The organism is Spirosoma panaciterrae DSM 21099 (assembly GCF_000374025.1).
Taxonomy (GTDB): Bacteria; Bacteroidota; Bacteroidia; order Cytophagales; family Spirosomataceae; genus Spirosoma; species Spirosoma panaciterrae.
Genome location: NZ_KB893204.1, coordinates 1 through 41,766 on the forward strand (window position 1 = coordinate 1; position 41,766 = coordinate 41,766).

A 41,766-nucleotide genomic window follows, 5' to 3' on the forward strand; every position below is an offset into this window, starting at 1 on the left:
AGCATGGCGGAAGCTGATAATCCCTATCAAAACGCGCATGCTGAGTCTTTTTGGGGACGCTTAAAAGCCGAGTTGCTGGAGGATGGCTGTTTTATGAGTCTAGATGATGCCCGTGCTGAGTTGTTTAACTATATTGAAGGGTATTATAACGTGCGTCGGCTGCACTCGTCGTTAGGCTACCGTTCACCGATTGACTTTGAAAACCAATTTTATCAAACTGTTTTGTCAAACTCTCATAAGTAAAGTGTCCGGCTAAACGGGACCACCCCAAACGAGTAGGAACTCTACTTTTAAGCCCCCTACATCTTGAGTAAATTTTCTCCTTCCAACGTGGGCTTGATCTTCGGGTAATTTTTTCTCTATTACCCGAAGATCAAGCCCACGTTGGAAGGACATCAAATGACCAAACGCTTTTCATAGATTATTTATCTACAAAAGCATACTTATTGAATACAAGGCACATTTTTGGATTTATCTTTGTTATTTTTGTAATAGTACCTCAACGCTTTGTCCTATCTGTATGCTCGTCTGGTCTGACATACGATTCCGATATGTTCTGTGTAGCGCAACGATTAGCCTGTTTGGGGCTTCGATCTGGTTAACGTCTTGCCGAACCTCGATTGATAAACCGGCAGAACTCGTTGCGGCCGAAGCTACCCTTCCCGAAAAAATCGATTATAACCTGCACGTTAAGCCTATCCTGTCGGATCGCTGCTTTGCCTGTCATGGTCCCGATAAAGCCAAACAGCAGGCCGGATTGCGGCTGGATACTCCCGAAGGCGCCTACGAAGCCTTGGAAAAAACAGGCCATACCGCTATTGTGCCCGGCAATCTGGCTAAAAGCGAGCTAGCCCATCGCATTCTCACTAGCGACCCGGAGGAGATGATGCCAACGCCTAAGTCGAACCTAAGTCTGACTACCGAAGAAAAGGCTTTGCTGCTACGCTGGATTGAACAGGGGGCCGAATACAAAGAACACTGGTCGCTGATTGCACCCACAATGCCGGAAATTCCGCAGGTGAAAGACCAGCAATGGGCCAAAAACGACATCGACCGATTTATTCTTGCCAAACAGGAACAAAAAAATCTGACCCATGCCCCCGAAGCGGATAAAACAACCTTACTTCGACGCGTAAGTCTCGACCTGATCGGCCTGCCCCCCACTCCGGCAGAAATCGACGCTTTTCTGGCCGACAAATCTCCCAACGCCTACGAGAAGGTCGTTAATCGGTTGCTCAATAATCCGCACTACGGCGAACGACAGGCCGTTGAGTGGCTCGATGTAGCCCACTATGCTGATACACACGGCTATCAGGACGATGGGCTTCGGACAATGTGGCCCTATCGGGATTGGGTTATCAGGGCCTACAACCGAAACCTCTCATTTGATCGATTCATTACCTGGCAACTGGCGGGCGACCTGCTGCCCAATCCGAACCGGGACCAACTGATTGCTACCGCTTTCAACCGCAATCATCAGCAGAGCCAGGAAGGTGGTATTGTTGATGAGGAATATCGGGTTGAGTACGTTGCCGACCGAACCAACACCTTCGGGAAGGCTATGCTCGGCCTTACGGTCGAATGCGCACGATGCCACGATCATAAATACGATCCGATCAGTCAGAAAGATTATTACTCGCTGTATGCTTTTTTCAACAGCAACAACGACCGGGGCCAGATTCCGTACAATGGCGAAGCGGCTCCTACCATTACCCTGACCAAACCCGAAACCGACGCCAAACTCAAATTCATTCGCGAGCAGCTTACTCCGCTTGAGCAGCAGCTTAACCCCAACCGCACTGACTACCAGAAACGGTTTGGCCAGTGGGTGAGTCAGGCCACAAAACGCTCCCTTTCCTCCCTCGACTCCGGACTTATCGCCCATTATACCTTTGATGAAGCCGACCGAACCGACATTAGTGCTTTCGTTAAAGCTGATCGGGAAAAACGTAAGCTAGAGGACGAGAAGCGTAAAAAGGAAGAAGAAGCGCGAGCCAAGTCGAAAAAGCCAGTTGAAAAGCAGCCGGAAAAGAAAGAACCGCCCAAGCGCAAATCGAAGGAAGAGCTTTGGAAAGACCCTCGCAATGCCTTCGAAAACTCGGTCAACGATACTATCCCAGCCCGTTTAAGTGGCGACCCCGATAAAGTGCCTTATGCCGTACCCGGCCGGTTTGGCAAAGCCCGTTACCTTCCTGGTGATAGCTACATCGAATTACCGTCAAAATTTGGCGCTTTCGAACAAAACGAGCCGTTTTCGATCAGTAGCTGGTTCAACCTGGCGAAACCGAACATGGCCCTTACTTTCTTGGGACGAACGACCGGGCCAATGGATGGGCAACGCGGCTATCAGCTTGACCTGCTGGCCGATGGTCGGTTGAAGCTGACGCTCAGCCATGTCTGGCCCGCCAATGCCATTGATGTTGAAACGATTGACAAAGTACCCGTTCATCAGTGGTTTCAGGTGGCTTTTACCTACGACGGCATGGGGCAGGCCAAAGGGCTCAGCATCTACCTGAACGGCAAACCCATGCGCACAAAAATTGTTGCTGACCATCTGATTCACAGTATGGTATGGGGCAAAGACCGCACCCACTGGGCGCAACACGCATTCTATGTGGGCCGGATGCATGACAACTTCTACAAAGATTTTGCTGTCGATGAACTCCGCATTTATAACCGTTGCCTGACCCCGCTGGAAATGCCGCGACTAGCCGGACAAGCCGACGCCCTGGCGAATGCCCTGCATATCCCCAGCCGAACACCCGAACAGCGGTCTGGCCTGTATAGCTATTATGTGGCTACCCAGGACCCCGTTTATCGCAATACGTTTACTCAGGCGATGAAATTACGCGGAGAACAGATCATGCTCTACACCAACTCCGATCAGGTAATGGTTATGGAGGAGCGAAAAACGCCCCGTGAAACGCATTTACTGAAGCGTGGTGCTTACGATGCACCGGGCGAGGTAGTAACTCCAGCCGTCTTACACAGCCTGAATCCACTCGACGACGACCTGCCCAAAAACCGGCTCGGACTGGCCCAATGGTTGTTGTCAGAAAAAAACCCCTTATTCAGCCGGGTCATTGTGAATCGGGTATGGCAACAGTATTTCGGACAGGGACTGGCAAAAACCAGCGATGATTTTGGGAATCAGGGCGCGTTACCAAGTCATCCTGAGCTACTGGATTATCTGGCGGTACGGTTTAGAGAATCCGGCTGGAACTTAAAGGCGTTACACAAAGAAATTGTTATGTCGGCCACGTATCGGCAATCGTCGACAGCATCCGAAAAAGCTCGCGAAGCCGACCCGGACGACGTATACCTGACGCGGGGAGCCAGTTATCGTATGTCGGCAGAACAGGTACGGGATAATGCTCTGGCGGTAAGCGGATTACTTACCCAACGAATTGGAGGCCCCAGCGTTCACCCGTATCAACCCGCAGGTATCTGGGAAGCACTAGCCACCCGAAATGCGGTAAAATACGTACAAAACCATAAGGATAGCCTATATCGTCGGTCGATGTACACCATCTGGAAACGCTCGTCGCCCCCTCCCATGATGCTGAATTTCGATGCGGCCGAACGGCATACCTGCATCGTTAAACGCCAGAAAACCAATACCCCTCTCCAGGCACTCGTCACCCTGAACGATCCGCAGTTTGTCGAAGCGGCAAGGGTGCTGGCGCAACGGGTAGGCGGAAAAGAAGAAAGCAGAAAGGATGAAAAGGGGGTAATTAATGACCTGTTCAAAGCCGTGATCAGCCGACCCGCGCGGACGGAAGAAATTTTGCTGATGCAACAACTGTATGCCGAAGAACTGGCTGATTTTACCAAAAACCCGAAACGGGCGGCTGAGTTATTATCGGTAGGCGAGTATCCCGTCGATGCAAACCAGAATCCGGCAGAGCTAGCCGCCTGGACTGTCGTGACCAGTACGGTAATGAATTTTGATGAAGCGATTATTAAACGCTAAGGGCACTGGGTTAAGCGCAAAGAACGAACATGTTACTCTCTGCCCCATACCCTCCGCCCCATGCTCTACAACCTATGGATATTCAGGATCAACTTCATGACCAACTGAGCCGCCGGACCTTCCTGGGCCAAACCAGTGCAGGATTGGGTACCATTGCGCTGGCATCGCTGCTCAATCCGACAAATCTGTTCGGTGGTTCTCCCGGCGAAAACCCGGCCGTTGGCAAGCCCCATTTCCCGCCCAAAGTAAAGCGAATCATCTATCTGTTTCAAAGTGGTGCGCCTTCGCAGTTGGAACTCTACGATTATAAGCCGAAGCTCGAAACCATGTGGGGGCAAGATTTGCCCGAATCGGTTCGGAAAGGCCAACGCCTGACAGGAATGACAGCCGGACAAAGCCGTTTTCCATTGGCAGCTTCCAAATATAAATTTGCCCAATATGGCCCCGGCCAGATGTGGATTAGTGAATTACTCCCCAACATTTCCCGACTAGCCGGAGATCTTACCTTCGTTCGGTCGCTCCATACCGAAGCCATCAACCACGACCCTGCTGTCACGTTTTTCCAAACGGGTAGTCAACAGGCAGGTCGGCCAAGTTTTGGGTCTTGGGTGAGCTACGGCCTGGGCTCCGACAATCAGAATTTACCCGCCTTTGTTGTCCTTTTATCGAAAGGCCGGGATGGTGACCAACCGCTGTATGCCAAGCTCTGGAGCAATGGATTCCTTCCGTCGGTGCATCAGGGGGTTGTATTCCGGTCAGGCCCTGATCCGGTGTATTACTTGAACAATCCGCCCGGCATTGACAAGACCAGCCGTCGGCGTATGCTCGACTATCTGGGCAAGCTACATCAGGAACAGTTCAGGCATGTGCTGGACCCAGAAATCAATAACCGGATGGCCCAGTACGAAATGGCGTATCGTATGCAAACCTCGGTGCCCGAAACCCTCGACATCTCGAAAGAACCTGATTACATTTTCGATATGTACGGCCCTGAAAGCCGAAAGCCGGGCACATTTGCCGCCAATTGCCTGTTGGCCCGAAAGCTCATTGAAAAAGATGTGAAGTTCGTTCAGCTCTACCACCAGGGCTGGGACCAACACGGCAACCTTCCGAACGATATTAAAATTCAAACCAAAAGTGTTGACCAGCCATCGGCAGCATTGGTTATGGATCTGAAACAGCGGGGGTTGCTCGACGATACCCTGGTGATCTGGGGTGGCGAGTTTGGTCGAGGGGCCTATTCGCAGGGCAAACTTACCCGCGACAACTACGGGCGCGACCATCACCCCAGAGCGTTTACCATCTGGATGGCCGGAGCAGGGGTAAAAAAAGGGCTCGTCTATGGCGAAACGGATGATTTTGGCTATAACGTTATCAAAGAGCCGGTTCATGTCCACGATTTTCAGGCTACGGTATTGCATTTACTGGGTATCGACCATGAAAAATTAACCTTCAAAAGCCAGGGTCGTCGGTATCGTTTAACCGATGTTCATGGCAACGTTATTAAACCATTACTGGCATAATCAAACCTTACAAGTATCTTAGCTGAAAAAATAAGCTACTTGTACGATTGAAACTGCTTTTCTCTGTTTTTCTTCTACTCGCTTACGCAGGACAGGCTCAATTCCGGTATGGAAATGAGTGGATTGTACCAAAGCAATCGTATGCCAAAATCAGTATCCGAGAGAATGGTATTTATCAGATCAGTTATGCCGAATTGGCGGCTGCGGGCTTTGTTCTGGATACGATAGATCCCAAAAAATTACAGCTTTATCACCTCGGCCGTGAACTGGCTATCGAAGTCAGTGGTGGCGAAGATGGACGATTCGACCCCACCGATTTTATTCAGTTCTACGCCGAAAAAAACAACGGCGAACTGGACAGTCTGGTCTATTACCACACCCAACGTGCGAATCCATACCATAGCTTATTCTCAGACGAAACTTTTTATTTTCTGACAGCAGGGTCAAAACCGGGACTTCGGCTTGCCTCTTTCGCTGGCAAACCTACCGATCAATTGCCCGAACCGTACCACCTTGAGCCACAGGTTACGGTCTTTGCCAGTCAATACTCGTTCAACAATTCCATCGGCTCAGTGCCTCCCGTTCAGCAAAGCTATTTTGAAGAGGGCGAAGGCTGGACCGGAAATTACATAAGCCCCGATTCAGTAGCCCAATTCACCATACGATTCCGGGATCGGGTTGTTGACCCTGACCAGCCGCCGGTATTTGCTTTTCGGCTCAACGGTCGTTCGCCCAATAATCACCAGCTTTGGTACGCTCTGAACGACGGAAGGCCAATGGATACCCTCTCGATAGGCCCATTTAGCCCCAAAAACGTACAACTGACGTTGTCTGAAAATGTGATTCAAAGCGAAGCCGTTCGTTTAAAAGTCCAATCGCTCAAAGCCAGTGCCTACGACTGGTATTCAATGACCTACCTGAACGTTGTGTACCCGCAACGCTTTCTGATAAATGGGCAGTCTGGTAAATACTTTTATTTGCGTCCAAATTCCATTAATCAATCGGTCATACAGGTACCTGACCTACGTACTGATTACCTGATTTATGCGCTTGCAGGTCGGTACGCAACTGCTAAAATAGCCCATCGGGCAGGGCAGTTCATCGCGCCCAACTCCGCTGATGGGCAAACGTTGTTTGTTAGCAATGAAGTCAAAAAATCGCCAGCCATTTCAGTAGTCGTCTTTCCGATACTGAAACCTACCAACCACGACTATCTGATTATTACCCACCGTTCGTTGATTGAATCGGCAACTCAATATGCCATTTATCGGGCGTCGGTTGCAGGCGGGAACTATACCCCATTGGTTATCGAAACGAAGTCGATCTACGAACAATTCAACTATGGCGAACGTAGCCCAGTGGCAATTCGTCGGTTTGCCGATTTCATGCTGTCGGGTGGAAAGACCAGGCATTTATTGCTGCTGGGCCGGGGTATTAGTTTCCCCGACGTATTGAAAACTTCCGAAGCCGACGACCTGGTCCCTACATTCGGTTATCCGGGCTCCGACGCTTTACTGACCATGGGGCTGGCAGGTTTTCCAGAGTTTGTGCAGGCAATTCCAACTGGCCGACTTAATGTAACGACCAATCAGCAGGTTTTGAATTATCTGGCCAAAGTCAAAGAATTTGAACAGACTTCTCCTGCCGATTGGCAAAAACGGATGCTTCACTTAAATGGCGGCCACGATCAGAACGAAATTCTGTATCTGAAAAGCCTGATGGAGCAGCTACGGCCAATAGCCGAAAGCCCGTATATGGGGGCACAGGTGACGTCGTTATCGAAAAAAACCTTTGAAGAAGTTGAATCCGTCGATATTTCGAAGCCGATCAACGAGGGGATCGGCATGGTTGGGTATACGGGACATGGGTCATCCAACACCCTTGATTTCAATATTGGTTATTGCTCGGCCCCAGGCAGTACGATCAACAACAAGGGTAAATATCCGATCCTGTTTTTTAATGGATGCAGCATCAATAACCTTTTTTATAAGTATGATCCGCTAAGCACCGACTGGCTCATTACCCCCGATAAAGGCGCTATAGCCGTGCTGGCGGGTTCGTTCTGGAGTTATCCAACCAGCACACAAACCTATGCTACCAGGCTTTACCAAAAACTCTTTTCCGATAGCACCAGCCTGACACTTACGTTGGGTCAAATACAACAGCAGGTCAATTTGAGCCTCCATCAGTACAGTAGCGATCTGACACTTCGCACCGATCTACAACAAATCATCTTGCAGGGAGACCCAGCGTTGCATGTTTTTCCACTGGCAAAACCCGACTACGCAGCCCGGAGTCTATTTATTCAGGCTCGAAAACCGGGCACCATTATAGCCAGCAATGACTCCCTGACGGTCAATCTGATTCTTGCCAATGCCGGTAAATTTTACGCCAAACAAACGGTGTCCCTTCAGTTGACGAAAACCTATGCAAACGGAAGCAGCAGTAGCCAGCGGCTCCTAATCGACATGACAACGGTTCGAGATACCATCGCTATTCCCATAAAAAAAGAGGTTTCTCTTTCCCAACTTACCGTCGGTGTAGACAGTGACAATCAAATCGACGAACTGGTGGAAACCAATAATCAACTTAGTCTGGCACTCACAGACTGGTCGGCGATTCAGCAGACTAGCCTGTTTCCCATCAATGCCCTCCCCGACCAATTGAATCCGATTTTATCCGTAACGGTCGATAACCGGGCGCTCAAAAACGGGGATTATGTGTCAGCCAACCCGATAATTCAGGTCAATCTAACCGACGATGCCCCGTTGCCACTTGATAAACTGACGAACATCCAGGCTTTTCTGAAATCATGCGCAGGTTGCCCATCCATTCTATTGAGCCCCCGGTCAGGCTCAGCTCTATCGACGGTATCACTGCAAGCCACCTATCAATTGACCAATCTGGTTGCAGGTACCTATGATTTACTGATAACGGGCCGTGACGCAGCTGGTAATGGAGCGGGTACTCCCTATTCGATTGCCTTTCAGGTAGCGGACGCAAGCCCACCTACCGTCTGGAAAATTTACCCCAACCCCGGCAGCGATATCATCCAGATTAGCTTTACACTAATTGGCAAATCGGCTCCGAAATCAGCCCAATTAGCGGTTGTCAACAGTCTTGGAGAGCCGATGGATACTTGTATGCTAGTTCCATTTGTAGGAGAAAACATACTTTATCTGGAAAACTTCCGTCACTTTCCGGCAGGGTTTTACCAGGCAACGCTCTATATCGATTGGGGCGATGGTCGAACAGAAACCTTACAAGGAAAAATTATCAAACCCTGACCTGAAACCAAATAGCCTGTTTACTCAAGGCCCGTTTCAACCAGCCACTGCTTTCGACGGTATCCATAAGCAATCTGACCTTTCCCAAGGCAATCTGGACTACTTTGGCAATAAGCGAGTACCGTATTTTCTTTAAAGATCAAGCCAATCTGATACGCGTATACATCCACCTGCCGATTTAGCGAGATAGCTGTCGAATCGTTCTGTTTGTTGATCACCTGAACAGTATTGGCGAAGTTTCTACCATTTATCGCATAGTCTTTGCCGATTTGGACGTATTGATAAGTAGCCGTCGATAGCCTGTTATATTCGTTCTGATTCCAGGAAGTGCTGGCAACAACGGGAAATAAAAGCTTGATAAAAGCAATCGAATTTTCGATACGCATCAGCCTATTAGGCCACTGCTGCACGGTCCAAATTGAATCGGTCTTCCAGACGTCGGTCGGTCGGCTGCGTTTGTACCGAATCAGCTTGTGCGTTTTATCGGCTTGATTTGCTACCAACTCGCCAACTGTTTCTTTCAGAAAATAGGAATTTAAAACAGGGGGAGTACTCAGCGAGTAGGTTTCGTCCTGCACTTCATACACCCAGTAACGCCCAGCCTCAACTGGCGCATACAGGCTGTCATCTTTCGGTATACTATCTATTGTCTGGCAGGCCTGCAAAACCAGAAAGCTCCAGAATGTACCTACGGTTACACAGCGTCGAGACAATCGAACCATACCGCCAGCGAAGTGTAAAGCCAATCTTTTACGTAAACCGAACAGGAGTTCACAGCGGCCAAAGCAGGAACTTTTCATTATATATACATCGACCCATAAGCTCACTAAGGCTGGTAGCTAGTAATTCCATCGGTCATACTTCCTCCTTTCAGAGTAATTTTAGCGATTCGGCCATATTTCACAAGGTCAGGCTTTTTATACGACTTTTTTACGGACTGAAGTTTTCTAAATGAGTGGGCGCGTTTCATGCAAGTAAACGGGGGATTTTAAGTTATACAGTGTATTAGTTAACAATCATTTGTATAGTTTGCTTTTTTAGTCCATCATTGGCTTGAAGGCGAAGGATATACATACCTGGCGCTACAGTACCAGCGGTATTTACGAATACTGACTCTGAATTCTCTTTTTTATGGATCGTGACGGGGATTTCAGCACCTAACGAATTAGATAAGGTGATGGTAGTCTGTTCCAGGCCGCTGGCGGACACCGTGAAATTACCTTGATTGGGGTTGGGATATAGGGATGCGGCTAGCCCGTCGGTCATGAAATCTGCTCGAACAGCAATCATTTTCGACAAGTCCGTTGCTCCGCCTGTATCGCGCTGGCGAAGCCGGTAATAATATACCTGCCCGGATTCTACTTCACGATCGGTAAAGGAATATTCGGATACATCCTGCATGGTAGAATGGCCTTCTACAAAGCCAACTTTCTCAATCCCGTCAGGCGTTTTTCCTCTAAGAATATCGAAGCCCTCGTTTCTATCTTCCCAGGATGTAGCCCATTTTAGCCGTATACTATGGTCCAGGACTTGCCCTTCAAACGAAACCAGTCTGACGGGGAGAGGAACCGAAGCACTCACAGTAAGCGTATTGTCCAGCCGGAACGTCCCTACCGAATTACTGGCTCCCCATGCATAGATTCTGAACCGGACGGTTTGAGGGGTACTTAATACAAACGCAGGGCTTATCGATGTTGAAGTCGTTGTGGAGAGTGTACCGGTTGTAATTGTCGTCTCATTTCCTGCTATGGCATACGTCAGGAGGTAATTTGGAGGGCCAGCCGCAGAACGACGAGCCGAAAAAGAGATACCCGTTATGTTGAGCTGATATCCAGTCGCCGGCGTCAAGGTAAATTCATAATAATCATTAGCATCCTGAGCGGAACTCGTCCACCCTGTAGCATTTATGCTTCCTGAGCCTGACGTTGCTGTAACACCGGAACCCCGCGTTATATCTGAAGCCGTACTATTGGGATCTTTCGACGTTACCGGTTGCGAGGTCTGACTTCCTGTAGCACCACTAAAGTTATACGTTGCTACTTGTGCAAAATTTACGAGTGGCAACCAACATAAAAGGAACCATAAAGATCTTATCATAAACTAAATATATATTTTAATACAAAAATTAATATACTAATACTTACAAAAAGTAATATTACTACTTTGACTCGATAAAGCGCACGGCTCACTGACAAATCAGAAAGAATTTTTTGATCGCTGGTCAGGAAAATAGATTTTGATCGAGACCAAGCAGATGCCTACAAGCCCATAAAAAAGAGGCTCACTGTGTACAGTGAGCCTCTACTAGTTTTCCGAAACGACTATCCTGACAAAGTGAAATACGTTATCCCTTGTCAGCTACCGTGCTTAAAATCCCGAAATGATACGGGCGTATATATTATTGGCAGCGTTCACATCATACCCAGATCCGTTGTCATTTTTAACATTGACCGTAATGTTGGAAACGCTTCCTGTGTTAGCTGTTGTACGGGTTAGGCTAAAGCCTACATCACGCTGGGTATTGGCATCCATAAACTGGTCAGCTTTCAGCTTTAACGTAAACTGCTGCCCACCTGGATCACTGCTGGTCACCTCCCAGTTTTGATTATCGACCGCCATATTTTTGCTCACATTCGATCCATCAACTATACTGATAGTGGACTGTGTTCCATCGAAGGTAAGTGTGTACCCTGCAGGCGCACTGATCGTGATTGTCAACTGCCCGGATGTGGTGGCGTGATAACCTACTTCATACAAATTCACAACAAAGTTTCTTACGTTGTTTGGTGCCGATGCTGCGAATTGCGATTGTGGTAAAAGCAGCGTAGGTGAAATGTCAGGCCCATTGGTTGCCGTAACACTGACCAATGACGTCTGCGTACAACTCCCCTGACCAGCCAGCAAGGTGAAGGTGTGCACTCCAGCAGCGGTTAACGTAGCCGAAACAGGTGATCCGGCCGACGGGCTAATCGTAGCCTGAGCTGGGGCACTCCACTGGTATGTACTCGCCCCGGTTGCCGTCAGGCTAACCGTTCCGCCAATCGTGGTAGTAGCCGACGAAGCCCCTGCCAGTACGGAGATTGGCCCATCAATAGCAACATTTCCGCTTATAGCTGTGGCAGTAGCAGTAGAGGTCGCTACAGTCAGCGTGAACGAACCGGCTACGGTTGGCGTAAGGCTAACCTGCGTGGTTGACGTCGACACACCGGCTGTAGTCGTGCTATTTGTGCCATTGGTCACCGTATAGCTGTATGTATCGCTTCCCAGACCACTCACTGTAATCGCCAGATTAACCGATTGCCCCGAACAGACAGCCGAGGTGCTGGCTACTAACGTCGTCGAAAGGGCAGAGGCAAACTGGAAACGAGCCGAAACCGGGAAGTGGTCTGATGTTGTGGTCCCGCCAACAATTGGGCGTACTGCTGTAACCGAGTTCGGAATGTAAGCAATTCCACTAGCCGGGAATGAGCCATCCGTGCTGATTTCATTCGAAATTATCAAATGGTCGATAATATCAGGGTAAGATGCCGTACTCGAGATATTGCAGGTACTGAGCTGTTTCGTGATCGCGGTGTAATCGGCCGACGTAATGAAATTGTTAAAGGACGATACGTTGGTTGTGCTCGTTGTTGCATCAATATAAATTGATTGGTCGGCATCATCGTTGAAATCGCCCATGATCATGACATTACTGGTAGGATAGTTCGTGTCAAGATAACTTTTCAGAGACGCAAAGTCGTTAATCCGACGATTGTATGATGACGCATCCGACCCCGATTTGGCATGCACCCCAACCAATTTGAAATTCTTTGTAGACCCGTTGATCGTGACATCGCAACTCATCAACAACGGAAACCGGTTAGATGCCCACGAACTTGAACTCAGTTGCGTAGCATCGGCTACAATCTGGTCGGCCGTTACATTCTTAACAACTGCCGTATTGTACACAAAACATACCTTTTGGGCATATGTATTAGCATCACCTGAGACTTCAGGGCTATCAAACCAGTGTGAGTAGTAAATAGGTGGCGTACGGGTTGGATCAGCACCACAGGTATAGGTGTACGACTTACCTGTATTTGCATTCAGGGTTGCCACAATGGCATCTAGCTTTGTCAGGTCAGTAACTTCCTCCAGACAGTAAATGTCCTGATTCATATTTTGCAGTTGCTGGCGCACATTATCCTGCTGCTGTGCCTCATTTGTGGGACCAAAACCTGTATTGCCCAGCCACTCCACATTCCACCAGGTAATATCGAGCGTATTATCGGTCGATATGCCGGCCCCACCTGTACCAACACCAGGGCAGGACACGGTATTGGGCGTAGCTCCGGGAACATCAGCCGTTGAGCGGGGTAAGAACTGGCAAGTACCATTGAATACGCTCACGATACCCGTAATATCGAGCGTACCCGTAGGTTTGGTGGCCGCCACCAGATCGGTCCCGAGTTGCACCCGCATAATTACGGTACCACCACCTGTTGTCAAGGTATAGTTCGTATTGCCTGTAAACGTCCCACCCGATGGTGTAATACCCGTCACTCCGGTAAGCGTCACCAATTCGCCTTTGTGATCACAGAGTGTAGCGGCTGTGACCGTAACAGGTGTAGGAATCGAGTTCGGGGAGCTGGTTTTTACAAAACAGCTAGTAAAATTTTTCAACTCCCGATCTCCATTGTACGTTGTCAATACCCCCGTCACCTGAACTTCGTCGCCAATACTTAGCTCCGGCAATTCGACCGAGGTGCCCGTACCCGTGTACAACAAAATACCACCTGTAGCATCCTGAATATAGATGTTCGTACCAAGCGTTGAGGTTACCCGCCCGGTTACGGTGAATGTTATGCCATCGGCAGCACTACGTACATCACTTATCTTATAGGAAGTACCACAGGCACCGCTGGCACCAGCCGTATAAACGGTTCCACTGATTGATGCTGTTTGGGAGGTTGGTACTTCTGTGCTGCTTACGGTAGCGAGTCCCGAATAGGGGCCAACTGAAAGGCCACCTGCCAACCGAGCATAAATGGTTTGATTCAGGGTACCATCACCCGAAGGCGAAAACGTGACCGCACTTGTCGTATAACTCACATTGTCGGTCGAAATTTCAAAATTAGCCGGAGAACTTACCGAAACAGGGGTTGCCGGGTTCAGCAGTCCACCAATAACCGTAAACGTAGATGGTGCAGAAGGGCTGCTGTTATTAGCGGTATTGACCAAATTCCCAACGGATGCAGGGTTAACAACCAGAAAAGGGGTTGTGACAACACTCACGATTAAATCGTCGATGCTAAGGCCCGCATCGCTTCCGGCATCGTCAACATCCATCCAGCGAATCATAATTTTCTCACCAACCGGAATGTTCACATTAAATGTGCTGGTGATACTTTTTGCGTTGGCATTGCCATCCAAAGCCCCATTTGAGGCCACCGAAGGCTGTCCTACAAAATCCAGTAAAGAATTGGTGGTATAGCCCGACTCACTCACCGAGCTGGCCCCAACTTTATAAGCGAAAGAAAGTGTATTCTGAACGGATGTACTGCTACGCCATTGCTCTCCTTTATAACTAACCGATAAAGCTGTAATAGGGCTTCCTGTATTGTTGATGAATAAAACACCATAATAGATCGCTTTAGCAGAACCGGAACCGACAGACCCTAAAGCACGGTCGGGAGCAGAGGTTGCCCCATAACTATGCAGCCCACCTGTAGTACTACTCCCCGGATCGACCGTATACGTTGTAGCGGCACTTGTGACATTAGATCCATTCGTAATGGCCGCATACCAGCCTTGAATCGTGCTGTTGTCGGTCCATGTTCCTGCGCCAGAGCTAGCCAGTGAGTTAAAATTCTGAGTGTATGAAGTGGCCCCTGTCAGGCTCACCTGAGCCCACAACCCATGGGCCACTAACAGAAAAGTTAAAACGAAGAGTATACGTCTTTGCATGATGAAATGAATTGGTAAAAAGATCAATCAAATGAAGTTTTATGTTATTCAGAAATGGTTTAACCATCTAAAATAAACCTTCATTTTCGACAATGGCATCCCGGTTAATATTATTTATTTATGTTCCTTTTTTAATATAAAACAACCTATTTAAATTCATAAAATGCATTAAAAAATATAACATTTTCGACATTTAGGTAACTTCCTATTTACCTGATACGCGTTTAAGAGGATAGTTTCGAAAGAATGGAACAAGTAGTAACATCTATCAACTCCATCTAAAAACAATCTAAAAAAACCTCAGGCAGACCATTCTGTATCAACCCATTCCCCAGGAACCTTTTCTACCCCGATATGACCGTCATCTGCTTCGATGACCACCATTGCCGATAAATTCCTTTATCTTTGATCATTTATCAGTAACGTGTATGTATCGATTAACTCAGAATCAGATATCATCTGAATTGGCTGGCGAAACGGTTATCCTCAATCATGCAGCCGGTATGTATTATGGCCTGAATGAAGTGGGTACGTTTGTATGGGAGCTTCTTAAGCAGTCGCCCATGTCTTTTGAAGAGCTCAAAGAACAGGTCATGACAAACTTTGAGGTCGATGAGTCAACCTGTACCGACGATTTGCAGCAACTGCTGAACGATTTAGTACATGAAAAACTGGTGGAAACGGTTTAAGCAATTCGTACAGTTATCTTCCTCGGATCAACTCCTTCTGATCCGTGCGTTTTTTGTTATTTCTGCCATCCAACTGGGTCTCAAACTGCTATCGTTTCAAACGTTCAGGCAGCTCTATAGTAAACTTACCCAAGCGGATAAATCTAAAGAAACGCCCCGCCTGTTGATTGACCGGAACATCCGGGCTATTCAGAAAGTAAGTGGCCCCTTGTCCGCTTTTTGTTTGCCGCAGGCATTGGCCTTAACCTATTTCCTTCGAAAAGATAAACACATTGATCTGATCGTTGGCGTCCGCAAAAGCCATACATTTGAAGCGCATGCCTGGGTCGAGAAAAACGGAACCGTCCTGATTGGCGATTTGCCTGATCTGGATTTTCAGCCCATCTGGACCTGGCATTAACCGAAACCCTATTTGCCTGTTATCTGGTTACTCAGGCAGACACGTCATCTACCGCATGCAACAGCAACTTGACTTATGGATACGGGCTATTGTCCGTTGGTTTGGCTATGTACCGAATCGGGATCTGTCGGGCTGGATATTGCTCATCATTGCCGTTGTGTTGGGGCTGGCCGTCGATGTTATCATTACACAGACGATCCGGTTTGTTGTACGCAGACGATCGTTCCGAACCCTATCCCTTCTGAAAGTATACGCCCGCTGGGCCTTCTGGCTGTTTGTTCCCTCGTTGTTTTTTCTGCTGGCTACAAACCTGCAGTCGGAGCGTTTTTTGCGTCGGCACCCTGTAGCCGACAAAACCGCTGAAATCCTCTTTCTGATTACGACGACCTGGTTTATTGTCCAACTCTTAAAAGTTGGTGAAAAACGCCTGATCTATGAGTATGACACCACAAACGATACCAACCTGGCCCACCGGAAATTCGTTACGCAGGTGCGTTTTTTCCGTCGGCTTATCGTTATTCTGGTCATTGTGCTCGGCGCATCGCTGTTACTGATCACGTTTCAGGGAAGCCGAAAAGTAGGGCTTAGTGTACTGACGTCGGCCGGGGTCGTATCGGTAGTACTTGGGTTTGCTGCCCAAAAGACGTTAGCGAACCTGCTAGCCGGTATTCAGATTGCCCTTAATCAGCAGATTCGACTGGATGATGCCGTTGTGGTCGAAAAAGAGTGGGGGCGTATCGAAGAGATCAATCTGACCAGCGTAATTGTCCGGCTTTGGGACCGTCGACGCCTGATTCTGCCCATTACGTACTTTGTAGAGACTCCGTTCGAGAACTGGACCCGTTCGGATGCTTCGATCGTTGGCGCTATTTTTCTCTATCTGGATTACACGGTGCCCGTTGAAGCGGTACGAAAAAAAGCCCGTGAACTAGCCGAAAATGACCCGCTCTGGACGGGCGACAGCTTTGCGGTGCAGGTTACGGATACAACCCCGACCTGTATTCAGGTTCGGGTGCTGGTATCGGCTCAGGATGCCCCATCGGCCTTTGACCTGCGCTGTCATATGCGTGAAAAGCTGGTGGCGTTTATCCGCGACGAATATCCGCAGAGCCTTCCCCAAACGCGGCTCATGCTGGCCGAGGAGTTAAAACCGCAGGATCATCCTCTCAATCCTTAATCCGTTTCAGATTTTCTGAATAGGCGGCTGATTCGCCACTTTGAGCGTAAAAACATCGTTTCGCGAGTAGTGGCCCACACAGTCGAAATCTAATTTGCTTTTGGCCAGGATCGAAAAATCCAGATCAGCCGTGAGTAGCCCCTCCTGATTCCAGAGGGGTCCGGCAAGCATTTCGCCCATGGGCGAGATAATGACACTCCCCCCACTACACATCGTATCGGGTTCATCGGCCAGGTCGGCAAGATACCGTTCGGGATAGTCCGTCTTCTGCACAAACTGGTTGCTGGCCAGTACAAAGCAACGACCTTCCAGCGCAATGTGCAGCATGGTCGCCTGCCACGAATCGCGGGCATCGGCTGTCGGGGCCAGATAGAGTTCGATTCCCTGCTGATATAAGGCTGTCCGGGCCAGGGGCATGTAGTTTTCCCAGCAGATCAAACCACCAAATTTACCGATCTCGCTGGCGAAACTGACCAATGTACTGCCATCACTTTCGCCCCAGATGTATCGTTCCAGGCCAGTGGGTTTCAGCTTGCGGTGTTTTCCCAGCAAACGGCCGTCATTCCCAAAATACAGCAATGTGCAATATAGGGTGCCCCCTACCGGCTCTTTCTCGGTTACCCCCAAAGCGACATACAGGTTTGCTTTCTGTATGGCTTCGCTGATTCGCTGGGTTTGAGCCGACTCAACTTCCAGGCTATTTTCCCAATAATCCAGCCACACCGCACGCCCTTTGTCGGTTCGGCGGCCAACAATCGCATCAAAGGTTAAGCCTCGTGGATAACAGGGTATGAATGATTCCGGAAACAGCACAAACTGACAGCCTGCTTCTGCAGCTTTCTCAATCCAGTCAATGACCCGGTCAACACTTTTTTCCAGATCGAACAACGCAGGTGTTGCCTGCACTACACCAACTCGTATGTTTTTGAAGGGCATAAAGCGGGAGGAGGAAAGGGAGTAAGGGGAAGAGAGGGAGAAAGGGATTTCCAGTTCAACTTCCTTTCTCCCTCTCTTCCCCTTACTCCCTTTCCTCCATTATAAATTCTTCTCGACAAAGTTCGTCATCATCTGATAGAGATGGAAGCGCGTATTGCCTCCGTAAATACCGTGATTCCGATTCGGATAGTAAAACGATTGGAATTGTTTTCCGGCCGCGATCAGGGCGTTTTCGAAAGCCACAGAGTTCTGAAAATGAACGTTATCGTCGCCCGTACCATGAATGAGCAGATAAGGGCCACGCAATTGGCTGGCATGGGTTACCGGCGAATTGTCGTCGTAGCCCGATGCGTTTTCCTGTGGCCGTTTGAGGTAGCGTTCGGTATAGATTGTGTCGTAGAATCGCCAGTTCGTAACGGGGGCTACCGAGATTCCGGCTTTAAATACATCGGCTCCTAACGTCATGCAAAGGGCCGTCATGTAGCCCCCATAGCTCCACCCCCAAATTCCAACGCGGCCCGAATCGACGTAGGGCAGGGTTTTCAACTGGCGAGCCACAGCGATCTGATCTTCGGTTTCGAGTTTACCCAATTGCGCATAAGTGGCCGTACGGAACGCGGTTCCGCGAGCCCCTGTACCCCGACCATCGACCGATACAACGATGTAGCCTTTCTGCGCCAAGGTCTGATACCAGAAGAAATCACGACTCTCCCAATCGTTTTTTACCGTCTGCGAACCAGGTCCACCGTATACGAACATCAGTACCGGATATTTTTTAGTACTTGTGCTGTCGAAGGTAGCAGGGCGAATCATCCAGCCATTGAGCGGAGTGCCGTCGGCGGCTTTAGTTTGGAAAAACTGTTTGGGAGCGATAGCAAAAGTCGCCAGCCTGTTTTTCAGGTCCTCGTTGGCTTCCAGTGTGCGAAGATCATTGGTCGATTTTGTATCACGCAGGCTAACCCGTACCGGCGAATCGGCCGCTGTGTGATACAATAGATAATAGGAAAAGTCGGGGCTGAACGTAGCCTTGTAGGTACCCGCCAGCGTGGTTAGCTGCTGCTTGTGCTGACCATCGATCCCGACCCGATACAACTGCCGTTCCAATGGCGATTGCTCGGTACTTATGTAGTAAATCGTTCCGGTCTTTTCATCAAGGCCCGCAACGGTAATGACTTCAAAATTCCCGCTGGTGATCGGGCGAATGAGTTTACCCGTCAGGTCATACAGGTATAAGTGTTTATAGCCACTTCGTTCGCTGGTCCATAGAAACGACTTGCCGTCGCTGAGGTAGGTCAGATCGTCGGTAAACTCCAGATCAACGTAGGTTGGGCTTGTTTCGGTCAGCACCACAGCCGATTGACCCGTTGTGGCATTTACATGGAGTAAATCGAGCCGGTTCTGAAGGCGATTCATCCGCCGGATGGAGAGCAGGCTGGCCTGTTTGGTCCATTGAATTCGCGGCAGATACAAATCCTTGTCCGCCAAATCGGCTTCTGTCTGCGCCATCACCTTTTTGCCCGACACCACATCGGCTATCCAGACGGATACTTTCGAGTTGGCTTCCCCGGCTTTTGGGTATTTGAAACGATACTCAACCGGGTAAAGCCCTCCCCAAAGCTGCATATCGTATTCGGGTACCCGGCTTTCATCGAACCGAATCCAGGCCAGCCGACGGCTATCGGGCGACCATTCGAATGCCCGCGCCATACTGAATTCTTCTTCATACACCCAATCGGCGCCCCCATTGATAATCGCGTTTCGCTTTCCGTCGGTGGTCAGTTGGGTTTCCTTACCAGTTGCCAGCTCAACCACAAACAGGTTGTTGTCCCGCACAAAAGCGACCCGTTTTCCATCGGGCGAAAAGGTTGCGTATTGCTGTTTACCCCCTTTGCTAAGGGGCTTCAAAACGGTTGTCCCCAAATCATAAACATAAAATGCTGCCTTGCTGGATCGACGGTAGATAGGTTCTTCATCAGTCGTCAGAAGCAGTTTACGTTCGTCAGCCGATAACTGGTAATCGCTGATCGTGATCGGTTTACCTGCTGCCGTTGTCGTTTGTCCATCCAGCAACGTCGCGACAGGCAGCCCGGTCGTAATGGCAAATTTGACCACCTTGTTTCCATCGAGTGTCGTATAAAAGCCCCCGGCTTTCATCCAGTTGACCGCATCGACCGTCCGTTGATTGAACACACCGGCATTACGCCCCCAGACGTCATCGAGGGTCACGGGTTTTAGGCTCTGACCATAAGCCGTTATCGCTAGAAAAAAGAGATAGGTAGAAACGAGCAGATTTCTCATGCGTTTTGGTTTGTCTGAACAACTAAACACAAAGCCACAGAGAACACAGTGTACCCCACATCTGGAGTGATTTTTGTGTTCTTTGCGGCTCCGTATTGGCAATACACTCTAACGAGGCTATTTCACCGTTTCGGCTGGAACATTTCCACCGGGCAACAATCCTTTACGCTTCAGAAGCGCTTCGGTAAACCGCAGGTCGTTTTCGCTGGTGAAAATAGTGAATGGCAAATAGAGGAATTGAGCTTTAGAGAGGCCTTTAGTCACGGTTTTGGCAAACCAGCTCGCTTTTACATTCGCCATGGCGTCGGCATTGTTCAAAAACAGAATGTAGGCTTCTTTATCTTTGATCACACTGTCGATCTGGCTCCATTTCAGAATCCCCCCTTCTTTGGCGTTGATGCGCATCAGAATCTGACGGCTGTCGATCTCGTACACGTATTTATCGAACAGCGCTTTGCTTTGCTCCATTTGAGAAATACCCGTGATCTGGACGGCCCAGAATAAGACATACAAAATGGTCAGCAGGACAATGACAATGTAAATCCAGTAGTTTGGATAAACGTCTGTCAGGTTCAGAACCACATTCAGCAGAATGAGCGCAAGGGGTACAAATGCCCATTTCCAATTCTCTTTCACCCACTGACGCAGGGCAATATTTACGTACGTTTTTTGGTCTAGCGCGTATTTTTTGGTCTTAACAATCATAGTACCTCTACATGAAAGTGCAAAGATACAGGTAAAAATCGTCCGTCGTTTGTCAATCGTGTTCAGTAACAGATGAATTGCGGTATGTACGGCCCGCTAACGGCTAACGACCGACGATTCTTTGCGAAAATGGAGTGCATTGATCACATAGGTATGATTGCTGGTCTGGCGCATGAGCACATAAACCGAAAAGGTTTGCCCATCTGCTCGGTATGTTCCTGTACTGTAGCGCAGATGATCCGAAGCTCCCCGATACACAAACTGGAAACTTTGGGGCGGATATTTTCGGAAGAACGAGCGTAAAATCAACTCAGCATGGGTAGCCTGTACGGCCGAGAATTCGACGTTCTCGGCATCGATGACCAACTCAATGGTTTTGGCAAAACGAGCCGATAACCGACTGGCATCTCCACTTCGTAACGATACGCCTACGGTTTGGGTGATGTCGGTTTCAGTTACGGAAGGTGCGGGCAGTACCCAGAGGTAAAGGCTTACTATAAGACTGACAATCGTGTGCATGGTCGGTTAAATCAGCTTGCATCTACCAGGACTAGTGGCGAAAACTATGCCAACTCACCGACCTGAGCGGTTATTTCGTTCCCTAACCGCTTTTTTATCATCTTTACATCCAAATTTCGATTGTCGATTCCTGCATGAACACAGCTCAGCCCACGCTCATCCTTAATTCTGCACAGATCCATCAGAAAATCAGACGGATAGCGTTTCAGATCTACGAGACCAATTTTGACGAAACGGCATTACTACTAGCCGGTATTGCGGGCGAAGGGTACACACTAGCTCAGGCATTGGCACGCGAATTGCGAACCATTACCCCCCTTTCAATCGACCTGATTCGGCTTGATCTGGATAAATCAGCGACCGCCCAGCCTACGGTTCATTACGAAGGGTCGGCCACCGAGTTTACGGATAAAGTCGTGGTGGTGGTCGATGATGTGCTTTATACGGGCCGAACATTAGCCTTTAGCCTGCAACCTTTTTTAAGCATTCCGATCCGTAAATTACAGGTGGCCGTTCTCATTGACCGGAATCATCCCCGCTATCCGGTTGCTGCCGACTACAAAGGCTACGAGTTGAGCACAACCTTAACTGAACATGTCGATGTTGTACTAAGCGACACCGAGCGAATGGGTGTGTATTTACGATAATAGGAGAAAGGAGGAAGGGGAAGAGAGGGACGAAAGGGGGTTAATTGGCAAAGCCTTTTCTCCTTTTGTCCCTCTCTTCCCTCTCCTCCCCTTTCTCCCTTTTTTTCTATGCTTTCGTCCCGCGAATCAGGCTAATGCCTGCAAAGAAGAAAACACCGCCAAGAATCAGGTACACAAACGAAGCCTGTGCTACTCCGCCTTTCGTAAAGTCCATGCCTCCGTAGATCAGACCGATCAATCCGATCAGGGTCAGAATGATACCGAATACGCTTTTGACATTCATACGTTGAGTTATTATCAGTGAACGATAGTATTTTTGATGGATAACTATCGCCAGCCAATATCTTCCCGCAAATGCCTGATTTTTATTGAAGTTTTTATTCCAGCAGCACCATGATATCCTCTTTGGTCAGTGATTTTACGAAGTTTTCTTCGGTCGTAATCAGACTACCGGCCAGTTGCTGCTTAGCGCGTTGTAAGGAAAGAATTTTCTCCTCTACTGTATTTTTGGCGATGAATTTGTAGGTGAACACCGTTTTTTGTTGCCCAATCCGGTGTGCCCGGTCTACGGCCTGCGCTTCGATAGCCGGATTCCACCAGGGGTCCAGAATAAACACATAATCGGCAGCCGTCAGGTTATGTCCCAACCCACCTGCTTTCAGCGAAATCAGAAATAACTTTACAGAGTCGTCGGTCTGGAAAAGCTCAACCTGACTTTGTCGGTCGGTAGTCGACCCATCCAGGTAGGCATACTTGATCCGCTTCTCTTTCAGGTAGTGCTGAACCACATTTAGGTGCTTGATGAACTGACTGAACACCAATACTTTGTGATTCTCCGTCATCGCGCTTTCCAGCCGCATAATTACATCATCCAACTTCCCTGAGTCCCCTTCGTATTCGGCATCGACCATGCGCGGATGGTTGGCAATCTGCCGAAGTTTAGTCAACCCCTGCAACACAACCATCTGCGATTTGGCCATACCTTCCTCTTCGATATGCTCCAGAATCAGGTTCCGATAGTACGATTTGGCTTCTTCATATTGTGCTTCCTGATCGGGCGTCATTTCACAATACAGTACGCTCTCTACTTTTTCGGGCAGGTCGGTAGCCACCTGAGCCTTATTTCGGCGGAGCATAAACGGTTTGATCAGACTGTACAACCGACTGGTTTTGGTTTCGTCGTGCCGCTTCTCGATTGGTATCTGAAATTCGTTTCGAAAGAACGACTGACTGCCCAGTAAACCCGGATTAATGAACGACATCTGCGACCATAAATCCATGGTACTGTTTTCGAGCGGAGTTCCGGTCAGGATGAGCCGATTCGCGGTGTTAAGCTGCATAACCGCTCGGGTAATGTGCGACGATGGGTTTTTGATCGCCTGCGACTCATCCAGAATGACGTAATTGAACCGATAATCGCTTAGGCTATCAATATCGATTCGGACAATCCCGTACGAAGTCAGAATAAGGTCATATCCATCAAACTGGGCTGTATTTTTATCCCGATAGGTGCCCGTATACACCATAATACGGAGGTCGGGCGTAAACTTACGCGCTTCAAGCTCCCAGTTGTAAAGCAACGAAGTCGGCATCACCAGCAAGCTCGGCTCGGTAGCCCCTGCTTCTTTCTGGTTTTGCAGCATAGCGAGCGTCATCACGGTTTTGCCGAGCCCCATGTCATCGGCCAGGCATCCACCAAATCGGTACTGGCGCAAAAAATTCATCCAATCGTACCCAGCCTGCTGATAGGGCCGTAGCGTCCCATTGAATTGTACAGGTAGCGGGAAATGTTCGATTTCTTCAAAGTTGCGTAATCGCTCCAGCTTACGGCTGATTACCGTGGTGGCGAGGTTGTCACGCTCCAGTTCCTCCACCAGCGCCAGGTGATGCTTTTGCAGCACCAACCGCCCGTCGATCGAGTCGATACCGTCCAGGTGCTCGATGAAGCCAAACAACTCCGAATACTTCGTAAACCAGGCGCTTGGAATCACAGCCACCTCACCGTTGGGCAGAGTAAATTCACGTTTCTTGGCCAGAATGAGCTTCCGAAGCTTCAGGAATGGGATTTCATACTCGCCGAATCGAACATTGGCATAAATATCAAACCAGTCGCGACCCTCCTGAATCGACACATCAATGCTCGAATAACCCAGAAAATAACGCTTGGTATTCTGAGCGTCCTGCCGAACCTGAAAACCAGCTTCCCGAAGTTGCTCATTATGATCGGACAGCCAGGCAAAAGCTTCAGCCTTGTTTAGCGTTACGCGCCCATGACGCAGGTCCAGTCCCGAATCGCGCAGCAATGTCAGCTTTTGTTTTTCCAGCCGCTGATCCCGGCGAATCTTGTGAAATAGATAATCGTCGCCTTTTTTCTCTAAACTGACATTGGCTGATGGGCCAAAATTATCGAATCGAAACGTGAAGTTTCCATACTGGAATGCCAGATCAAATACAATGCGCGGGTCAGCTTCTTCATCCTGTTCCAGTGTTTCGACCCCACTGCCTCCATTCTGAAACAGCGATACCGAGACCGAACGGCTCGACTGCACCATTTCCGATACGGTAAGCACAGGGGTGGGCTCCAGCACTTCAGACCGAATTTCGAACCCTTTGGCATATACGTCGTACGAAGCAATCAACTGCGTTACAAAGCGTTCGTAATACTGCTGCTCGATATTACGGGGGATGACGATGTGGTTTTTTGTGAAAAATGGCCGCAGTTTTTTCCCATCCACATTTTTGCTAAAGTGATAGAGCCGATTACCCACCATCATGTAGGCAGGCTCGTCGCAGATCATGAGAGCATCCTTAAACTGAAAGTCGACCCGCTCCGTCTCCATCTCCCCGGCGGCATTCTGACGAGGGTATCGGATAATCGGAAAGTAATGCGTTGAGTCAGCATTTCGGACAAAATGAAAGTGAACGCGGGCCGGGTCGGGCATCCATACGATCGGTTGCCAGGCGGGGTTTCCATCATTGCCCATAATGTAAAACGGTCTGCCCGGCATCAGCGCCATAATCTGCGCTTTTATCACTTCAAGATAATTTCCAATGGTTTCCTGAAGCTGTTTGTCGCCTTTCTGGGAGTCGTATATTTTCAGGAAGAAATCGACGGCGGGCAACTTCCGGGTATTGAATTTTTTGACGATGGTATCCTGCTGGATACTATCGATGAGTTTGACCAGTTCAAAATCCCGCTCATCTAACCCCTTGGCAAATTCACTGACGTTTTGCGTTGATAAGGTTTGATTTTGAAGCGTAAGTTCACCCCGACTATTCCGCTGGACCACAAAGGCCTCGATCAGGTAGCCTAAAAATTCGTGATCCAATAATGAATACACGATTTGAAACGGTTGTAAAGGTGAAACTTTCATGCAGACTATACCATTCTGACCAAACCCATTTGGAAAGGCCGGAATGACAGCAAAAGGTGAACACGTTGATTGAAAACTCGGGTGGATCAATCGTTGAGCAACCAGCAAAAAAGGTCAAAAAGTACTCAATATGAGCGATTTGCACTTATAACATAGTTGACAACGATTTCAAATATACAAATCAAAACAAAACGGACAATAAGGTGCCTGACAAAAAGAGGAAACGCAATAGACCATGGCGCTAAAGTTATTATCCGGTAAAATCGGCCCCTGAAAACCAGAATACAGGCCGATGAATATCTTCTACCCGAAAGCTTATCGCGTAAGTGAGTCGGCGTTAAATTTCAGGTAAACCGAGCTAGTACACCTTCCTATTTTCCATTCGTTCTTGAAGAGTAGTACTTTATAGCGGCCAGCATAAACAAAAAAGACCCTGAATATCAGAGTCTTTCCATAGAAAGGGTGCATAGCACCTTATCTTCGCTTAGCCAATTGTTTCATCACCAGTTTCCGCAGCTCATTCACTTCAGCTTTAAGTTGCTGATTAACGACCTGTTGTTTTTTGTCGCTTTCTTCCAGGTGGCGGTTATTCTTTTCCAACTGGATGCTGTATAGGGTTAACTCTTCTATTTTCTTCAGCAACAAAGCGTTCATCTTGGCCAGTTCAATCCCTTGTTCGGCCATTTCTTCAGCCGAAGGAATTTCGGGGAGATGGTGATTCTGGCGGATGAATGTTTCCACCGATGTCAGTGACCGTAGTGGATAAGTATGCGTAAAAACAATATCGGCCCAATCGTTCGGTTGATTTACCTGAAGCCGATAGCCTGCTTTTACCACATCGCCCTGTTCGTTGACGGTTAAGAATTGATTCGTTGAACGAGCCGATGGGCTTTTGTCAGTTAAATGCGTGAGTCGGAGGCCACTGGCATCAGACGTTTCGCTGACCACCTCCAGCCGGGCCATGGGTGCCGATGTGCCGATACCGACATTAGCCTTATTCCCTAAAACGACCGCGTTGCTTACGGCCACCAGCGCATCCGCTCCAATAGCGGTCGCATTGATCAGAGGCTCACCATTATCGGCCAATACCCCAGCCTGTGTACCTAAAAAGGTATTCCGGGAGCCTTTATCGTCCTTTCCCGTATTGTAGCCAACGTATACATTATCGTCAGAATTGATCGAAGACGGTCCGGCTTTATTGCCAATAATGGTATTGTTTGAACCAGTGGTGATACTGCGCCCCGCGTTAACGCCGAAAAAGGTATTTCCTTTACCCGAGGTAGTCTGGAAACCAGCCTGATAGCCAACAAACGTATTTGAATCGGCGATGGCGCTGTATCCAGCCTGATAGCCAATAAACGTGCTCCGCTTTCCTGTCTGATTTGTAAAACCAGCTTTGGAGCCTAGCATGACATTACCATCTACTGTATTGTTAAAACCAGCACTGTCGCCGACCATTACATTTTTATTCCCAGCCTGATTCTTGTTGGCGGCTCTCAAACCGACCGACACATTGTTGGAGCCGGTCGTATTGCTCAGTCCATTCGCGATACCTAAAAAGGTATTACCTACGCCTGTTGTATTGAATGACCCCGTATTACTGCCCATAAAGGCATTACTATCTCCGGTGGTATTGTTATATCCGGCCGAGTTCCCAATAAATAGGTTACCGAAACCCGTCGTGTTTGTATAGCCAGAGTTATTACCGATAAATACATTTTGAGACCCCGTCGTATTGTTCAGACCGGCATAGGCACCGATAAACGCATTGAAGTTACCCGAAACCGTGCTATAGCCGGCATTGATACCAATCATGGTGTTATTCAGGCCGACGGTGTTGGATAAACCGGCATTGCTCCCTAAAAAGGTGCTTCCTCCGCCGGTAGTATTGGCCTGACCGGCCGCATTACCAATGAAGGTATTGCCAGTACCTGTTGTTGTGTTTAGCCCGGCATTATAACCAAGAAATGAATTCTGGTAGCCTGTTGTCACATTACTTCCCGCTCCAAACCCTACGAAGGCATTCTGATAACCTGTAGTATTGAGGCTTCCCGCTCCTCCACCCAGAAAGGTATTATTGGCACCCGTGGTATTGGCCTGCCCAGCCGAGCTTCCAAAAAAGGTGTTGTTGGAGCCGGTTGTGTTGCTATTCCCGGCCTGATACCCAAAATACGAATTACCCGACCCACTTGTATTGGCATACCCGGCGTTGGCTCCCATAAATGTGTTTGAGAAACCAGTGTCATTTGAATAACCTGCGTTATTCCCAACAAATGCGTTGTTAAAACCAATTGTATTGGTTCGTCCAGCGCCATTTCCTACAAACACGTTGAAGCTGGCAGTAAGCGTAGAGAAGCCTGCCTCATATCCCACGAAGGTATTACGATTCCCACTGGTCAGAGCCTGACCGGAAAAAGACCCGAAAAACGTATTATAGCTGCCTGTCGTATTCGAGGTTCCCGCTCGGTTACCAATGAAGGAATTATCGACACCAAGTGTATTGAACTTACCGGCAGCACTGCCTATAAACGTATTTTCGTTTCCTTGTGTATTCGTCTGACCTGCCTGAAATCCTAAAAAAGAGTTGTTGCTCCCCTGCATTGATCCATTACCTGCCGAAGGCCCAGCCAGGGTATTGTAAGAACCAGGTAAAGAGGCATTGGCCGAGTTAGCGACATAGCTATTCTGCGCCAGTAACGTTTTCGTTGAGAGAAAGAGAAGAAAAGCTGGTAGAATTATACGCATACTGAAATAGGTATTAGTATACATAGATTATGAAAACTACTTAACAGGGGAACTACTCCCTGTTAGTGTAACTACAAGCAAACATCTCGCCAAACCTGTATTCAGATTTCGTATTTTCGTAAATTAACGATGTATCCTTGCCCAGCTAGCGATTTAGTAAGTAATAGAAGCCGATTTTATTATTTCATCTATTTGAAGTTACTCATGACAAATAAGTAGTCTACTTTAATAAATTACAATTTTCAAGATTTTTGGCGCGGTTTTAGCTGTATATTAGTCTAATACTCCTTTTAATAGACATTAATCTATATTTTACATTATCTATTAAATGGTAACTTTTGCCTTATCTATACAATAAATAATAAACAAAGTAATCGTAACATCCTGATATGGCCTTCGATACATACATAACAGCCACTAACTCAGACTTCACCCCTGATACGATTACCTATGCTACTTACTCGACAGCTGCCAACACGGACTTTACGCCCAACACAACGGTAAATGTCCAGATGATTGTCGCCAATCCTGATCTATTCACACCGGCGGTTCAGTGGAGTAATAACAAAGCACGCATTGTAAACACAAAACAGCCCGATTTGGGTGGTGGTGAATATATATTTTACTATATCGGTGGAATGCCTGCTGTTACAAGCTTACCAACAACCTACGATTTTCGTCCCGGTGATAGTATCTCGATCATCATGGGTATTGCCAATTTACCCAGTGCGCCTTATAACTGGACACGAAAAGCCTATACCCAAATCTTTTTAGGCACAGATCCATTGCCAACAGACCCAGCGGTGCTTCCTTACAGAGTGACCCGTCCGCCCTGGCTGGCCCCAACCGACATCTGGATACCAAGGGGTATGAAAGAAGCCCCCACCATGACGCTGCCCGACAACCGGGTGTTTACTATTGTACAGAAGCGTACGGATATTACTTCTGAGAGTATCGTTTCTGCCAGAAAGGGCGGAGTATTGGCTATTATGGATAGTTCCCTGAGCAATGGCCAGCGGGTAAACTGGACACACAGCATCAACCTGGCCATCCCCGGAGCCCCCGGACCCTATACCGGAACCGAAGCCGGAGCCTATCCCGGAAAAAGCCTCAGCACCGACGACATCAACCGGGCCAGCAACACCATCCCCTGCGCCCTCTTCGAGGCCAACGAGATTCAGGAAGGCGCCTATGGCATGCCAGACACCTCGCCCCAGTACTCGGCCTGGTACGAAGCCCGCAGACGAAAATATGCCGACCCTACCCTCAACTCGCTGGGCATTCCCTACCGGGATTTTGGTACTTATGGCGGTACGGCCAACTACAATGGCGATCCCTGGAACTACCAGGTGCCTGGAGGAGGCAACACCATGCCCACAGATAACCTCTTTAAGAGCAAGATTCTGTCGGTAGATGGTGCCCGGCAAACCTGCAACTATTTTGCCATTCTGAAAGACAAAGGGGTGGGGGCCATCATCAAGCACTATGCCGATACGCCCGACTACGCCAGCCGGTATTACAACAAAGCGTTTGCGGCCGAAGTGATGGTCAAGGGTATGGATGAGACCCGACCCGGTATTGCCCCCTCCAAGCTCATCTACCTCGACTGGGGAAAAGTAGAAGGACTTGGTTCAGATAATGTAGCCTTACACAATGGATATCATTATATCCGGCAGGTAGGCAATCTGGGCGCAATTAATACGGATCGACATCCGCAGGTAGACTACGACTGGCAGGTAGGCAACATCTTCTGCATTGGCTTCTGCCGCACCATCGGCTACATGGTCTTCGACGTCCGAAGTCAGTACGACCAGTTCGGTACTAACCCCAATGAGGTGAAAGCAGGTGACCCGAATGCGGGCCCTGGCAACTGGACCTGGCAGCCCAAAGTGGCCAACACCCCGGCCCCNATCACCTCGGCNGGCTACCCAACCGANCCCTGCCGCTGGCACGATGCGGGCTTCGAAGCCGCCTACTACTATGCCCAGTGTGCCCGCACCGAAGGCACCCCCTGGCAGTACTGCCGCTATCAGTTCAAGGATAGTGGGGTGTGGGTCGAACCCAAGACCGACGGCACCACCATTCTGGAACATGCTTCGGCCTTCGACGGGCCGTATGTCAACACGCCCAATGCTCGTCGGGGGCGTCCCGATGCGATGTATCGCATCAAGGAGAACGCAGTCGACGTGTGGGTCTTCGATCCCAGCCGGGGTAAGCACAACTACGAGACGGTGATTCTCAACCCGGTCCCCAATGTGATGATTGAGGTGAATCTGCAGGGCAGCAAGCTGGCTTTATTCAACACCGTTCAATTCCTTTTTTGACCCACCAAATCCCTTATTAAATGAATAGTACATCATAGAAAATGACTACAACCAGAACATAAACTAGTATGGCAATCGGCACACAACTTGTCAGAATCCGTCGCACCAGCGATGGGCAGGAGATTTATCAGGCAACGACGACGCGTGACACCGACGTCTATCCGCTCACCAGTGCGGGGCAGGCAGCGTTTGAGGCAGCGGCAAGTGCGGGAAGTTTTACCCTTACAGTAGATAACGGCGCTATAATACCAGCGGGAACTCGCCCCCCGCTTATCAAACCGGGTACGGGACCTGGGGCGGCTTTCTCACAAAAAATACAGGCCGAAGATGCAACAGGTACAGGCACTTATATCGGCCAGTCTGGCGACAATACCCTGAAAGGCCCTTATAGTTCAAGCAGTGATTACCTGCTCTATGCCATTACCGATGCGCCAATCACAGCCTCTAACTATACGTTAGCTATCCGTTACCAAACCAACTCTCAGACACCGGGTACAGCTACGGTCATTGTCAATTCAACTACGACAATCGATTTCCCGCTAGAAGGAACCGACGGGGGAAAGCGCACCTATACAATGGCTATTTCATTGAATGCAGGGAGCAATCGAATACGGATACAAGGCAAATCGGGCACCTCTTTTTATCAGGACTATATCGTTGTTACGCGCCCAGCCAGTTGACCACCATATAGAATTGAGTACAATGTTCCATCGATTAATGCCTTAGAAGAATACGGCTTTCTCCTATAGCAACGACCAAAATCAACGTTTCAAATTTGGGTCTTTCCAATAAAAATGGGTTATGCTACTTCAGCATAACCCATTTTATTACGTACCAGGAGCGGGAATCGAACCCGCACGGGCGGCTAGACGAGACATTACCTTAAACATCTGTGAAACAGCAGCTTATTAACAAAGCACATTAGTAGCCAAAAGCGCTAATCTGCGAAGCTTAGTAAGATTTGTTTCGGTAATGTTTCGGTAAATTTTGGTAGTAGCTCGGTTTATGGCAACTTATTCACCTACTGGTCGCAACCTCATCAATGCGTTTACATTCACAGCAGAGATTAATCATAAGCCCAAGGCAAACGGTAATCACGCCCTTTTCCTAAGAATAACGGAAGATCGAAAGATCAGGCGGATTTATACAGGTTTTGACATCCCCAAGAAAGATTGGAATCCCAAAAAGAAAGAAGTCCGTCGGAGCTATCCTCTGCATCGAGAGGTAAACAGCCGAATTGAGGAACTGAAAGCGCAGGCGATCACCATCAAAGCAGAGGTAAGAGGGGCAACGGCTTCAGTAGTGTTCGACCAAATGAAGGGAAAGTCTTCAACCTCCTTCTTTGCCTTTGCCGATGCGCTGACACCAACGCAGGCATATAATACAGGGCGTAACGTTCGCTCTGAGGTAAACAAATTCCGGCAGTACGTCAAGAACGAGAATCTTGCCTTTGCTGACATCTCTACGCCGCTTCTGTACACCTATCACGACTGGCTAATCAACGTCAAAGGAAACAGCCTTAACACAGCAAATACAGCCCTTACCAAGCTGCGAACGGTCCTCAGTAAAGCCATAGAAGCTGGACTGCTTAAACGCCAGGATAACCCCTTCCTGGGCTTTAAGATGAAAGAAGCTAGGCTGGAACGAGTCCGATTAACCGAACGAGAATTACAGGTGTTCAGCGAGATCGAGCTTCCCGTCGGTTCGCTGCTGTGGCATACACGAAACTACTGGATGTTCGCTTACTATGCGGCAGGTATCCGCTTTAGCGATGTGGCTTGTCTGCGGTGGTGTAATATTAATGATGGCAGGTTGTCGTATGTGATGCGAAAAACCAAGCATATTATTCAGCAGCAACATAGCATCCAGCTTCCCAAGCAGGCAGAAGCGATCCTTCAACATTACGATAGCTCTGAGCGCCGACCGGAAGCACTGATCTTCCCTATCCTTAACCCGAATCGGAACTACTTGTCCGATGTCGACATGCTGAAAGAGATTTCGCGGAAGAACGCCCTCATCAATAAATACCTCAAGCTAATCTGTGGTTTGGCAGGTATTAATAAAGCGGTATCCTTTCATTCCGCACGGCACACCTTTGCCGATCTGGGACGCAGGAAAATAAAGGATGTATACGCGATCTCGAAGCTTCTGAGGCACTCCAAAATCAACATTACCGAAAAGTATCTGAACGATTTCGATACCGAAATTACCGATATGGCTTTGGACAAGTTATTCGGTAATCATTAAACAACTAACCTTAATCAAAAACAAGATGGGAAAATCAAAGAAAACAACGGCAAAACCGACTGCCATGGAGTGTATCCAACACCAGGCGCTGCAATTCGACAGTCAACTTTGGTCGAAACCGTACCTGCGTGATATGAACCGTGTAACATCCGAGTTATTGGAACACCTAGTCAAGTCAGGATTAGCAAAGACTACGCTCGAAGACATTACGCCTAAAGTACTTTCGGAGTTCCTAAATAATTTCCGCTCATCCGGTCGCTACTACATGAATAAACGGCGTAATCTCTCAGCTTTATTTCGCCTTTTGATGCATGCTGAAGACTTACCCGCCAATCCGGTGGCTCGTACACTGCCAATGAAAACGAAAGAAATCCTGAATGAAGCATTTACTCCCGAGCAGCTTATGCCTGTTCTAAACCATCTGAAAGCCAGCCACCCCAATCTTTACCTTTGCGCCCTCCTCACATACGGCACCCTGCTTCGTCCACACCGGGAAATTCGTCTCCTACAACGTAAGGATTTCGACGCTACTTTTGACTTTATCACCCTCTCAGGAAAAGCCACTAAATCCGGTCGCATTCGTAAAGTACCAGTACCCGACTATATAAAAGCCTGCTTAATTAGCCGGGGCATTGAGTCAATAGCCCCAGAAGCCTATATTGTTACGGGTACAACTACCCCAGTTAATGCAGACTATTTCCTCACTGCCTGGACGCGTCAAAAGAACATCATGCTTCGAGAGAAGATTATTCTACCCACTCAAACCCTCTATAGCTTTCGCCATTCAGCAGCAGTGTACTGCTTCACCAACAAACAGAACTTAAGGCTTCTACAAGGGCTTATGGGGCATCAAACGCCAGACGTGACCATAAAGTACTTACGGAGTTTGGGATTCGCTGAAACAAGCAGCGTTGATGATTTACCCCGTTTACCTGGACACTAAACTTGGTGTTCGATATGACATCTTGGCAAGGAGTTCCGGCTTAAAAATCGTAACTTTACAGTACGTAACGGCTGCTAATCGAAAGTCCTTTCGATACCCGTTTACACTCCCATAGGCTTCTTTGCATGGCGTATCCTACAGCGCCTATCCCCACCTTTCTGACATGAAAAATTACGTTAGTTATCCCTATAAACGCCCGACTCGGTTTGACGATGGGGGCGTAACGCCCTACCTGGATGAAGCAAGTAGCGGTCTTTCATCGGCTGTAGAAGGTGCCATGTCCGGAGCTGCTCTGGGACCTGTCGGCGCTATTGCCGGAGGACTCATCGGCTTTTTCTCTGGTCAGGCGAAAGGCAAAGCTGAAGCTGATCAACGAGCAGAGAGACTACGCCAGCAGAAAGAAGCCGACTATACCAACAAACTTGCATTGGCACGTACAACCCTTTCCAACTACCCGGTTTCGGGTATGGTCAGTAGCCCGTTTCTGATGGGCGAAGGTGGACCAGTAAAGGGTAGAACATTAGCGGAGGTAAACGTCCGTGGTAAGCGTAATCCTATTGTTGTCAATGATCCCAACGACCCACGCTTAAGAGCATACAGGGATAGTTTAGCTTTGTACGAGAAAGGTAGAGCCTTCAAAGCACGCTTCTACAACGAGCCGGTTTTTAATACCAATCGGGAAGCTGCTGATTTCAGCTTTGCCTTACGGCAGGAAGCATCTGATTTAATCCGCAAGTCCAGAATCAAACCAGTGAGTTATCAGGGGCTTCCAGGCGTCGACCAGCCCAACGGAACCTACACCGTCGGCTGGGAAGCTCCGGTTTACAAAAAGCCAACGCAGCCCGTTCTGTTTGATAAGGTTAGGCGGCATATCAACTACGTTGCGGAACCGATCATACTTGATCGTAAAATCGCTTCACCGAATCTGCTGGACAGGATTGTGCCACTGCCAGTACAGGTTGCCGAACCACCCGAATCAACTGACGCTTCCAATAAGTTCGTATCACCTCCTCAGAATAATGGGGAGCTTTATAGTGATTACGTTCGGCGCGTGCATGACTTACGGGTAAAATACACGAAAAGCAAGATGGGTAAGGGTGGTTATCTCCCTCATCCACTTTACAAAGCCGAGGGTGGCGAGGTTATTCAACATGCACCCTATGACATCCCTCAGACTGATAGCCGAGGTACAACTGAGCCGCTCAGTAGTAACACCTCGCTAATTATTGGTGATAAGCACTCCGCACCATCAGGCGGTATAGGTATGAGCAATACTCAACCAGCACGTATATTCTCTGATCAACTACTGCTGCCCGCTCACTTAGAAGCTCAACTCGCTCTCTTGTAATCATACGCTTTTCAAGCATTAGGTTGCTACCTCTGCAATTAAGGCTTTTGCAGGGACAAGCAGCGTAGGTATACTACATTGATGCCCACTGGCTATAGATTATCATAGCCTAAATACATATGATATAAAAGTTGAGTATGACAAGAGTCGCCACTTCGCTTTATATAATTTGACGTAGATTGTCTGCCACTGGAAAGAGTTGCAAAGGTGATGCGGAGACTGTACGGATTGACACGCGAACAATTTCACTTTTTATTATTATAAATAAAAATGCAAAAAAATGCACAGACTATGATAGGGCTGCCTGCTTTAACTTCCTATACTTTTGATCTTTTACAAATTTATATCCTCTCATTACCTTTGGCTCTCCAGCAATTCCGTCAATGATTAGCTTCTCTGCCACTGACTTAACTTTTTGGTCAAGAGCATTACTCTTAGGTTTTCCAGGCAGCAGAATACTTTCATGCTTGACTAGCGCAGTATTCAGAATTGATCGAATAGCATCGAGCAGCTTATCCCAGCATTCGGTAGATAAAGTTGGCTCCAACTTTGCAGGTATATATTTACCGTCTTCTGTTTGAATAGCATTACTAATAACCTCCTGTCGGCAGGCATTTATGGATTCGCTCAGCTGTAGGAATGGTCTTGCCAAAAGCGATGATGATTGCTTACTCTCTGCAAAAAGAATTTCCAACTTGCCCAAAGGCTTTATCGACTTGGCAGTTTGCCTTGCATAGCTTTCAGCAAGTTGGTATATAGCCTGATTAATTGATGCCGACTCCTCATACAGTCTATCAATTTCACCTTCAATTTTCCCATTAGCTTTGGCAAATCTATATTTCTGTCTGATTGAGGGGTCTTTCTTTGACGGACCTAATTCGTATAATATGTTACCGATTGCATCAAAGATAGTTGATGCAGCAGAAGACTTGCTATTAGGCGTCAGCTCCATTAATTGGCTAGGTAGATGTTTCCGACCCTTCAAAGAAATTATTTCAGCTTCTTCTATCCATACAGCTTTAAGCGTACAGTTAGTAAACTGATTATTGATAGCCAGCCAAAGCAATAGTGGATAAAGCTGCCTGCCTTCGGAGTAGTATTTCCCCATCTTGTAGCTACTGTACTCTGACAGAATAAAGTCGTACAAACTTGTAAACCCGAAGTACTCTGTATGATCTTTAGATAGGCTTGTTGAGTTACGTTTATCCTGCTTTATTACACTGTTAATAAACTCTGAATAAGATGTTTCATAATTAGCATACACTTCACGAAACTCATTAAAAAGTTCATGTTCCTGTTGATAAGGGCTACAAAAGAGGTTTTGTTGTACACGTTTTAGCCAAGACTTTGCTTCATTATCAACCTCAGCATCTGCCGAATCAATAATATTTTCGAAGGGTGGAGTAAATACATGAATCTCCCCCCCGTTTCGTAACCGTGCTAAAGACTGTACGATGGCGATAAAGCCACTGGCGAAAATACCATATGCATTTTTATAATCGCCTTTACCGTTACTATCTGGAATTGAACCGGGCAATATTACGATCAGAGTTGTCTGGGCGTTGTTCATATTAATGCCCGTAGTGAAAGTGGTGCCGATAGAGTGTTTATCTTCAACGAATTTGTCGGTAGTCTCACCTGTCAGTAGGGCTGGCTTCAATTCACTAAATAACTTCGCTAGTTTTTTCGAGTCTTTAATAGGCTTCGCTAGCTTTTTATGAGCAGTCAAGATATGGATTCGATGATTTTTCTGCTTACTCTCTCGAATTATACGTTGTAATCCATTTTCGAGAACATCTAAACTATCATCTTTATAGTTGTCAGTACAGATATGTAAATGCAGTTCGGCTTGTTTAGAATTTTTATGTCGGTCTGCCTGATAGACAACAATCTTTCGCTTGGTAAGGAAGGAAACTGCTTTGACTACCTCAACTGACTCACGGGTAAAGGTGGCACTGGCAATGAATATTTTTTGAGTCAGTTCAGGTCCGATTTTATAAAGATTAGATAGCCTCAAGGTGCTGTATATATTGGGCTTTTCATGGGTTTCATCCAGAAATAGGACGATTTTCTTATCAAGATGCTTAAGACGCCCTAATAACTTCTCCTTGAAGTCTGCTCGACGGTTTGATTGTAACTGATAATTGCTACCACCACTACCTAATAAAAATTCAGGGGTCATTAGGTAAATGTTAGCAGATAGTGCATCGTCTGTTATGTCATAATCTGAAAGCGGTTCCTTTGCCTTTGTACAGTTGTATATTTTGGGTAGGCTATGACCCTGCTCCTCAGCCAACAGCTCAATCCCTGTTTTATTTTGCTCCAAAAGGCGCTTGAAGGGAGCCACATAGAAAATGATGTATTTATCATTCTTAGCCAAATACCTTATCATATACTCGTGGAGTAGCCGAGTCTTGCCTTTGCCAACCTGAAAATTGAGGACGGTGGTATCCCGTGTGTCTAGGTCCAAACCTGATAACTCAGGCTGACTTGCTAAGTATTTATCTGGGGAGAGTTTAAGGTTGTTAATCGTTACTTTAGATTCACCATCCGGCTTCCATAAGTCATCCTCGAAGTGACTTTGCTCAAGCTTGAAATACTTAATCGAAGGTGACCTGGAAAAGAAGGTGGACGGTATCTCGATGGGTTGAGGGAGAGTATTATCGTGTTGGGGCATCCGATTGCTTATGTCAAGGGTATGGACAGATGCATAGCGGATTTTCGAGGTGCCGTACCACAAACAAAAACCCCTACCGGAGCCGCCATGAGTCTGTTTGCGCGCAGAACCAGCCAGCTAACCAATAGGGGGTGCCTGAAATCAGGCTATGAATTAGGTATTAGTGCTAATGAGGACTGTAGACTCGAAGGGGTATTCACTGGTAATGCGCGCATTACAAAGATAGTGCTTAAACGGCTGATTTACAACGATTCTTTCAGTAAAAATAACATATACGTTAAGTAGGGATGTTCTATCTGATACTTTACTGTACTTCACACTATCTACTGATTTAATGGAATTAAATTCAATAAAAACGAAGGCTACTGAACTCGTTGAATTAAAGGCACGGATAGAATTATACCGGAAAGAATGGCAGGAAGTGGCTAAGCCGCTTTTGATAAAAACCTTATCCTCAGTGGCAGAAGAAGTCAAGATCGGTTGGATTATCCAGACCGTTACTGCCATCAAAAATTTAGAAAATGTTAATATTCAATTTCTAAGTCAGCCTTCCGGAATCAGAAAAGATGACAATATAAATCATAGTCACAGACACTATAGTAAAGAGGGAGCAAGTTTAATGTTTGCTCAAACTGTCAATGGCGAAATATTGGTAGTTGTTACTTATCCATTTATTGAAGAATGGATCGCTGAAAAAGAACCAGAAACTATTGCTTTTGTAAGCCCAAATCAGATCACAGAGAACTTTATCCTTGCCCAGGTAGAAAGATTTCTAGATGAAATGATCAAATGGGAAAAGTCTGATTCTGTCCAGAGTCGCATAGGATTTTGATTACTTGCTTATGATACCCTTTTCGCAACGCTACGGCTTTACACCTATTCGTCAATCCTTGCAAATTAATAGCATGGATGAAGCTCTAAAGAATGGACTATGGAATGCATATTATTTATTTTATGTAAATCCAGTCAATGAGAAAATGGATTCAAGTTCAGTTGATGAATTCATATGGACTGAGTTTCTCAAAAAATCGATTACCACATTCGACAAATATGATTTCGAAGACGATATACAAGAATGGTACTCAAACGAAGCTGATTGGTTTGAAGTTTACAATTTTATTGAGTTCTGTCATTATATATTAAAATTTAAACTTGAATTGGCAGAAATAACGAATGCGTACGAAAATGAATGTAATCGTATTCTTGAGCGTGAAATGTCTGCATATCGCTTTATCGACGGTCTACTAACCCGTATAACTTCCGAAGTAGAGATTGAAGCGATAGAAACTGCAACTCAAAATTCTTCCGACCGCTGGAACCCTGTTACTCAGCATCTGCGTACGGCTTTAGCTTTATTTTCAAACCGCCAAAACCCGGATTACCGTAACTCAGTGAAAGAATCTATTTCTGCTATAGAATCGGCTTGTAAGATTATCACGGGGGACGATAAGACTACACTTGGTCAGGCTCTAAAGGTATTAGAAAATAATAACCAGATTCACCCATCGCTTAAGGCTGGATTTGATAAGCTATATGGTTATACGTCTGATAAGGGCGGGATACGCCATGCAATGTTGGATAGCATGAATCCTGTCACATTTGATGAGGCTAAGTTTATGTTAGTAGCCTGTTCTGCCTTTTCAAATTATTTGCAGCCTCATTTATCACCTATAAGATGAGTTTCGTTAATTGAAAAACTACCTAATTCGGATTAGCTAGTTTTAGGCGTATAACACCGTATTTTCGTGAAGCACTTGCAAAGTTTCGCTGAAGGACTTTTGGTTTTAGGCGATTAAATAAGAAGTAATATATTAAAGGCTTTTTATTGGTACTGAAAGCTTAGTAATTAATGGTAGCACCTGAAAACCTATTCTGCATAGAGATTGACTATGTTAAAGAATCTGAAAATCCATCTAGGGTTTTTAAGTGTATGTCTATGCTTATAGACAATATTCAAGAATTAGACCAATTGCTCCTTCAATCCATAGACTCAAATCTTAAACCTGTCTTATTGCTTGAAGACGTAAAGGAAGGGTCTTTAAGAGCATGGTTAACTACTCTGCTTCGTGAAGTACCAGATGACGGGCTTAGAACGTTGGATTGGAAGCCACTTATCGGGCAATATTTAGTCAAGGCTAAGTACTTTATGCTTGAATACCTCAATGGTAGAGATGAAATAACTAATAAAGAGGAGATAAAGGAGCTTCAACAAGGCTTAATAACTATAGCAAAAGAAGCAGGAATTAGTGAATCAACTTATTATCTTCCGCCCAATACTCAAAAAATAATTAAAGGTGTTGGGTTATTAACAACGCCTTTAAATCAACTTAATAAGCAAGACAGAGTAAGGTACTTTACCAAATCAGATGAGGAAGGCGTACCATTTAATATTGAGTTTAATTACTCTCCTGATAAAATAGAAGACTTGCTAGTAAGAGAGATAATTGAATCTACGATAACGATGATTCTAAAGGTCAAAAAACCTGATTATTTAGGGACGTCCATGTGGGTTTTTAAGCATGGAAAACGTTCTATCGAGGCTAAAATATTGGATATTAAATGGTTAACTAACTTTCAAAATAGGAAGGTTGATATACGCCCTGGAGATTCTATTCGTGCTTCGGTCCATACAAGCGTTCGATATGGGTTTGATAACGAGGTAGTATCAGCTGTTCATGAAGTTATCGAGGTAATTGATGTATTACCTGCCCCACCTGTAAGTGATCAACAAACATTAATGGATTTGTTAAGAAATTCAGAAGGGCAAATCGATGATAACGATGATGACGACGATCTTATATAAAGTTAAGACCTGCGGTTCACCTAAGCTGGTGAAATTGCTTATTAACATTTTTCCGTACTATTTAGAGAAAGTGAAATTACATTGACAAGGATACAAACGGATAATAAAAAAAAGAGCGCCAATTACGCTTAACCGTTTAGAATTACAAGCATCAAGGATATTATAGACAAAAACCCTGCTGACAGATTACGTTCAAAGGTTATAATTGACAGGAAGTACACAGTCCAATCTACATATTACGAAGGACTGTGTACCTATTAACTTTTCTACAACTAAGTAAATTATAAAGCGTATTCATTTCGTCTCCGCAAACGTTTTGCTTGCCGATCAATCTTAGTTTTTACCTGGCGATCTGGCTCAAGCAAACGGCTGCTGAATAAATCGCCTTGAAACGAATACTGACTTGGTTGTGATGGATTTGTACACATTGGCTTTTTAGGTTTTACTCGTGTACCGGGATAGCAATAGGCTACCTTGCGGTGGATATGATGGTGAATCGACCGGTTATGTAACCGGATGGCTAAATGCACCAGAGACTGGTGAGGGTATTGATGGAAGCCGAAGATCACCTATTGCCCGAGGAGATCAGGGTGGTAGAAAATTGAGCACTAACAAGCGCTAAGGATGGAAGTGCAGTTCATTCCCCCTTGAACTGGCGCCATTAATCGTAAAAAATTGAGATTATGTACCCACTCGACAGGAAATGATGCCGGGGGTATGTCGACTTTGCAGATTTGAGCGGGGGGTCGATTGAAGGTGGTGTTTGCGTAAAAATTTTTTGGTAATTTTTGGGAAATTAGTTCTTGCTACCATACAACATCTTAACCAAATCTCCACAGAACTATGAGCCTTCTCATATTCATTTTTCTTGTTATAACCATAGTTATTATCAAGTTCGTATATGACACTTGGGGTGGTCCCGTTTAGCCGGACACTTTACTTATGAGAGTTTGACAAAACAGTTTGATAAAATTGGTTTTCAAAGTCAATCGGTGAACGGTAGCCTAACGACGAGTGCAGCCGACGCACGTTATAATACCCTTCAATATAGTTAAACAACTCAGCACGGGCATCATCTAGACTCATAAAACAGCCATCCTCCAGCAACTCGGCTTTTAAGCGTCCCCAAAAAGACTCAGCATGCGCGTTTTGATAGGGATTATCAGCTTCCGCCATGCTTTGTAGACACTGCCATTTAGCGAGCC

27 protein-coding genes are annotated in these 41,766 nt (G+C 47.0%); 15 read left to right on the plus strand and 12 right to left on the minus strand.

Annotation, left to right across the window (positions count from 1 at the left end):
• From B153_RS35800 to porU2, 4 genes are all read left to right on the plus strand, one after another.
• Window positions 1–243 (plus strand): integrase core domain-containing protein (locus B153_RS35800; protein WP_020597861.1); only part of this gene is annotated, 243 nt, incomplete at its 5' end.
• 277 nt (window positions 244–520) lie between these two features.
• Entirely contained in the window at window positions 521–3,973 is a 3,453-nt protein-coding gene (locus B153_RS0124570) for a DUF1553 domain-containing protein (protein ID WP_020599402.1), read from the plus strand.
• A 74-nt stretch (window positions 3,974–4,047) separates the two neighbouring features.
• Window positions 4,048–5,496, plus strand: a complete 1,449-nt coding sequence (locus tag B153_RS0124575; protein ID WP_020599403.1) for a DUF1501 domain-containing protein — start codon at window positions 4,048–4,050, stop codon at window positions 5,494–5,496.
• A 47-nt stretch (window positions 5,497–5,543) separates the two neighbouring features.
• Window positions 5,544–8,783, plus strand: coding sequence for a putative type IX secretion system sortase PorU2 (porU2, locus tag B153_RS0124580; protein WP_020599404.1), 3,240 nt, complete (start codon window positions 5,544–5,546; stop codon window positions 8,781–8,783).
• A 20-nt stretch (window positions 8,784–8,803) separates the two neighbouring features.
• Here porU2 and B153_RS35805 read toward each other — a convergent pair whose 3' ends face one another.
• The 3 genes from B153_RS35805 to B153_RS0124595 all read right to left on the minus strand — a co-directional run bounded on the left by B153_RS35805 (window position 8,804) and on the right by B153_RS0124595 (window position 14,729).
• Complete coding sequence (locus tag B153_RS35805; protein WP_020599405.1) at window positions 8,804–9,505, minus strand: hypothetical protein; 702 nt, start codon at window positions 9,503–9,505, stop codon at window positions 8,804–8,806.
• A 283-nt stretch (window positions 9,506–9,788) separates the two neighbouring features.
• Window positions 9,789–10,631 carry a T9SS type A sorting domain-containing protein gene (locus tag B153_RS36895; RefSeq protein WP_157634829.1) on the minus strand — a complete coding sequence of 281 codons (843 nt, stop codon included), beginning with the start codon at window positions 10,629–10,631 and terminating at the stop codon, window positions 9,789–9,791.
• A 519-nt stretch (window positions 10,632–11,150) separates the two neighbouring features.
• On the minus strand, window positions 11,151–14,729 hold the full coding sequence (locus B153_RS0124595; protein ID WP_026262428.1) for a DUF5689 domain-containing protein: 3,579 nt from the start codon (window positions 14,727–14,729) through the stop codon (window positions 11,151–11,153).
• 428 nt (window positions 14,730–15,157) lie between these two features.
• On the opposite strand from B153_RS0124595, the gene B153_RS0124600 reads away from it, so the two are divergent.
• From B153_RS0124600 to B153_RS0124610, 3 genes are read left to right on the plus strand one after another with little or no spacing between them, the layout of a single operon-like run.
• Window positions 15,158–15,418, plus strand: a complete 261-nt coding sequence (locus tag B153_RS0124600) for a PqqD family protein (RefSeq protein ID WP_020599408.1) — start codon at window positions 15,158–15,160, stop codon at window positions 15,416–15,418.
• Window positions 15,393–15,818 carry a lasso peptide biosynthesis B2 protein gene (locus B153_RS36900; RefSeq protein WP_020599409.1) on the plus strand — a complete coding sequence of 142 codons (426 nt, stop codon included), beginning with the start codon at window positions 15,393–15,395 and terminating at the stop codon, window positions 15,816–15,818. The genes B153_RS0124600 and B153_RS36900 overlap by 26 nt, the downstream gene beginning before the upstream one ends.
• Before the next feature lie 55 nt (window positions 15,819–15,873).
• Entirely contained in the window at window positions 15,874–16,995 is a 1,122-nt protein-coding gene (locus tag B153_RS0124610; RefSeq protein ID WP_020599410.1) for a mechanosensitive ion channel family protein, read from the plus strand.
• A gap of 6 nt (window positions 16,996–17,001) precedes the next feature.
• Here the strand turns inward: B153_RS0124610 and B153_RS0124615 are convergent, their stop codons facing one another.
• The 4 genes from B153_RS0124615 to B153_RS0124630 all read right to left on the minus strand — a co-directional run bounded on the left by B153_RS0124615 (window position 17,002) and on the right by B153_RS0124630 (window position 21,453).
• On the minus strand, window positions 17,002–17,931 hold the full coding sequence (locus B153_RS0124615) for a carbon-nitrogen hydrolase family protein (RefSeq protein WP_020599411.1): 930 nt from the start codon (window positions 17,929–17,931) through the stop codon (window positions 17,002–17,004).
• A gap of 99 nt (window positions 17,932–18,030) precedes the next feature.
• A complete protein-coding gene (locus tag B153_RS0124620; RefSeq protein ID WP_020599412.1) occupies window positions 18,031–20,229 on the minus strand; it encodes a S9 family peptidase in 2,199 nt (732 codons plus the stop codon).
• 117 nt (window positions 20,230–20,346) lie between these two features.
• On the minus strand, window positions 20,347–20,934 hold the full coding sequence (locus B153_RS0124625; protein ID WP_020599413.1) for a YcxB family protein: 588 nt from the start codon (window positions 20,932–20,934) through the stop codon (window positions 20,347–20,349).
• Window positions 20,935–21,030: 96 nt separating this feature from the next.
• A complete protein-coding gene (locus B153_RS0124630; protein WP_020599414.1) occupies window positions 21,031–21,453 on the minus strand; it encodes a DUF4783 domain-containing protein in 423 nt (140 codons plus the stop codon).
• Between the two features lie 134 nt (window positions 21,454–21,587).
• Here B153_RS0124630 and B153_RS0124635 point away from each other — a divergent pair, with 134 nt between their 5' ends.
• Window positions 21,588–22,100, plus strand: a complete 513-nt coding sequence (locus B153_RS0124635; protein WP_020599415.1) for a phosphoribosyltransferase family protein — start codon at window positions 21,588–21,590, stop codon at window positions 22,098–22,100.
• A gap of 106 nt (window positions 22,101–22,206) precedes the next feature.
• Here the strand turns inward: B153_RS0124635 and B153_RS38055 are convergent, their stop codons facing one another.
• The 3 genes from B153_RS38055 to B153_RS0124650 all read right to left on the minus strand — a co-directional run bounded on the left by B153_RS38055 (window position 22,207) and on the right by B153_RS0124650 (window position 28,219).
• Complete coding sequence (locus B153_RS38055) at window positions 22,207–22,383, minus strand: hypothetical protein (RefSeq protein WP_020599416.1); 177 nt, start codon at window positions 22,381–22,383, stop codon at window positions 22,207–22,209.
• Between the two features lie 94 nt (window positions 22,384–22,477).
• Window positions 22,478–25,474, minus strand: a complete 2,997-nt coding sequence (locus B153_RS0124645; RefSeq protein WP_026262429.1) for a DEAD/DEAH box helicase — start codon at window positions 25,472–25,474, stop codon at window positions 22,478–22,480.
• Between the two features lie 474 nt (window positions 25,475–25,948).
• A complete protein-coding gene (locus B153_RS0124650) occupies window positions 25,949–28,219 on the minus strand; it encodes a beta strand repeat-containing protein (protein ID WP_245564939.1) in 2,271 nt (756 codons plus the stop codon).
• A 2,392-nt stretch (window positions 28,220–30,611) separates the two neighbouring features.
• Between B153_RS0124650 and B153_RS0124660 the strand changes: the two genes are divergently transcribed.
• The 4 genes from B153_RS0124660 to B153_RS0124675 all read left to right on the plus strand — a co-directional run bounded on the left by B153_RS0124660 (window position 30,612) and on the right by B153_RS0124675 (window position 35,081).
• Entirely contained in the window at window positions 30,612–31,223 is a 612-nt protein-coding gene (locus B153_RS0124660) for a carbohydrate-binding protein (protein WP_020599420.1), read from the plus strand.
• Window positions 31,224–31,548: 325 nt separating this feature from the next.
• Complete coding sequence (locus B153_RS0124665; protein ID WP_020599421.1) at window positions 31,549–32,790, plus strand: site-specific integrase; 1,242 nt, start codon at window positions 31,549–31,551, stop codon at window positions 32,788–32,790.
• A gap of 25 nt (window positions 32,791–32,815) precedes the next feature.
• Window positions 32,816–33,733: a tyrosine-type recombinase/integrase gene (locus B153_RS0124670; RefSeq protein WP_020599422.1), complete on the plus strand. Its 918-nt coding sequence runs from the start codon at window positions 32,816–32,818 to the stop codon at window positions 33,731–33,733.
• 163 nt (window positions 33,734–33,896) lie between these two features.
• Window positions 33,897–35,081 (plus strand): hypothetical protein, encoded by a 1,185-nt coding sequence (locus tag B153_RS0124675; RefSeq protein ID WP_020599423.1) that lies wholly within the window; start codon window positions 33,897–33,899, stop codon window positions 35,079–35,081.
• 289 nt (window positions 35,082–35,370) lie between these two features.
• Here the strand turns inward: B153_RS0124675 and B153_RS0124680 are convergent, their stop codons facing one another.
• Window positions 35,371–37,758: a DEAD/DEAH box helicase family protein gene (locus tag B153_RS0124680; RefSeq protein WP_020599424.1), complete on the minus strand. Its 2,388-nt coding sequence runs from the start codon at window positions 37,756–37,758 to the stop codon at window positions 35,371–35,373.
• A 334-nt stretch (window positions 37,759–38,092) separates the two neighbouring features.
• Here B153_RS0124680 and B153_RS0124690 point away from each other — a divergent pair, with 334 nt between their 5' ends.
• The 3 genes from B153_RS0124690 to B153_RS0124700 all read left to right on the plus strand — a co-directional run bounded on the left by B153_RS0124690 (window position 38,093) and on the right by B153_RS0124700 (window position 40,561).
• Window positions 38,093–38,590 (plus strand): hypothetical protein, encoded by a 498-nt coding sequence (locus tag B153_RS0124690; RefSeq protein ID WP_020599426.1) that lies wholly within the window; start codon window positions 38,093–38,095, stop codon window positions 38,588–38,590.
• A gap of 10 nt (window positions 38,591–38,600) precedes the next feature.
• On the plus strand, window positions 38,601–39,437 hold the full coding sequence (locus B153_RS0124695) for an AbiJ-NTD4 domain-containing protein (RefSeq protein WP_026262430.1): 837 nt from the start codon (window positions 38,601–38,603) through the stop codon (window positions 39,435–39,437).
• A 170-nt stretch (window positions 39,438–39,607) separates the two neighbouring features.
• Window positions 39,608–40,561: an LAPAL motif-containing putative phage structural protein gene (locus B153_RS0124700; protein ID WP_020599428.1), complete on the plus strand. Its 954-nt coding sequence runs from the start codon at window positions 39,608–39,610 to the stop codon at window positions 40,559–40,561.
• A 936-nt stretch (window positions 40,562–41,497) separates the two neighbouring features.
• On the opposite strand, the gene B153_RS35820 is transcribed toward B153_RS0124700, so the two are convergent.
• A partial coding sequence (locus tag B153_RS35820) for an integrase core domain-containing protein (RefSeq protein WP_157634831.1) occupies window positions 41,498–41,766 on the minus strand: 269 nt, incomplete at its 5' end.

Coding starts and splice junctions, on each gene's coding strand:
- B153_RS0124695 (WP_026262430.1), top strand. CDS start 38,601: ATGATACCCTTTTCGCAACGCTACGGCTTTACACCTATTCGTCAATCC.
- B153_RS0124650 (WP_245564939.1), bottom strand. CDS start 28,219: ATGCGTATAATTCTACCAGCTTTTCTTCTCTTTCTCTCAACGAAAACG.
- B153_RS0124690 (WP_020599426.1), top strand. CDS start 38,093: ATGGAATTAAATTCAATAAAAACGAAGGCTACTGAACTCGTTGAATTA.
- B153_RS0124635 (WP_020599415.1), top strand. CDS start 21,588: ATGAACACAGCTCAGCCCACGCTCATCCTTAATTCTGCACAGATCCAT.
- B153_RS0124615 (WP_020599411.1), bottom strand. CDS start 17,931: ATGCCCTTCAAAAACATACGAGTTGGTGTAGTGCAGGCAACACCTGCG.
- B153_RS0124660 (WP_020599420.1), top strand. CDS start 30,612: ATGGCAATCGGCACACAACTTGTCAGAATCCGTCGCACCAGCGATGGG.
- B153_RS0124700 (WP_020599428.1), top strand. CDS start 39,608: ATGGTAGCACCTGAAAACCTATTCTGCATAGAGATTGACTATGTTAAA.
- B153_RS0124575 (WP_020599403.1), top strand. CDS start 4,048: ATGGATATTCAGGATCAACTTCATGACCAACTGAGCCGCCGGACCTTC.
- B153_RS0124665 (WP_020599421.1), top strand. CDS start 31,549: ATGGCAACTTATTCACCTACTGGTCGCAACCTCATCAATGCGTTTACA.
- B153_RS0124670 (WP_020599422.1), top strand. CDS start 32,816: ATGGGAAAATCAAAGAAAACAACGGCAAAACCGACTGCCATGGAGTGT.
- B153_RS0124600 (WP_020599408.1), top strand. CDS start 15,158: ATGTATCGATTAACTCAGAATCAGATATCATCTGAATTGGCTGGCGAA.
- B153_RS0124675 (WP_020599423.1), top strand. CDS start 33,897: ATGAAAAATTACGTTAGTTATCCCTATAAACGCCCGACTCGGTTTGAC.
- B153_RS0124630 (WP_020599414.1), bottom strand. CDS start 21,453: ATGCACACGATTGTCAGTCTTATAGTAAGCCTTTACCTCTGGGTACTG.
- B153_RS0124570 (WP_020599402.1), top strand. CDS start 521: ATGCTCGTCTGGTCTGACATACGATTCCGATATGTTCTGTGTAGCGCA.
- B153_RS0124645 (WP_026262429.1), bottom strand. CDS start 25,474: ATGAAAGTTTCACCTTTACAACCGTTTCAAATCGTGTATTCATTATTG.
- B153_RS36900 (WP_020599409.1), top strand. CDS start 15,393: ATGAAAAACTGGTGGAAACGGTTTAAGCAATTCGTACAGTTATCTTCC.
- B153_RS0124595 (WP_026262428.1), bottom strand. CDS start 14,729: ATGCAAAGACGTATACTCTTCGTTTTAACTTTTCTGTTAGTGGCCCAT.
- B153_RS0124610 (WP_020599410.1), top strand. CDS start 15,874: ATGCAACAGCAACTTGACTTATGGATACGGGCTATTGTCCGTTGGTTT.
- B153_RS0124620 (WP_020599412.1), bottom strand. CDS start 20,229: ATGAGAAATCTGCTCGTTTCTACCTATCTCTTTTTTCTAGCGATAACG.
- B153_RS35805 (WP_020599405.1), bottom strand. CDS start 9,505: ATGGTTCGATTGTCTCGACGCTGTGTAACCGTAGGTACATTCTGGAGC.
- B153_RS0124680 (WP_020599424.1), bottom strand. CDS start 37,758: ATGCCCCAACACGATAATACTCTCCCTCAACCCATCGAGATACCGTCC.
- B153_RS38055 (WP_020599416.1), bottom strand. CDS start 22,383: ATGAATGTCAAAAGCGTATTCGGTATCATTCTGACCCTGATCGGATTG.
- B153_RS0124625 (WP_020599413.1), bottom strand. CDS start 20,934: ATGATTGTTAAGACCAAAAAATACGCGCTAGACCAAAAAACGTACGTA.